48 protein-coding genes and 1 pseudogene (1 of these 49 only partly in view) are annotated in these 45,783 nt (G+C 70.9%); 25 read left to right on the top strand and 24 right to left on the bottom strand.

Annotated elements, in window-relative coordinates; all coding sequences use genetic code 11:
* The first annotated feature begins 529 nt into the window (after positions 1–529).
* Complete coding sequence (locus tag IL992_RS41300; protein ID WP_319019158.1) at positions 530–1,396, top strand: phosphotransferase family protein; 867 nt, start codon at positions 530–532, stop codon at positions 1,394–1,396.
* Between the two features lie 12 nt (positions 1,397–1,408).
* On the opposite strand, the gene IL992_RS41295 is transcribed toward IL992_RS41300, so the two are convergent.
* Genes IL992_RS41295 through pstS form a run of 5 tightly spaced genes read right to left on the bottom strand, consistent with a single transcriptional unit; the run spans position 1,409 to position 5,904 of the window.
* Positions 1,409–2,113, bottom strand: a complete 705-nt coding sequence (locus IL992_RS41295; protein ID WP_319019157.1) for a response regulator transcription factor — start codon at positions 2,111–2,113, stop codon at positions 1,409–1,411.
* Positions 2,114–2,149: 36 nt separating this feature from the next.
* Positions 2,150–2,926, bottom strand: a complete 777-nt coding sequence (gene pstB, locus IL992_RS41290) for a phosphate ABC transporter ATP-binding protein PstB (protein WP_079316264.1) — start codon at positions 2,924–2,926, stop codon at positions 2,150–2,152.
* A 3-nt stretch (positions 2,927–2,929) separates the two neighbouring features.
* Complete coding sequence (gene pstA, locus IL992_RS41285) at positions 2,930–3,814, bottom strand: phosphate ABC transporter permease PstA (RefSeq protein WP_193208727.1); 885 nt, start codon at positions 3,812–3,814, stop codon at positions 2,930–2,932.
* Positions 3,811–4,791: a phosphate ABC transporter permease subunit PstC gene (gene pstC / locus IL992_RS41280; protein ID WP_193208726.1), complete on the bottom strand. Its 981-nt coding sequence runs from the start codon at positions 4,789–4,791 to the stop codon at positions 3,811–3,813. The genes pstA and pstC overlap by 4 nt, the downstream gene beginning before the upstream one ends.
* A gap of 3 nt (positions 4,792–4,794) precedes the next feature.
* Complete coding sequence (gene pstS, locus IL992_RS41275) at positions 4,795–5,904, bottom strand: phosphate ABC transporter substrate-binding protein PstS (protein ID WP_193208725.1); 1,110 nt, start codon at positions 5,902–5,904, stop codon at positions 4,795–4,797.
* A 164-nt stretch (positions 5,905–6,068) separates the two neighbouring features.
* Between pstS and IL992_RS41270 the strand changes: the two genes are divergently transcribed.
* The gene (locus IL992_RS41270) at positions 6,069–6,527 is read left to right on the top strand and encodes a low molecular weight protein-tyrosine-phosphatase (RefSeq protein WP_193208724.1); all 459 of its coding nucleotides are present in this window, start codon (positions 6,069–6,071) and stop codon (positions 6,525–6,527) included.
* Positions 6,514–7,320: a fructosamine kinase family protein gene (locus IL992_RS41265; protein WP_193208723.1), complete on the top strand. Its 807-nt coding sequence runs from the start codon at positions 6,514–6,516 to the stop codon at positions 7,318–7,320. Before IL992_RS41270 ends, IL992_RS41265 begins: the two co-directional genes overlap by 14 nt.
* A gap of 20 nt (positions 7,321–7,340) precedes the next feature.
* On the opposite strand, the gene hisN is transcribed toward IL992_RS41265, so the two are convergent.
* Positions 7,341–8,126 (bottom strand): histidinol-phosphatase, encoded by a 786-nt coding sequence (hisN, locus tag IL992_RS41260; protein WP_193208722.1) that lies wholly within the window; start codon positions 8,124–8,126, stop codon positions 7,341–7,343.
* A gap of 81 nt (positions 8,127–8,207) precedes the next feature.
* Here hisN and IL992_RS41255 point away from each other — a divergent pair, with 81 nt between their 5' ends.
* A complete protein-coding gene (locus IL992_RS41255; protein WP_193208721.1) occupies positions 8,208–8,651 on the top strand; it encodes a DUF4442 domain-containing protein in 444 nt (147 codons plus the stop codon).
* A 4-nt stretch (positions 8,652–8,655) separates the two neighbouring features.
* On the opposite strand, the gene IL992_RS41250 is transcribed toward IL992_RS41255, so the two are convergent.
* Positions 8,656–9,993 carry an aminotransferase-like domain-containing protein gene (locus IL992_RS41250; RefSeq protein ID WP_193208720.1) on the bottom strand — a complete coding sequence of 446 codons (1,338 nt, stop codon included), beginning with the start codon at positions 9,991–9,993 and terminating at the stop codon, positions 8,656–8,658.
* 150 nt (positions 9,994–10,143) lie between these two features.
* Between IL992_RS41250 and IL992_RS41245 the strand changes: the two genes are divergently transcribed.
* Positions 10,144–10,782: a LysE family translocator gene (locus IL992_RS41245; RefSeq protein ID WP_193208719.1), complete on the top strand. Its 639-nt coding sequence runs from the start codon at positions 10,144–10,146 to the stop codon at positions 10,780–10,782.
* A gap of 11 nt (positions 10,783–10,793) precedes the next feature.
* On the opposite strand, the gene rsgA is transcribed toward IL992_RS41245, so the two are convergent.
* Together rsgA and aroA are read right to left on the bottom strand one after the other, a co-directional pair.
* Positions 10,794–11,873 carry a ribosome small subunit-dependent GTPase A gene (gene rsgA / locus IL992_RS41240; protein WP_193208718.1) on the bottom strand — a complete coding sequence of 360 codons (1,080 nt, stop codon included), beginning with the start codon at positions 11,871–11,873 and terminating at the stop codon, positions 10,794–10,796.
* A 229-nt stretch (positions 11,874–12,102) separates the two neighbouring features.
* Positions 12,103–13,461, bottom strand: coding sequence for a 3-phosphoshikimate 1-carboxyvinyltransferase (aroA, locus tag IL992_RS41235; protein ID WP_193208717.1), 1,359 nt, complete (start codon positions 13,459–13,461; stop codon positions 12,103–12,105).
* Between the two features lie 80 nt (positions 13,462–13,541).
* On the opposite strand from aroA, the gene IL992_RS41230 reads away from it, so the two are divergent.
* Entirely contained in the window at positions 13,542–14,303 is a 762-nt protein-coding gene (locus IL992_RS41230) for an SOS response-associated peptidase (RefSeq protein WP_193208716.1), read from the top strand.
* A 141-nt stretch (positions 14,304–14,444) separates the two neighbouring features.
* Positions 14,445–14,777, top strand: a complete 333-nt coding sequence (locus IL992_RS41225) for a TraR/DksA family transcriptional regulator (protein WP_142651244.1) — start codon at positions 14,445–14,447, stop codon at positions 14,775–14,777.
* Between the two features lie 64 nt (positions 14,778–14,841).
* Here the strand turns inward: IL992_RS41225 and IL992_RS41220 are convergent, their stop codons facing one another.
* On the bottom strand, positions 14,842–15,582 hold the full coding sequence (locus tag IL992_RS41220; protein WP_193208715.1) for a class I SAM-dependent methyltransferase: 741 nt from the start codon (positions 15,580–15,582) through the stop codon (positions 14,842–14,844).
* Positions 15,583–15,832: 250 nt separating this feature from the next.
* Here IL992_RS41220 and IL992_RS41215 point away from each other — a divergent pair, with 250 nt between their 5' ends.
* From IL992_RS41215 to IL992_RS41180, 8 genes are all read left to right on the top strand, one after another.
* Positions 15,833–16,474 carry a sigma-70 family RNA polymerase sigma factor gene (locus tag IL992_RS41215; RefSeq protein ID WP_079316278.1) on the top strand — a complete coding sequence of 214 codons (642 nt, stop codon included), beginning with the start codon at positions 15,833–15,835 and terminating at the stop codon, positions 16,472–16,474.
* Positions 16,471–16,737, top strand: a complete 267-nt coding sequence (gene rsrA, locus IL992_RS41210) for a mycothiol system anti-sigma-R factor (RefSeq protein ID WP_193208714.1) — start codon at positions 16,471–16,473, stop codon at positions 16,735–16,737. Before IL992_RS41215 ends, rsrA begins: the two co-directional genes overlap by 4 nt.
* 85 nt (positions 16,738–16,822) lie before the next feature.
* Entirely contained in the window at positions 16,823–17,740 is a 918-nt protein-coding gene (locus IL992_RS41205) for an NAD-dependent epimerase/dehydratase family protein (RefSeq protein ID WP_193208713.1), read from the top strand.
* Positions 17,741–17,784: 44 nt separating this feature from the next.
* Entirely contained in the window at positions 17,785–18,702 is a 918-nt protein-coding gene (locus IL992_RS41200; RefSeq protein ID WP_193208712.1) for a hypothetical protein, read from the top strand.
* Between the two features lie 310 nt (positions 18,703–19,012).
* Entirely contained in the window at positions 19,013–20,368 is a 1,356-nt protein-coding gene (locus IL992_RS41195; RefSeq protein ID WP_193208711.1) for an HD-GYP domain-containing protein, read from the top strand.
* Complete coding sequence (locus IL992_RS41190) at positions 20,365–21,654, top strand: HD-GYP domain-containing protein (RefSeq protein ID WP_319019156.1); 1,290 nt, start codon at positions 20,365–20,367, stop codon at positions 21,652–21,654. The genes IL992_RS41195 and IL992_RS41190 overlap by 4 nt, the downstream gene beginning before the upstream one ends.
* Before the next feature lie 133 nt (positions 21,655–21,787).
* Positions 21,788–23,122, top strand: coding sequence for an acetyl-CoA carboxylase biotin carboxylase subunit (locus IL992_RS41185; RefSeq protein ID WP_193208710.1), 1,335 nt, complete (start codon positions 21,788–21,790; stop codon positions 23,120–23,122).
* Positions 23,123–23,152: 30 nt separating this feature from the next.
* Complete coding sequence (locus tag IL992_RS41180) at positions 23,153–23,365, top strand: biotin/lipoyl-binding carrier protein (RefSeq protein ID WP_142565693.1); 213 nt, start codon at positions 23,153–23,155, stop codon at positions 23,363–23,365.
* 14 nt (positions 23,366–23,379) lie between these two features.
* Here IL992_RS41180 and IL992_RS41175 read toward each other — a convergent pair whose 3' ends face one another.
* Entirely contained in the window at positions 23,380–23,757 is a 378-nt protein-coding gene (locus tag IL992_RS41175; protein WP_079316282.1) for a thioesterase family protein, read from the bottom strand.
* Here IL992_RS41175 and bsaP point away from each other — a divergent pair.
* Together bsaP and IL992_RS41170 are read left to right on the top strand one after the other, a co-directional pair.
* Positions 23,717–24,088: a biotin synthase auxiliary protein BsaP gene (gene bsaP / locus IL992_RS49290; RefSeq protein WP_449843677.1), complete on the top strand. Its 372-nt coding sequence runs from the start codon at positions 23,717–23,719 to the stop codon at positions 24,086–24,088. The genes IL992_RS41175 and bsaP overlap by 41 nt on opposite strands.
* A 158-nt stretch (positions 24,089–24,246) precedes the next feature.
* Positions 24,247–25,941, top strand: a complete 1,695-nt coding sequence (locus tag IL992_RS41170) for a serine/threonine-protein kinase (protein ID WP_226874722.1) — start codon at positions 24,247–24,249, stop codon at positions 25,939–25,941.
* Positions 25,942–26,050: 109 nt separating this feature from the next.
* Here IL992_RS41170 and IL992_RS41165 read toward each other — a convergent pair whose 3' ends face one another.
* Together IL992_RS41165 and IL992_RS41160 are read right to left on the bottom strand one after the other, a co-directional pair.
* The gene (locus IL992_RS41165; RefSeq protein WP_193208708.1) at positions 26,051–27,697 is read right to left on the bottom strand and encodes an acetolactate synthase; all 1,647 of its coding nucleotides are present in this window, start codon (positions 27,695–27,697) and stop codon (positions 26,051–26,053) included.
* Between the two features lie 669 nt (positions 27,698–28,366).
* Entirely contained in the window at positions 28,367–28,729 is a 363-nt protein-coding gene (locus IL992_RS41160) for a putative quinol monooxygenase (protein ID WP_319019155.1), read from the bottom strand.
* A 100-nt stretch (positions 28,730–28,829) separates the two neighbouring features.
* On the opposite strand from IL992_RS41160, the gene IL992_RS41155 reads away from it, so the two are divergent.
* The 4 genes from IL992_RS41155 to otnC are packed head-to-tail and all read left to right on the top strand — an operon-like array spanning position 28,830 to position 32,515.
* Positions 28,830–29,894, top strand: coding sequence for an isocitrate/isopropylmalate dehydrogenase family protein (locus tag IL992_RS41155; RefSeq protein ID WP_319019154.1), 1,065 nt, complete (start codon positions 28,830–28,832; stop codon positions 29,892–29,894).
* Between the two features lie 31 nt (positions 29,895–29,925).
* A complete protein-coding gene (locus IL992_RS41150; protein WP_193208706.1) occupies positions 29,926–30,606 on the top strand; it encodes a hypothetical protein in 681 nt (226 codons plus the stop codon).
* Entirely contained in the window at positions 30,603–31,889 is a 1,287-nt protein-coding gene (gene otnK / locus IL992_RS41145) for a 3-oxo-tetronate kinase (protein ID WP_193208705.1), read from the top strand. The genes IL992_RS41150 and otnK overlap by 4 nt, the downstream gene beginning before the upstream one ends.
* Positions 31,886–32,515, top strand: coding sequence for a 3-oxo-tetronate 4-phosphate decarboxylase (otnC, locus tag IL992_RS41140; RefSeq protein ID WP_193208704.1), 630 nt, complete (start codon positions 31,886–31,888; stop codon positions 32,513–32,515). Before otnK ends, otnC begins: the two co-directional genes overlap by 4 nt.
* Positions 32,516–32,532: 17 nt before the next feature.
* Here otnC and IL992_RS41135 read toward each other — a convergent pair whose 3' ends face one another.
* From IL992_RS41135 to IL992_RS41110, 6 genes are all read right to left on the bottom strand, one after another.
* Entirely contained in the window at positions 32,533–33,246 is a 714-nt protein-coding gene (locus IL992_RS41135) for a GntR family transcriptional regulator (RefSeq protein ID WP_193208703.1), read from the bottom strand.
* 97 nt (positions 33,247–33,343) lie between these two features.
* Positions 33,344–34,753 carry a CitMHS family transporter gene (locus tag IL992_RS41130; protein WP_193208702.1) on the bottom strand — a complete coding sequence of 470 codons (1,410 nt, stop codon included), beginning with the start codon at positions 34,751–34,753 and terminating at the stop codon, positions 33,344–33,346.
* 174 nt (positions 34,754–34,927) lie between these two features.
* Entirely contained in the window at positions 34,928–36,328 is a 1,401-nt protein-coding gene (locus tag IL992_RS41125; RefSeq protein WP_193208701.1) for an NAD-dependent succinate-semialdehyde dehydrogenase, read from the bottom strand.
* Entirely contained in the window at positions 36,325–36,759 is a 435-nt protein-coding gene (locus IL992_RS41120; protein ID WP_193208700.1) for a cupin domain-containing protein, read from the bottom strand. Before IL992_RS41120 ends, IL992_RS41125 begins: the two co-directional genes overlap by 4 nt.
* A 15-nt stretch (positions 36,760–36,774) precedes the next feature.
* The gene (locus IL992_RS41115; protein ID WP_193208699.1) at positions 36,775–37,845 is read right to left on the bottom strand and encodes an Ldh family oxidoreductase; all 1,071 of its coding nucleotides are present in this window, start codon (positions 37,843–37,845) and stop codon (positions 36,775–36,777) included.
* A 146-nt stretch (positions 37,846–37,991) separates the two neighbouring features.
* Entirely contained in the window at positions 37,992–38,933 is a 942-nt protein-coding gene (locus IL992_RS41110; RefSeq protein WP_193208698.1) for an AraC family transcriptional regulator, read from the bottom strand.
* Positions 38,934–39,001: 68 nt separating this feature from the next.
* Between IL992_RS41110 and IL992_RS49160 the strand changes: the two are divergent.
* The 3 genes and pseudogenes from IL992_RS49160 to IL992_RS41100 form a co-directional block, all read left to right on the top strand.
* Positions 39,002–39,400, top strand: a pseudogene (locus IL992_RS49160) (SDR family NAD(P)-dependent oxidoreductase); the annotation flags it as partial.
* Between the two features lie 76 nt (positions 39,401–39,476).
* Entirely contained in the window at positions 39,477–39,725 is a 249-nt protein-coding gene (locus tag IL992_RS47200) for a hypothetical protein (RefSeq protein ID WP_226874721.1), read from the top strand.
* Positions 39,688–39,963, top strand: a complete 276-nt coding sequence (locus IL992_RS41100; protein WP_193208697.1) for a hypothetical protein — start codon at positions 39,688–39,690, stop codon at positions 39,961–39,963. The genes IL992_RS47200 and IL992_RS41100 overlap by 38 nt, the downstream gene beginning before the upstream one ends.
* Positions 39,964–40,132: 169 nt before the next feature.
* Here IL992_RS41100 and bioB read toward each other — a convergent pair whose 3' ends face one another.
* The 4 genes from bioB to IL992_RS41080 are packed head-to-tail and all read right to left on the bottom strand — an operon-like array spanning position 40,133 to position 43,826.
* A complete protein-coding gene (bioB, locus tag IL992_RS41095; RefSeq protein ID WP_193208696.1) occupies positions 40,133–41,131 on the bottom strand; it encodes a biotin synthase BioB in 999 nt (332 codons plus the stop codon).
* A 34-nt stretch (positions 41,132–41,165) separates the two neighbouring features.
* Positions 41,166–41,888 (bottom strand): dethiobiotin synthase, encoded by a 723-nt coding sequence (gene bioD / locus IL992_RS41090; protein WP_193208695.1) that lies wholly within the window; start codon positions 41,886–41,888, stop codon positions 41,166–41,168.
* 25 nt (positions 41,889–41,913) lie between these two features.
* Positions 41,914–42,642, bottom strand: coding sequence for a GntR family transcriptional regulator (locus IL992_RS41085; RefSeq protein ID WP_193208694.1), 729 nt, complete (start codon positions 42,640–42,642; stop codon positions 41,914–41,916).
* The gene (locus IL992_RS41080) at positions 42,639–43,826 is read right to left on the bottom strand and encodes an 8-amino-7-oxononanoate synthase (RefSeq protein WP_193208693.1); all 1,188 of its coding nucleotides are present in this window, start codon (positions 43,824–43,826) and stop codon (positions 42,639–42,641) included. Before IL992_RS41080 ends, IL992_RS41085 begins: the two co-directional genes overlap by 4 nt.
* Positions 43,827–43,894: 68 nt before the next feature.
* On the opposite strand from IL992_RS41080, the gene IL992_RS41075 reads away from it, so the two are divergent.
* Entirely contained in the window at positions 43,895–45,358 is a 1,464-nt protein-coding gene (locus tag IL992_RS41075; RefSeq protein WP_193208692.1) for a sensor histidine kinase, read from the top strand.
* Positions 45,359–45,573: 215 nt separating this feature from the next.
* Here the strand turns inward: IL992_RS41075 and IL992_RS41070 are convergent, their stop codons facing one another.
* Positions 45,574–45,783, bottom strand: partial view of a WhiB family transcriptional regulator gene (locus IL992_RS41070; protein ID WP_030511444.1) — the 3' portion only. 45 nt of this gene lie beyond the right edge of the window; only the last 210 of its 255 coding nucleotides appear in the window; its start codon lies off the right edge, out of view; its stop codon occupies positions 45,574–45,576.

Genomic DNA, 45,783 nt, shown 5'->3' with positions numbered 1-45,783 from the left:
AGCGCGTGGACGGGCGGCGGGGTGCGTTCCGGGGCGTGCGTGAGGGTGTCCGCGGGGAGTGGTGACGGCGTTCCCGGGGTGCGACTGCACGCCACGCGGGGACTGGCGGAGGCCGGCGCCATAGCTGCTGACGGGGGGCGGGGGGCCGCCCAGGGGTGGGGCGAGCTGGCACAGGGGAGGAGCGGAGCGGGCGGGAGGGAGGACCGCAGCGAAGGCCCAGCGGAGCGGGCTTCGCGAGGACCGGACCTTCCGACCGGCGCAGTGACGTCCCACCCCAAACCACGTCCCACCCCACACGCGTCCCCGGCCCACACGGTGTCCCACCCCAGACGGTGTCCCACCCCACACGACGTCCCCGGCACACACGACGTCCCCGGCACACACGACGTCCCACTCCAAACCACGTCCCACTCCAAATGACCAACACACCCCACCACCGGACCCACAGACCCCACCGAACCCCCACCGCGGCATCTTTCAAGCTTCGGCCGACGCGATCTCGTACCTACCTATGGCTAGGGTTACGGAGGTGACCGAGCGAATCATCCGTTTGCTGGCCCGCCACCTGTCCGGCTACGCGGTCAGAACCGTAGAACGGCTGGGTGAGGGACAGGACAACGCGGCGTACGAGGTCAACGGTGAGCTCGTCGTACGGCAGAGCAAGACCGGCGATTCGGCTGTCCGCGCCGAAATGGTGAGGAGAGAGGCGGGGTTGCTCGCCGCAGTGAGCGAGCTGTCGCCGCTGCCGGTGCCGCAGCCGATCCTCGTGGACGAGGAGGCGGGCGTCCTCGCGTACCGCAAGCTGCCCGGACGTCCGCTGAACCTGCACCCGGTCAGGGAGCCCGCGCGCCTGGCGGCTCCCCTGGGCGAGTTCCTCAGCCGGGTCCACGCGGCGCCGGTGGAGCGGATGGAAGCGTTCGTGCCGCGTGACGCCTATCCGATGACCGAGCTCCTGGAAGAGGCCGAAGGGCACTACCGGGACATCGTGGCCCACGTGCCGCCGGCCGCCCGGCGGCTGGTCGAGGGCTTTCTCGGCACCACGGCGCCCGACGAGCCCGACGAGCCCGGCGGGCTGACGTTCTGCCACAACGACCTGGGCAGCGAGCACTTACTGGTGGACGTCGAGGCGAGCGCCGTGACGGGGGTCATCGACTGGACGGACGCGGCCATCGCCGATCCCGCGTACGACCTCGCGCTCGTCTACCGGGACCTCGGACCCGAGATCTACGAGCGGACGCTGGCGCACTACCGGGGCCGCCACGACGACGCCGGCCACGAGCGGGCGGTCTTCTACGCGCGGTGCGCGCTGCTGGAGGACGTCGCGTACGGCCTGCAGACAGGCGCCCGGGCGTACGCGGACGCCGGTCTGGCACACCTCACTCGGGTCTTCTCCTGAGGCCGGAGACTCTCACCCGCTGACCAGCCGATACCCGACTCCTCGGACGGTCTGGATCATCGTGTCCTCCACGTCGCCCAGCCGCGCGCGCAGGCGCTTGACGTGGACGGCGATGGTGTTGGTCGACATCCCGTCGGTCGAGTGCCAGACGTTGCGCATGATCTGCTCGCGGGTGACCGTTCTGTCCGCGTTGCGCATCAGGTAGTGCAGCAGCTCGAACTCGCGCAGCGGCAGGTGCACGACGCGCCCGCCGACCTTCACCTGGTACGCCGTCACGTCGAGCTCCACGTCGCCGATCGTCAGCACGGTCCGGTGGCTGTCCTGCCGGCGGAAGGCCGCCTGGACGAGGGGGAGAAGCTCGGGCACGCGATATGGCCTGGCCACGCAGGCCGTGGCGCCCGCCTCCAGGGCCTGCAGTGCCTGCTCGGCGTCGCTCCCGAAGTCGATGCCGAGCAGGACGGGCACGGTTCGCATGAGCCGTACGGCGCGGACGAAGTCGACGGGGCCGACGATGGGAAGGGAGGCGCAGATCAGCACGGCGTCGGGCCGGAGCGCCCCGGCCTGCAGCAGCGCCTGGGCGCCGTCCGGTACGCCGGTCACGTCGACGCCCTCGGCCTGCATGGCCGCCGAGAGCTGCCGCACCAGGCCCGCGTCCGGATCGGCCACCAGGAGCATGGGCGCCGTCCGAGTGTCCCCCTCCACTGCGGGTGCCGTCACCCAGGTCCCTCCAATGCTGTCAGCCGGAAGCGGTCGTCAGCCGAAGCGGCCCGTGATGTAGTCCTCGGTCGCCTTCTCGGCCGGATTGGTGAAGATCTTCGAGGTCTCGTCCATCTCGACGAGCTTGCCGGGCTGACCCTGCGCGGCGAGGTTGAAGAACGCGGTCTTGTCGCTGACCCGGGCGGCCTGCTGCATGTTGTGGGTCACGATCACGATCGTGTAGTCCTGCTTGAGCTGCGAGATCAGGTCCTCGATCGCCAGCGTCGAGATGGGGTCGAGCGCCGAGCACGGCTCGTCCATGAGCAGCACCTGCGGGCGTACGGCGATGGCGCGGGCGATGCACAGGCGCTGCTGCTGACCGCCGGACAGGCCCGCGCCCGGCTTGTTGAGCCGGTCCTTGACCTCGTTCCAGAGGTTGGCGCCCTTGAGCGACTCCTCGACGATGCCGTCCAGTTCCGACCGGGAGTGACGGCCGTTGAGCCGCAGGCCCGCGGCCACGTTGTCGAAGATGGACATCGTGGGGAAGGGGTTCGGCCGCTGGAACACCATGCCGATGGTCCTGCGGACCGACACCGGGTCGACGTCCGCGCCGTACAGGTCCTGGTCCTCGAGGCGGACCTTGCCCTCGACCCGGGCGCCGGGGATGACCTCGTGCATCCGGTTGAGGGTCCGCAGGAACGTGGACTTCCCGCACCCCGAGGGGCCGATGAAGGCCGTCACCGACCGTGGCTCGATCGTCATCGAGATGCCTTCGATCGCCTTGTGCGAGCCGTAGTAGGCGTCGAGGCCCGCGACCTCGATCTGCTTGGCCATTCCTTACCTCCTCCTCGCGGGCGAACGCCACCAGGTGATGAGGCGCGCGACCAGGTTGAGCAGCATGACGATCAGGATCAGCGTGAGCGCGCCGGTCCAGGCCCGGTTGATCGCGGTGTCCGTGGGACGGCCGGCCTGATCGAAGACGTACAGCGGAAGCCCCATCTGAGGCCCGTTGAACGGGTCGTTGTTGATGGAGTCGGTGATGAAGACGGTCAGCAGCAGCGGCGCGGTCTCACCGGCGACGCGGGCGACGGCCAGCATGACGCCGGTCACGATCCCGGTGAAGGCCGTGGGCAGCACGACCTTGACGATGGTGCGCCACTTGGGCACGCCCAGCGCGTACGACGCCTCGCGCAGCTCCCGCGGCACCAGGCGGAGCATCTCCTCGGCGGACCTGACCACGACCGGCATCATCAGGATCGACAGGGCGAGCGCGCCGGCGAAGCCGGAGAACGGCATGCCGAGCACGAGGATCCAGAAGGCCAGGATGAAGAGCCCGGAAACCACGGAAGGGACGCCGGTCATGACGTCCACGAAGAAGCTGATTATGCGTGACAGTCGCCCGCCCTCGCCGTACTCGACGAGGTAGACGGCGGTGAGCAGGCCGATCGGGACCGCGATGAGCGAGGCGAGCAGGACCTGTTCGAGTGTCCCGATGATGGCGTGGTAGGCGCCGCCGCCTGCGTCTCGCGCCCCGATGTTGCGCATGGAGTGGGTGAGGAACTCCATGTCGAAGCGGCCGATGCCGTTCTTGACGACGAGCCACAGCACCGACAGCAGCGGGATGACCGCGAGCGCGAACGCCAGGTAGACGAGCACCTGGACGAGGCGGTCCTTCGCCCGCCGGGCGGCGGAGATGGGTTGGATTCCGGTCTGTACGGTCACGCTGCGGCCCTCGCGTACTCCTTGCGGCGGGCGATGACGAAGCGGGCGGCCATGTTCACCAGCAGGGTGATGAGGAACAGGACGAGACCCGAGGCGATCAGCGCGCCGCGGCCCACCTCGGTCGCCTCGCCGAAGCCGTTGGCGATGTTGGCGGCGATGCTGTTGCCGTACGGGCCGAGGATCTGGAACGAGATCTTGAACGTCGCCGGGAAGATGAGCGCGACCGCGATGGTCTCGCCCATGGCGCGGCCGAGGCCGAGCATGGCGGCGCTGATGACGCCGGGCCGGCCGAACGGCAGGACCGACATCCTGATCATCTCCCAGCGCGTCGCGCCGAGCGCCAGCGCGGCCTCTTCCTGCATCTTGGGGGCCTGCAGGAAGACCTCGCGGGAGATCGCGGCGATGATGGGGAGGATCATGATCGCGAGCACGAGCGACGCGGTGAGCATGCTCTTGCCGACCACGGTGTCGCCGCCGAACAGCGGGATCCAGCCGAGGTAGTCGTTGAGGAACTTCGACGGGCCGAGCATGAACGGCACGAGGAAGGCGACGCCCCACAGGCCGTACACCACGCTGGGGACCGCCGCGAGGAGGTCCACCACGTAGCCCAGGACGGACGCGAGCCGCCGGGGCGCGTAGTGCGAGATGAACAACGCGACCCCGACCGCCACCGGGGTGGCGATGACCAGCGCGAGCAGCGAGCTCAGCACGGTGCCGAAGGCGAGCGCCCCGATGCCGAAGACGGGCTCGGTGGCGTTCGGCTGCCAGGTCAGCTCGGTCAGGAAGTGGGACGTGTTCGCCTGGAGGGCGGGGACGGCCTTGACGACCAGGAACACCCCGATCGCGGCCATGATCGCCAGAAGGACGACACCGGCCCCGGTCGAGGCGAAGCGGAACGGGCCGTCGCCGCGGCTGCGCCGGAAGGCGGACCGGCGCATGGCCGGCCCGCTCTCCCTGGTTCTGGTTGATGTCGTCATCTGTTAGGAGATGGCCTCGACCGCGGTGCGGACCTTGGTGAGCAGGCTCGACGGCAGCGGCGCGTAGCCGAGGCTGGTCAGCGCCTGCTGGCCCTCGTCGCTGGAGGTGTAGGTCAGGAACGACTTGACCAGCTTCGCGTCGTCCGCCGACAGGCCCTTCTCACAGGTGATCTCGTACGTCACGAGCACGATCGGGTAGGCGCCCGCGGCCTTGGTGGCATAGTCGATCGAGAGCTTGAGGTCGTTGCCGGTGCCCGTGATCTCCGCGGCCTCGACGGTCTTGGCGGCGCTCTCCGGGCTGAGCTCCACGAACTCGCCGGAGCCGTTGGCGACCTTGGCCTTCTGCAGCTGCGAGTTCTCGGCGAAGGAGAGCTCGACGTAGCTGATCGCGCCCTCGGTGCTCTTGATGCTGGACGCGATGCCGTCCGAGCCCTTGGCGCCCTGGCCCTGCGCCTCGGCCGGCCAGGCCTTGGCCGGCTCGTACGGCCAGTCGGCCGTGGCCTTGAGGAACTTGGTGAAGTTGTCGCTGGTGCCCGACTCGTCCGAGCGGTGGAACGCCTGGATGGCGGTCGAGGGCAGCTTCGCGTTGGGGTTGTCCGCCTTGATGGCCGGGTCGTCCCACTTGGTGATCTTGCTGTTGAAGATGCCGCCGATGGTCTTCGGCGAGAGCTGGAGGCCGTCCACACCCGGCAGGTTGTAGACGACGGCCACCGGGCCGGTCACCATCGGCAGGTTGATCGCCTTGCCGGTCTTGCACCGGGCGTCGGCCTGGGCGGGCTCGCCCTTGTCATCCTTGAGGGCCGAGTCGGAGCCGGCGAAGGCCACCGTGCCCTGGATGAACGCCTGGACGCCGGCGCCGGAGCCGCTCGGGTTGTAGTTGATGCTGACGCCGGGGTTCGACGACTGGAAGTTCTTCTTCCACTCCGCGATGGCGTTCGCCTGGGCCGAGGAGCCGGCGGCGTTGATGGTGCCCTTCAGGGTGTCGTCGCCCTGGGCGGGAGCGGCGGCGCTGGAGGTGCCCCCCGCGGTGCCGGTGTTGTCATCGGTCCCGCATGCGGCGAGCGAGAGCACGCCGACGATAGTGGCGGCTGCGAGCCGGCCTGCATACTTCACGGTTGTTCCTCCCCTTGTCCTCTCAACACCAGGGACGGTAGGGAGCCAAGGTGACCTAAAACCTTGGTAAAGGTGAACGGGTAGTGAACGCCCCCAGTCGCTCTTGTGCGACCCCGGAAGAGATAACGAGCAGGTCACGGGCGTTATGGGAGAGGATTGAGTTCATGAAGCGTGTATGTCTGGTCTGCATGGGGAACATCTGCCGCTCGCCGATGGCCGAGGTCGTGCTGCGCCGTACGCTGGCCGAACGCGGGCTCGACGTGGAGGTGGACAGCGCCGGCACCGGCGGCTGGCACGCGGGGGAGCCGATGGACGAGCGGGCCCTGGCCACGCTGGCCGACCACGGCTACGACGGCTCGTCCCACCGGGCCCGCCAGTTCGACCGGGCGTGGTTCGCCGAGCGTGACCTCGTCCTCGTGATGGACCAGGACAACCTGCGCGCCGTACGGCGGATCGCCCCGCCGGACGCGGATGTCCGGCTGCTGCGGTCGTTCGACCCCGCGGCCCCCGAGGGTGCCGAGGTGCCCGATCCCTACTACGGGGGGCGCGAGGGGTTCGTCGAGGTGCTGCGCATGGTCGAGGCCGCCTGTGAGGGGGTGGCGAAGTACCTTGAGGATCACTAGGAACCTCGGCGGCGGGCACGCCTGGACGCTGCACGAGGGTGTGCTCGACGACGGCCGCAGGGTGTTCGTCAAGAAGAGCGCGGACGCGTCCGCCGTCCTCGACAGCGAGGCGGCGGGGCTGCGCTGGCTGGCCGAACCGGGAGCGGTCGCCGTCCCCGAGGTGATCGCCGCGGACGGCGGCACGCTGGTGCTCGAGTGGATCGACACCGCCCCCGCGACGGCCGGGGCCGCCGAGCGGTTCGGGCGTGAGCTGGCCGCCCTGCACGCCGCCGGTGCGGCGGACTTCGGCGCCCCCTGGCCCGGCTACATCGCCGAGTTGCCGATGGGCAACGAGCCCGCGCCGGACTGGCCGTCGTTCTACGTGTCCCGCCGGGTGCTCCCGTTCGTACGGCTCGCGCGCGACCGCGGCGCGCTGTCGGCCGCCGACGCGGAGCTGGTCGAGGAGGCGTGCGACCGGGTGGCGGAGGTCGCCGGGCCGGCCGAGCCGCCGAGCCGGATCCACGGCGACCTGTGGAGCGGAAACCTGCTGTGGTCGGCGGACGGGGTCGTGCTGGTGGACCCGGCCGCCCACGGCGGCCACAGGGAGACCGACCTCGCGATGCTGGCGCTGTTCGGGGCGCCGCACCTCAACACGATCCTCGCCGCCTACCGCGAGGCGGCGCCCCTCGCGGACGGCTGGCGCGAGCGCGTGCCGCTGCACCAACTTCACCCGCTCGCCGTGCACGTCTGCCTGTTCGGCGAGGCGTACCGCGGCAGCCTCCTCACGGCCGCGGGCGACGTGCTGGCGTTGTAGGGCTCAGCGGGTAGCAGGGCTCAGCGGGGGGACAGGCGCTTGAGGACCTCGTCGTGGAGCAGACCGTTGGTGCAGACGAGGTTGCCGCCGTCGAGGGGCAGGGTGCCGTCGAGCGAGGTGCAGGAGCCGCCGGCCTCCTGGACGATGATCGTGAGCGCGGCCATGTCCCAGGGGGACAGCTCGGGCTCGGCGGAGATGTCCACCGCGCCCTCGGCGACCATCATGTGCGACCAGAAGTCGCCGTAGCCGCGGGTGCGCCAGCACTCCCTCGTGAGGTCGAGGAACGGGTCGAGCCGCCCGGCCTTCTCCCATTCCTCCAGGTCGGAGAAGGAGAAGGAGGCGTCGTCGAGGCGGCCGACCGAGGACACCTCGCAGCGCGTGGCCTTGCTCAGGCTCCGCCCGGTCCACGCGCCGCTCTCCTTGGCGGCCCACCAGCGACGGCCGAGCGCCGGGGCCGAGACCACGCCCACGACGACCTTGCCGTGCTCCATCAGCGCGATCAGCGTGGCCCACACGGGGACTCCGCGTACGTAGTTCTTGGTGCCGTCGATCGGGTCGACGATCCAGGAGCGCATGCCGTACCCGGTCATGCCGAACTCCTCGCCCACGACGGCATCGCGGGGCCGGGCACGACGCAGCGTGCCCCGGATCGCCTCCTCCACGGCCCGGTCGGCGTCGCTGACCGGGGTGAGGTCGGGCTTGGTGTCGACCTTGAGGTCCACGGCCTTGAAACGGCGCATCGTGATGTCGTCGGCGGCGTCCGCCAGCAGATGCGCGAGGTGCAGGTCGTCGCGGTACTCCGTCACAGGGCCAACGTACCGTGCCGCGACCTGCTCACATCAGAGGAAGGATCGCTCCAAACCATACCAGCCGGTAACATCCCGGCCATGGACATCGGCGCCTTCATGCTCGACAGCGTCCCGTTCGCGCGGCTGCTCGGCATCACGTTCGACTCGATCGGCGGCGGTGAGGCGGTCGCCCGCCTGGCCGACCGGGGAGACCTGCACAACCACGTGGGCGGCCCGCACGCGGGCGCCCTGTTCACGCTGGCCGAGACCGCCTCGGGCGCGGCCGTGCTGTCGGCCTTCGGCGACCAGCTGTCCCGGGCCGTGCCGCTGGCGACCGAGGCGAAGATCGGCTACCGCAAGCTCGCCATGGGCGAGGTCACGGCCGCAGCCACTCTCCGGGCCGAGCGGGAGGCGGTCGTCGCCCGGCTGGACGCGGGGGAGCGGCCCGAGTTCGAGGTCGGCGTCGAGATCCGCAACGCCGAGGACGTCGTCGTCTCGGAGATGACCGTCTCCTGGACCCTGCGCCCCAACCGCAAGGCCTGACCGCTCACTCGGCCAGCAGGTCGTCCGGTGAGGAACGGGCGAGCCCCGCGAGGGTGGCCAGGGCGCGTGCCAGCGTCTCGGCCGATGGTGAGGCCAGGCCGAGGCGGACGGCGTTCGGCGTGCGGTTGTCGCCGACGGCGAAGGCCGCCGCCGGAGTGACGGCGATGCCGTGCCGCGCGGCGGCGGCCACGAACGTGTCCGCCCGCCACGGCGACGGGAGCTCCCACCAGCAGTAGTAGGACCGCGGGTCGGCGCGGACGGCGAACTCGCCGAGGTGGCGCGTCGCGATCTCCTGCCGTGCCTCGGCGTCCCGCCGCTTGCCCCTGCTCAGCGAGTCCACGACGCCGTCGCCGGTCAGCCGGGCCGCCGCCTCCAGCGCGAACCGCGGCGGCGCGGAGCCTCCCGAATGCAGCGCCGCGGTCACGTTGGGGACGACGGCCTCGGGCACGACGGCGAATCCGACGGTCAGCCCGGGCGCGAGCCGCTTGGAGAGGCTGTCGACGAGGATCGTGCGCTCGGGTGCCACGGCGGCGAGCGGGGGCAGCTCGTCCCGGAGGAACGACCAGATGCCGTCCTCGATCGCGGGCAGGTCCAGCCGCGCGAGCACGGCCGCGAGCTCGGTGCGGCGCTCGACCGGCATGGTGAGCGACAACGGGTTGTGCAGCGTCGGCTGGAGGTAGACCGCTCTCAGCGGAGCCTTGCGGGCGGCGCTCTCCACCGCCTCGGGCACCAGGCCCGCCTCGTCGACCGGCAGGGGCACGAGGGTGACCCCGAGCCGGGTGGCGATCGTCTTCACGACGGGATAGGTGAGCTCCTCGACGCCCAGCCGCGCGCCCGGCGGGACCAGCGCGGCGATGACGGCCGCGATCATCTGGCGTCCGTTGCCGGCGAAGAGCACCCGTGCCGGGTCGGGGCGCCAGCCGGCGCGGGCGAGCAGGTCCGCGACGACCTCGCGGGCGAGGGGAGTGCCCGCCGCGCCCACCGGCCGCATGGACGCCTCCAGCACGTCGGGGCGCAGCAGCCGCCCGATGCCCTCCCCGAGCAGCCGAACCTGATCGGGGATGACGGGATAGTTGAGTTCGAGGTCGATCCTGGTGCCGCTGGGCTCGGCCAGGGCGGTTCCGGGACGCCGGGCGGAGGCGCGTACGAACGTGCCGCGGCCGACCTCGCCGACCGTCAGGCCGCGGCGGGTCAGCTCCGCGTAGACCCGCGCCGCGGTGGAGCCGGCGATGCCGCGCCGCCGGGCGAAGTCGCGCTGCGGAGGCAACCGGTCTCCCGGCCTGAGCCGCCCGGCCGCGATGTCCGCGGCCACCTCGTCGGCCAGCTCCCGGTAGCTCTCCACCGCCGCCTCCTCTCCACGTCAGGGTGAACGCATCCAAACACAATATTGCTCCGAGAGCAATATTGAATATTGCATTCTTTGTGGATGGTGAAATAGCCTGAGAAAGCCGTCCGGACCGGCACTGATGACCAGCGAAGAAAGGGCGGCGTCATGGTCGAACCGAAGGCGGTGCTGGGCGTCGTGTCCGTGGCGCTCGGAATGGTGCTCAGTCCGGGCCCGAACATGATGTATCTCGTGTCGCGGAGCATCAGCCAGGGACGCCGGGCCGGGATAATCTCGTTGAGCGGAGTCGTCGCGGGATTCCTCGTCTATCTGACGGCGACGAATCTCGGCCTGGCGGCGCTGTTCGCCGCGGTTCCGCAGATTCTCACCGCGATACGGCTGGCCGGGGCGGGTTACCTGATATGGCTCGCCTGGAAGACGATCAAGCCCGGTGGCGTTTCTGTGTTCGCCGTGCGGGACGTGTCGGACGACCCGCCGTCCCGGCTTTTCGCCATGGGACTGATGACGAACCTGCTCAATCCGAAGATCGCCATTCTGTATATCTCCGTCATTCCGCAGTTCGTCGATATTGGAGCGGGGAACGTGCTGGCTCAGGGCGTCGTTCTCGGCCTTTTCCAGATCGCGGTGGCCTCGACCGTGAACCTGTCGATCGTGCTCGCCGCCGGAAGTGTCGCGGGCTTCCTGACGCACCGGCCGGCGTGGCTGCGAGCTCAGCGGATCGTCATGGGGAGCATGCTCGGAGCGCTCGCCGTAATGCTCGCTCTCACCCGGAGCGCGTCTTTCTAGTTCTCGTCGGCCTAGTCGTCGTCGGCAGCGCCCTCACGGCTGGCGAGCAGGCGCCGCAGGGACTCCAGGCGCGCGGGATCGGCGTGACCCTCCGCGACGTAGCGGTCGAGGGCGCAGTCGTCCCCGAGGTGGGTGCAGCCCTTGGGGCAGTCGGCCGTGGCGTCCACCAGGTCGGGGAAGGCGGCGAGCACGGTCTCCACCGAGATGTGGGCGAGCCCGAAGCTGCGTACGCCGGGGGTGTCGATGATCCAGCCGCCTTCCGGCAGTTCCAGGGCGACCGCGGAGGTGGAGGTGTGCCTGCCCCGGCCGGTGACGGCGTTCACGTGGGACACGGCCCTGCGGGCGTGCGGCACCAGCGCGTTGACCATGGTCGACTTGCCGACCCCGGAGTGGCCGACCAGCACGCTGACGCGGTCCGCGAGCGCCTCGCCCAGGTCGTCGAGCGGGCCGCCCTTCCGCACGACGACGTACGGCACGCCGAGGGGCTCGTACAGCGCCACGAGGTCGTCGGCGGGGGCCAGGTCGGCCTTGGTGAGGCACAGCAGCGGCTCGATGTCGGCGTCGTAGGCCGCGACGAGCATCCGGTCGATCATCCGGGGGCGCGGCGGGGGATCGGCGAGCGCGGTGACGATGACCAGTTGGTCGGCGTTGGCGACGATGGGGCGCTCGATGTCGTCCACGTCGTCGGCGCTGCGGCGCAGCATCGAGGTGCGCTCCTCCACGCGGACGATGCGCGCCAGCGTGTCGGGCTGCCCGGTCACGTCGCCCACCAGCGCCACACGGTCGCCCACGACGATGCCCTTGCGGCCGAGCTCGCGGGCCTTCATCGCCACGACGAGCGTCCGTTCGCCCCGCCGCTTCTTCGGTGTCGTGGAGCGGGGGACGCCCTCGCCCACAAGGCAGGTGTAGCGCCCCCGGTCGACGGCCACCACGAAGCCCTCGACGGCCTCGCTGTGGGCAGGCCGGATCCGGGTCCGAGGCCGTGAGCCCTTGCCCGGCCTGACCCTGACGTCGTCCTCGTCGTACCGCCGCCTTCTCAGCGCCCGCGCCCCGATCGCCCGGCGGGAACCAGCCCCCCGCTCATGCCACATCCTCGCCTGGCGGCTCGGATTCGCATGAGCGAATCGCGCTGTGCCTACTGATTCGCTCGCTTCGCTCGCTCATGCCACATCCTCGCCTGGCGGCTCGGATTCGCATGAGCGAATCGCGCTGTGCCTACTGATTCGCTCGCTTCGCTCGCTCATGCCACATCCTCGCCTGGCGGCTCGGATTCGCATGAGCGAATAGCGCTGTGCCTACTGATTCGCTCGCTTCGCTCGCTCATGCCCGACGCTCCTCGCTGCCCAGCATCGCGGCCCACATGCGCGGGAACTCGGGCAGCGTCTTGGCGGTCGTCGCGATGTCCTCGACCTCGACGCCCGGCACGGCCAGGCCGATGACCGCGCCCGCCGTGGCCATGCGGTGGTCGGCGTACGAGTGGAAGACGCCGCCGGTCAGTGGCCGGGGGTGGATCTCCAGGCCGTCGTCGGTCTCCCTGGCGTCGCCGCCCAGCCGGTTGATCTCCGTGGCGAGGGCGGTGATCCGGTCGGTCTCGTGCCCCCGGATGTGGGCCACGCCCCGGATCCGGGACGGCCCGTCGGCCAGCGCGGCCAGCGCGGCGATCGTGGGGGTGAGCTCGCTGACGTCGTGCAGGTCGGCGTCGATGCCGCGCACCCTGCCTTCGCCGGTCACCCGCAGGCCCTCCGGCACCCGCTCGACCCGCGCGCCCATCTCGGCGAGCAGCCCGCGAAGCTCGTCGCCGCCCTGCGTCGTCTCCTCCGGCCAGTCGGGCACGACGATGGAGCCCCCGGTGACCAGGGCCGCCGCGAGGAAGGGGGCGGCGTTGGACAGGTCGGGCTCGACCGTGACGTCCCTGGCCCGGATCGGGCCGGGCTGCACCCGCCACACGTCGCGCTCGGAGTCGTCCACCTCGACCCCCGCCTGGCGCAGCATCTGCACGGTCATCTCGATGTGCGGCATCGACGGGACGGGCGGGCCGCTGTGCCGCACCGTCACGCCCTTCTCGAAGCGCGCGGCGGCCAGCAGCAGGCCGGAGACCATCTGCGAGGAGACCGACGCGTCGAGGGTGACCTCGCCACCCGGGATCGGCCCCCGGATCGTGAACGGCAGCGTGTCGTTGTCCACCGACGCTCCGAGCGCGCGTAGCGCGCCCAGGATGGGGCCCATCGGCCGCTTGCGCGCGTGCGCGTCGCCGTCGAAGAAGACCGGTCCGTCGGCCAGCGCGGCGACCGGCGGCACGAACCGCATGACGGTCCCGGCCAGGCCGACGTCGATCGACACCCCGCCGCGTACGGGATGAGGGGTCACCGACCAGTCCACGCTGTCGGCGCTCTCGTTGGACGGCGTCATCTCGGCGCCGAGCGAGCGCAGCGCCGCCGCCATCAGGTCGGCGTCGCGGCTGCGGAGCGCGAGCCGTACGGTGCCGGGGGCGTCGGCCAGCGCGGCGAGCAGCAGCGCGCGGTTGGTCACCGACTTCGAGCCGGGCAGCCGGACCGTCGCACGGACCGGCTCGGCGGCCACCGGGGCGGGCCAGAGCGGCGCGGCGGCGTTCTTCTCGACGTCGTTCTGGTCGATGGCGTGCGGCACGGCGCCGCCGGACGCGGACTGCGGAGTGGCCATGCCGCAAGCTTAGTGCGCGCACGCTTGTCCGCACCGTCGCGAGAGCGCGTGCGGCCCGCGCGAGTGGCAGTCTTGGTGACATGTGCGGGAGGTACGCGTCTGCGCGCAAGAAGCAGGAGTTGCTGGAGGAGTTCCAGGTCGAGCTGGACGGGGTGCCCGACCAGGTGCCCGGCGGCGAGCTCAGGCCCGACTACAACGTCGCGCCCACCAAGAACGTCTACGCCGTCATGAGCCGTGTGCCGAAGGACGACGACGGCGAGAGCGCGGGCGACGAGCCCGTCAGGCAGCTCCGGGTGGTCAGGTGGGGGCTCGTGCCGAGCTGGGCCAAGGATCCGTCGGTGGGCTCGCGGATGATCAACGCCAGGGTGGAGACCGTGGCGGAGAAGCCGTCCTACCGCAGGGCGCTGAAGTCCCGGCGCTGCCTGATCCCTGCGGACGGCTACTACGAGTGGATGCCGCTGGAGGGCAAGAGGAAGCAGCCGTTCTTCATCCACCCCGCCGACGGCGGCGTGCTCGCGATGGCCGGCCTGTACGAGTTCTGGAAGGACCCCACCCGTCCGGACGACGACCCGCTGAAGTGGCTGTGCACCTGCACGGTGATCACCACGACGGCGACGGACAAGCTGGGCCGCATCCACGACCGGATGCCGATGATGGTCGAGCGCGACCGCTGGACGGAGTGGCTCGACCCGCGCGTGACCGACCCCACCGGCCTGCTCGTCCCGGCCGGCCCGGACCGGCTGGAGGCGTACGCCGTGTCGGACGCCGTCAACAGCGTCCGCCACAACGGCCCCGAGCTCATCGAGCCCCTGGAGGGCGACGACGTTCCGCGCCTGTTCTGACCCGCGGTGAGGGTGTAGGCGGCGCGCGAAGTGGGCATCCGTTCGAGAAAGCGGTCGCACGGAAAGTGACCGGCCGCAGACCGACCAGGGGACCGGGGGCTCCTGGACGGGTGACTCCCCCACTCCCGGAGGTGCGGATCCGTGGACGTCGCGACCGCGCGTATGCGCCTGGAAAGCATGCTCGCCGAGCTCGACCGGTCGATCAGCGTGCTGCGTGGGGATCCGGCCGCCGGGCACGACAGGTCCCTCGCCGACGCGGGAGCCGACCTCACCGACGCCGACCGGACCCGGGCCATGCTCGACGCCGCGTCCCGGCAGCGTACGGCCGTGCTGGCCGCGCTGCGGCGGCTGGACGACGGCGGCTACGGCCGCTGCGTCGACTGCGGCACGCTCGTTCCCGAGGGCAGGCTGGAGGCCCGTCCCGAGGCGGCCCGCTGCGTGCAGTGCCAGTCGCGGGCCGAGCGCCGCCGGTGACCCGCCCGAGCGCCTGCCCGGCCGCCTCTCCGAGCGGCTGTCCGAGCGGCGTTCGGGAGAGCGTTCACAACGGCTTGCGGGCGCTGGCCACCAGGTGGATGCCGACGGTGTCGTCGCCGTCGGCCTGGGTCTCGAGTTCCGTGCGGACCAGCCAGGACAGCGACTTGCTCTCCGAGCTCAGCACGTGGTCGACGGTGGAGGGCGACAGGACCGTGCGCGGGCGCACCCACTCCACCTCCAGGCCGGCGCCGGTGATCAGCTCGCGTACCTGCTGGCTGGTGAAGCAGCGGGTGATGCTGCCGTCGGGCCAGGGGATGAGCATGACCTCGCCCGTCTGGCACAGGTGCGCCCAGTAGTTCTGCTCGGCCAGGATCGCCATCCCGAGGACCAGCGAGTCGACGCACAGCAGCGCGCGCCCGCCGGGCCGCAGCACCCGGGCCACGTCCTCGATGACCGACTCCGCCATGATCTCGACCGACAGCACGCGCTCCTCGGCGATCACGCCGTCCACGCAGCCGTCGGGCAGGAAGCCGAGGTTGTCGGCGCGCACCTTCTGTATGCGGTCGGAGGCGTCGCGCAACCACGGTTCCGCCGGCCTGCGGAAGTCCATGACCTCGATCACCCGGTGACCGGCGCGCGCCGCCTGAGCCGGCCACCGCCCCCGTCCGCCGGACAGGTCCAGCAGGAGGGAGGGACGGCCGGGCAGCCACTGGCGCAGCTGTTCGGCGACGACCGCGTGATAGAAGGTCCAGTACGGCCCGAGTGTGCCCGAGCCGTTGAGTTCGTTGGCCGGTATAGGCAGCACGAGCGGCTCCTGGACTCTTGGCTGCCCCGCGCATGGGCGTGCGGCAGCGAAACTCGGTTTCCGGGCTACCAAGCCGGTGCTTACTTTTTTCCCCGCACCGGGTCGTTCGTCACCTCAATCTGCACCGGGAACAGACTCTACGCCCGCCCTGTTGCAGTTGGGCATGAAGACGTTGGTGCTGCCAGAAGGCCTCGACGGGCTGGACGTTGCCGGGCCGGTATCCTCGGCTGGGTACGGTGTCCTTAAGGGGGTGGGTCCGGTCTCCAAGACAGCCGAGGAGACTCTGGAGCAGCGCAGCGAGCGGTTCGAGCGCGACGTCATGCCGTTTCTCGACCAGTTGTACTCGGCCGCGCTCCGGATGACCCGAAACGCAGCGGATGCGGAAGATCTCCTGCAGGAGACCTTCGCCAAGGCTTTCGCCTCCTTCCACCAGTTCCAGGAGGGGACGAACCTCAAGGCCTGGCTCTACCGCATCCTCACCAACACGTTCATCAACAGCTACCGGAAGAAGCAACGGGAGCCCAAGCAGGCGGGCACCGAGGAGATCGAGGACTGGCAGCTCGCGCGGGCGGAGTCGCACACGTCCAGCGGTCTGAAGTCGGCCGAGATCGAGGCGCTCGAGCACCTTCCCGACAGCGACGTGAAGGACGCTCTCGCCGCGCTCCCCGAGGAGTTCCGCATCGCCGTCTATCTGGCGGACGTGGAGGGCTTCCCGTACAAGGAGATCGCCGACATCATGGGCACGCCCATCGGGACCGTGATGTCGCGCCTCCACCGCGGCCGCCGGCAGCTGCGCAACCAGCTCGAGGACTACGCGCGCGAGCGAGGTCTCGTGCGGTCGGACTCCCGTGGCGCGGGTCTCGGCGGAACGCTTGGCGAGGAGGAGCGATGAGCTGCGGGAACCACCACGACACCCCGTGTAGCGAGGTGCTCGACCGGGTGTACACCTACCTGGACGGCGAGCTGGACAGCGACCGCATCGCCGAGATCAGGAAGCACCTCGACGAGTGCGGCCCCTGCCTGGAGGAGTACGGCCTCGAGGAGGCCGTCAAACGGCTCGTGGCCAAACACTGCGGGTGCGACCCCGTCCCGCAGGACCTGCGCAGCAAGGTGCTCACCCGGATCGAGCAGGTACGCGCCGAGTTGGCGGAGTAGCGCCCGGTCCACGGAAGGCGTGATCGGCCCGAACCGGGGCAATGGTCGTTAGGATCTTCCGTTACAGGCCGGGAAGGGCGGGGACATGCGGGCACTGGTCACGGGCGGGGCGGGGTTCATCGGGTCCACCCTCGTCGATCGGCTGTTGGCGGACGGCCACGAGGTCGCGGTGGTGGACGACCTGTCGTCCGGGCACGTGCGCAACCCCGACGCCCCCCTGCACGTCATGGACGTGCGCGACCCCGCGCTCGCGGAGCTCGCCGAGCGCTGGCGGCCGGAGGTCGTGTGTCACCTCGCCGCGCAGATCAGCGTCCGCAGGAGCGTGGCCGACCCGGTGACCGACGCCAGGATCAACGTCGAGGGCACGGTGAACGTCCTGGAGGCCGCCCGGCGCGCCGGAACCCGCAAGGTCGTGTACGCGTCCTCCGTCGCCGTCTACGGCAGGCCGGCCGTGATCCCGGTCCCGGGCGACGCCCCCACCGATCCCCGCTCGCCGTACGCGGCCTCCAAGCTCGGCGGCGAGCTGTATCTCGCCACCTACCGGGCGCTGCACGGGCTCGAATACACCACGCTCGTGCTGTCCAACGTCTACGGGCCGCGTCAGTCACCCGAGGGCGAGGCCGGGGTGGTCGCCATCTTCACCGACGCCCTGCTGGCGGGAAAGCCCACGGTCGTGTACGGCGACGGATCCCAGACGCGCGACTACGTCTTCGTGGAGGACGTGGTGGACGGCTTCGCCCGCGCCTGCGGGCCGCACGGCGACGGCCACCGTGTCAACCTCGGCACCGGCGTCCAGACCACCGACCGTGAGCTGCACAGCCTGGTCGCCGCGGCGGCCGGAGCACCCGACGAGCCGCGCTTCGAGCCCCGTCGGATGGGCGACCTCCCCGCGATGGCCGTCGACCCGGCTCCGGCGTACGAGGCCCTCGGCTGGCGTCCCCGGCACGACCTGTCCACCGGCCTCAAGGCCACCGTCGAATGGGCCCGCCAGGCGCTCGTCTGATCGGGATCGAACCGGACGGCCGGGGCGGACGTCTCAGCGGTGTGATGCGTTCGCGCCGGACCGCCGTCCTTGTCGCCGTCGTCGCCGTGTGCGCGGGAGCCGTACTGGCCGCGTGCGCCGCAGAGCCGAGGGCGGTGCCGGACGCGTGCCCGCAGCGCTGGGGCGGCGACGGCATCGGCGGCTGGGTGCCGGCCGCGGCGGACGTGGACGGCGCGGACGAGTCGCTGGTGCCCGGCTCGCCGGTCCGGGCGCTGATCTGCGCCTATCCCGGCACCAACACCGATCCGGGCGGCGAACCGCTGGGCGGGTCGCGCACGCTGACGGACCAGGCGGCGGCGATGGCCCGCGACCTCGCGTACCTGCCGGTGAGCACCGAAGACGTCGAGGGGCCTTGTACGGCGGTGGGCGGGCCCATGACGAACTACCTGGTCCGGTTCGCGTACGCCGACGGCTCTGCGTTGTGGGTGGGCAGCGCCGAGGAGGTGAACTCCTGCGCCGGGACGACGAACGGCACGGTCCGGACCCGCTCGTACGTCGGGAAGGCCCTGACCACCGCCTATCGGGAGGGGACGTGGCGGCTGCCGAGGCCGGAGGACCCTTGCCGGGGCGGCGGCGACCGGCGTGGACAGGGCGAGCGCACGGTGCCGGGAGAGCCGGAATGGGTCCTCGTGTGCCTGGACGGGGGCGAGAAGTGGCCGCCCCGGCGCGAGCACGGCGCGGCGGCGGCCCGGGAGCTCGCCGCGGCGCTCAACGACCTCGACACCGTGCCCAGCGAGCACGGGTGCCAGGGGGGAGGCCCGGAGGCGGACTACCGTGACTACCGGCTGGTCTTCGGGTACGCCGAGGGGCCGCCCGCGGGCGTGCACATCCTGTACGGCTGCACGCCCGGCGTCGACAACGGGATGCTCCAGGCAGACGTGGACGACGACGTCCGTCGGCTGATGGCCCGGCTCGCCCCGTGAAAAGGCACTGACATACCGGTGCAATTGCACGCGGTGTGATGGCTTGGTTACGGTTTGGCTGCGATGGTCGCGACATCCCGGACCGGCCATCGGCCCTTCTGTAGCCTGAGTGCGACATCGACGTGGAGGCGGCGCAATGCTTGGGAAGACCGTCGTCAGGCTGATAGTGGCGCTGGCGCTGCTTACTCCGGTGGTGGCTCTGGCCGGTCTCGCGGCCGGCACTCCGGGGATCTCCTGGACGTAGTCACTGCCCGTGGGCCGGTCCGGCAGGGCCGGCCCACGGGTCCGATCCGCATTCAAGGTGGCCGCCATGCGGGAACTTCCGTGGCCCGCCAGGGTCTACTTCGTCGCACTCGTCGGAACCGCCGGTCTCGTGATCACGCGCGGTCTCCTCGCGCATCACGGGCTCGCGGGGGAGGACTGGTCGGCGCTTCTCGTCCTGGCGCTGCTCTTCCTGCTCTGCGAGTCGGTGCCGACGCTGCTCAACGTGCCGCACGTCGCGGTGTCGGTGAGCTTCTCCGCGGCGCTGGCCGCCGTGGTGCTCGTCGGCCCGGAGGGCGCGGCCCTGGTCGGGCTGGCCGCGGTCGTGAGCGTGCGCCCCGGCCTGCCGATGGTGAAACGGCTGTTCAACGGCGCGCAGTACGCCCTGTGCGGGTACGCCGCCGGGTGGGCCTACGAGAGCGCGGGAGGACGGGCCGAACTGCCAGAGCCGGCCGACTTCCCGGGCATCCTGGTGCCGTACGCCGCGGCGACGGTGGTCTTCGTGGCCGTCAACTTCGCGCTGACCGCGGTCATCCTGCGCCTGGCGTCCGCGGTGCACAAAGACCAGGTCTCGCTCCGCGCGATGGTGCAGTTCCTGAGCTCATACGTCGGCTTCGCCACCTTCGGCCTGCTGATCGCGGCCCTGTGGTCGACGGTGCAGTCGATCTCGGCCGTGCTCGTGCTGCTGCCGCTGTTCGTGGCCCGGTGGGCGCTGGGGCACTACCACGCCGAGCAGCGGGCGTACGACGCGACCATCGCGGCGCTGTGCCAGGCGGTGGAGACGAAGGACTACTACACGCGCGGGCACTGCACCCGGGTCTCCGCGGCCTCCTCCATGATCGCCGAGGAGATCGGTATGGGCACCGAGCGGTTGCGCGCGATCCGGTACGCGGGCATGCTCCACGACGTGGGCAAGCTCGGCGTGCCGACCAAGGTGCTGCAGAAGGACGGCCGCCTGACCGAGGAGGAGTACGCCGCGATCCAGCTCCACCCGATGCGCGGGCTGGAGATCGTGAGGGGCATCGACTTCCTCGACGAGGCGTTCGCCGGGATCATGCACCACCACGAACGACATGACGGAAAGGGCTACCCGATGGGCCTGGCCGGGTCGGAGATCCCCGAGTTCGCCCGGATCATCGCGGTGGCCGACGCGTTCGACTCCATGACCTCCGACCGCTCCTACCGAAAGGCCAAGTCGATCGAGTTCGCGGTGGCCGAGCTGCGCAAGAACGCGGGAACCCAGTTCGACCCCGACATGGTGTGCGCGTTCGTGAAGGCGCTCGACCGGCACGGCTGGGACCTGGCACAGCCGGTGCCCGTCCCGCCGGACGACGCCGCCGTGGAGACCACGGCGAAGGACCACGACGACCCGACGACGCCCATCCAGGTGGTGTCGGAGCGGTGAGGGAGCGTCGGCTGACGGCCAGGCCGGTGGGGCTCGACTCGGGCCAGCTCCTGCTCATCTGCGCCGCCGGGATGCTGACCGTGGCGGGGATCGCCCACACGACGGCGGAGGGGCTGACCGATCCGCGGGTCGCCATCGGGTTCGGCGCGCTCATCGCCGCCGGGGAGCTGGCCCGGCTCACGATGCCCGGCAACCGCGAGGTCGCCCCGATCTCCACCGCCGCCTCCCTCGGGTACGCCCTGCTGCTCGACGTGGGCGGACGGCCGGCGCACCATTCGGCCCTGCAGGTCGTGGCGGTGATGGCGGTCGGCATGATCGCGGGCGGGCTGCCGCACCTGGCGGTCGGCCGGCCGCCGCGTCTCGACGCGATGGCCCGGCGGCTGCTCGCCGGGTCGCTGCTCGCCTTCGCCTACCGGCCGCTCACCGGCCCGCTGGGGGAGCTCGCGCGGGACACGGCCGACCGGCACGGCAACTGGTGGCCGGCGCTCGGCGTGATGGCGGTGCTCGTCACGGTCATGCTCGCGGCCGACGTGGTGATCGCGGCCATGCTCCGGGCCGACCAGGTCAGGACCGCGTTCGTCGTCGCCGTACGGGACGAGATCAGGATGGCCGCGCCGCTCGGCGCCGCCGTCGCGGCGTCGGGCATCCTGCTCGCGCTCGCCTCGCACAGCATGGACATGACCGCGCTGCCCGCGTTCGCCGCGCCGCTGCTCGTCACGCAGGTGGCGTTCCGCAAGTACGCCGGCATCCGGGCGACCTACCTGCAGACCGTGCGGGCGCTGAGCCGGGTCACCGAGGTCGGCGGGTACGTCGAGCCGGGCCACTCGCGCCGCGTCAGCCAGCTGTCGGTCGCGATCGGCCGTGAGCTGGGCATGGCGGAGCCGCAGCTGCTGGAGCTGGAGTACGCCGCGCTCATGCACGACATCGGCCAGCTCTCGCTGCGCGACCCGATCCCCGGCGGCGCGACCGTGCTGGCCGACCCCGCGCAGGCGCGGCGGATCGCCGAGCTGGGCGCCGAGGTGATCAGGAAGACCGGCGTCCTCCACGGCGTCGCGGAGATCGTCCGGCGGCAGTGCGACACGCTCGGCGAGTCCCCGCCGATGGCCAGCCGCATCATCAAGGCCGCCAACGCGTACGACGACCTCGTGGGCGGATCGACCGACAGGGACCGCGCGGCGGCGGCCCTGGAGCGGCTGCGCCTCGACGGCGGGTCGGCCTACGACCCGGGAGTGGTGGAGGCGATGGCGCGCGTCGTCGACCGACTCGTGCTCGTAACGCGCTTGTAGCAGACGTAGCATCGGAACGCCTTCAACGCCACGCCGGACCCGTTGTTGTTGTAGCGACCCTACAGATTCGGCCCCCGCGTTCAGTCGGAACGGTCGGGGGGACGGAGCGGGGGATCATCCTAGAGTTGGCTGCGTGTTCGACTCAGTTCTCGTCGCCAACCGTGGTGAAATCGCCCGCCGGATCATCCGTACGGTGCGGGGCATGGGGCTGCGCGCCGTCGCGGTCCACTCCGAGGCGGACGCCGATCTGCCGTTCGTGCGTGAGGCCGACGACGCCGTGCTCCTCGGCCCCGCGAATCCGGCCCAGAGCTATCTCGACATCGACAAGGTCCTCCAGGCCGCCCGTACGACGGGAGCGCGGGCGGTTCACCCCGGATACGGGTTCCTCGCGGAGAACGCCGCGTTCGCCCGTGCGGTGATCGATGCCGGCCTCGTCTGGATCGGCCCGGATCCCAAGGCCATCGAGCAGATGGGCGACAAGATCAACGCCCGCAACCTGATGGAGGCCGCGGGCGTGCCCGTCGCCGCCGGGACCAGGCAGCCGGTGTCCGACCTCGCGCAGGCCGAGCGGGCCGCCGCGGAGATCGGATACCCCGTGATGGTGAAGGCGGCCGGCGGGGGCGGCGGGATCGGTATGGGCGTGGCGCGCGACGACGAGTCGCTGGCCAAGGCGTTCGAGCAGGCCTGCCGGGCGGCCGCCCGCTTCGGCGGCGAGCCGGCCATCCTGCTGGAGCGCTACATCGAGCGGGCCAGACACGTCGAGGTGCAGATCCTCGGCCTCGCCGACGGCACCGTGGTCGCCCTGGGCGAGCGGGACTGCTCGGTTCAGCGGCGCCACCAGAAGGTCGTGGAGGAGAGCCCGTCCCCCGGAGTGACCCAGGAACTGCGCGAGCGGATGCTCGCGGCGGCCGTACGGGCGGGGGAGGCCGTGTCGTATCGCGGCGCGGGCACGGTGGAGTGCCTGGTGGACGCGGACGCCCAGGACTTCGTCTTCCTGGAGATGAACACCCGCCTCCAGGTGGAGCACCCCGTCACCGAACTGGTCACCGGTCTCGACCTGGTGGAGCACCAGATCCGTGTCGCGGCCGGTGAGGTCTACTCCGTCGAGCCGCGGGTGGGCGGCCACGCGATCGAGTTCCGTGTCTACGCCGAGGACCCCCGCAGGTTCCTGCCCGGCCCTGGCAAGATCGGTGTATGGGAGGAACCGGCGGGCGAGGGGGTGCGCATCGATTCGGGATACGCGGCGGGCAACACCGTCACGCCGTTCTACGATCCGCTGATGGCCAAGCTCTGCGTCGCCGGCGCCACCCGCGAGGAGGCGCTGGAGCGGGGCCGGGAGGCCGTCGCCGCGTTCCGGATCGAGGGCCCGAAGCACAACCTGCCGTTCTGCGCCGAGTTGCTCGACCACCCCGAGTTCGTGAGCGGGGACTACGACACCGGGCTGGTCTCCCGGATGAGAAAAGCTTGATCTGTTGGATTATTTGAGGGGAGTTCCCGCGTGGCCGAGGTGCGCGCCGAGATGGTGGCGAACGTCTGGAAGATCGTTGTGAGCGAGGGTGAGGTCGTCGAGGAGGGCGACACCCTTGTGATCCTGGAGTCGATGAAGATGGAGATCCCCGTCCTCGCCGAGGACGCCGGGACCGTCTCGAAGCTCCACGTGCAGGAGGGCGACGTCGTCCAGGAGGGAGACGTCATCGCCGTCATCGAGTAGAGCGGGCCAGACGTTCACAGACGGGAGAGGAACCGTTCCCGGTCGACCACGACCCGCTCGATCGTGCCCGTGGCGACCAGGGCGCCGGTCTTGTCGACGGCCCTGACGGAGAAGACGAGCCGCCTGCCGTCCACCTCCGTGAGTTCGACGCCGATCTCGACGTGCATCCCGACCGGGCTGGGCAGACGGTGCTCGATCAGCACCCTGGTCCCCACCGTGGTCTGCCCGGGCTCCAGGTGATGCTGGACGGCCTTGACCGTGGCTCCCTCGGCGAACGACAGCAGCCGCGGCGTGCCCAGCACCGGCACGTCGCCGCTGCCGACCCGGATCGCCGTGTCCTCGCGCTCCACCATGATGAGGACCTCGGCGCGCAGACCTGGAGCAACACTCATGCGCGCCAGCCTATTGGGTCGCCATTCCCCGATGCCCATGGAGATTGCCAGGCAACTAAAGGGGGCCGTGAAGCGTCTTAATTGGCAGCGGGGACTCCATGATGCTTTCCGGGCGGCGGAGGCGGGGCAGCGGTTAGGGTGGTGCACTGTGGACCTCTACTGCGATCACTGCGGCCGTCCGGCCGGAAACGGTGATCACGCGGCCTGCCTGGCCGCCAGGGCGATGGAGCCACCGCGTTACTGCCCGCACTGCCGCCGCCGCATGGTCGTCCAGATCACGCCCAGGAACTGGACGGCACGGTGCTCGGTGCACGGTAGTACGGGCGGATAACAGGTAGGCTCGACTTCCGACCCCCGAGCCTGGATCCCTTACGCATACAGGGTTCCGTAAACTTGTCGTTATCTACCCGCGACACGAACCTGCTTTGTTGGACACCTTCGGGGGTCGATTGACTTAGGGGGTACGGGGCGCAAATGGTGGCCCAAGGCATGACCCTGGCTGGGCGTTACCGGTTGGACGCCCGGCTCGGCGCCGGGGGCATGGGCGAGGTATGGCGCGGCGAGGACACCGTCCTCGCGCGCACCGTCGCCGTCAAGGTGCTTCTCCCCGGTCGTCTCGACGACCCCGGATTCGCCGTGCGCTTCCAGGGCGAGGCCCGGGCGATGGCGACCGTCAACCACCCCGGCGTCGTCGACGTCTACGACTACGGCGTCACCGAGGTCCCCGGCGACGGCTCCACCGCCTACCTGGTCATGCGGTTCGTCGACGGCGAGCCCCTCGACCGCCTGCTGACCCGCCTCGGCCGCATCGGCGCCGAGCCCGCGATGGAGCTCATCGCCCAGGCCGCCTCCGCCCTCCAGGCCGTGCACGAGCGGGGGATCGTGCACCGGGACGTCAAACCGGGCAACCTGCTGGTGCGCTCCGACGGCACGCTGGTGCTGACCGACTTCGGGATCGCCCGCGCCGACCAGGGCAGCCGGCTCACCGACGCCGGAATGGTGCTCGGCACCGCGGCCTACTGCGCGCCGGAGCAGGCCGAGGGCGCTCCGGTCACGCCCGCCGTCGACATCTACGCGCTGGGCGTGGTGGCGTACGAGTGCCTGGCCGGGCAGCGTCCCTTCGACGGCGACTCGCCGGTGACGATCGCGCTCAAGCACATCCGCGAGGAGCCGCCGCCGCTGCCGCCGGACGTGCCGCCCGCCGTCCGGGCCGTCGTCGAACGGGCAATGTCGAAGGACCCGGCCCGCCGCTGGCCGTCCGCCGCCGCGATGAGCCAGGCGGCCCGGCAGTCGGTGTTGCCCCCTGGTGCCGGGATGCCCAGCACGGCCTCGCCCACCTATGGCCCGGAGGGCCTGGCAGGAGCAGGGTACGGCCCGCAGGGCGTCACCGCGGCCCCGCCCGTCACGGGCATGGGGACCCCGCCTCCGCCCACGGGCCCGCTCACCCAGGCAGCCCCCTACCCGGGTGGGCCGGAGGCCGTCCCCGCCACCGGCGCCACCTACCGCGTCACCCGAGAGTCCTGGAACGACGCCCCGGCCGTGCCGCCGGCGACCGTGGCCTCCCCGCAGCAGGGCTCACGTACGGCGCGGCGCGCGGCGCAGCGGTCCAGGAAAGGCCGCGGGATGCCGGTCGCGGCCGGAGTGGCGGGGTTCGCCGTCGTCGGCGGTCTGGCCGTCCTCGGCATCAACATGGCCTCGGCCGGGTCCACGACCCCCGAGTCGCCCGCTCCGTCCCTGAACGTGGTCACCTCGTCGCCCAGTCCGTCGCCCGAGCGGAGCAGACGACCCAGCACGCCTCCCACGAAGATTCCGGTGACGCGGTCCAGCCCGCCCAAGAGGAAGCCGAGCCCCACGCCGAGCCCGACTCCCAGCCCGACGCCGAGCCACACCGCCTCCCCGACGCCCTCGCCGAGCTCGACCGAGGGCATGATCAAGGTGCCCCAGCTCAAGAACCTGCCCGAGAGCTCCGCGCTGGCGCGGCTCAACATGCTGGGCCTCACTCCGAAACCCTCCTACGAGGGCCCGGAGGAGTGTAAGGGAGTGGTCGTCAGCCAGAAACCGGCGGCGAACACGCTCGTGAAGGAGGGCACGACGGTTACGTTCACGGTGAAGAAGACGTGCCCGTCCCCGTCGCCCAGTTCGTCACCCAGCCCGGACCCGACCCGCACTCCCGTGGCGTCCTGAGTCCCGCGAGGGGCAGGGCCTTCACGGGTGGCGTCGCCGCACCGGTCCCGCGGCTCGGCAAGAACCGCGGGGCTCCGCCCGGGTGCCGCGGGCGGAGCCGCACGCGAGGTCACACTCCGGTCGTGTTGCGCGGGTAGGCGATCGCCGGGTCGGTGGCGATGTTCACCAGATAGGGCACACCGGAGTCGAAGGCGCGGCGCAGCGCCGGGCCGATCTCCGCCGGCGAGGTGACGAGCTCCCCGCCGCCGCCGAGCGCCGTCACGACCTGGTCGTAGCGGCACTGCGGCTGGAGCTCGGCCGCCACGTCGTAGCCGTACAGCATCTGCATGGGGTGCTTCTCCAGACCCCACATGCCGTTGTTGCCGCAGATCATGACGACCGGCAGGCGGTGGCGGACCAGCGTGTCGACGTCCATCAGCGAAAAGCCCGCCGCGCCGTCGCCGAGCAGCAGCACGACCTGCGACGACGGCCTCGCCAGACGTGCGGCGATGGAGTAGCCGAGCCCGGTGCCGAGGCAGCCGTACGGGCCGGGGTCGAGCCAGTTGCCCGGCCGGCGCGGCTCGACGTACTTGCCGGCGTAGGAGACGAAGTCGCCGCCGTCGCCGATGACGACCGCGTCGTCGGCGAGCACCTTGTTCAGCTCGCCGTAGATGCGCATCGGGTGGATCGGGTCGGCGTCCGACTCCAGCAGGGCGGCGTCCCCGGCGGTCGCCGCCGCCGCGGCTTCGCTCAGCCTGCTCACCCACGGCTCGTACGCCTTGGGGTTCACCCCGGCGGTCCCGCAGGCCGCGGACAGCCCCCAGAAGACGACCGACAGGTCGCCGGCGGCCGAGCCGGACAGGCCGGTGTGCGTGGCGAGCTGGGAGGGCGCGTCGGCGATGTGGACGACCCTGGCGAGCGGCGCGCCCTCCTTGCCGCCGAACCAGCCGTACGCGAGCCGGAAGTCGAGCGGCGTGCCGACCACGATGACGAGGTCGGCCTGGCCGAAGGCGACGCCCCGGGCGCGGGTGACCAGCAGTTCGTGTCCGGCCGGGAGGATGCCCCGGCCCTGGCCGTTGGGGACGACGGGCAGGCGCCACTCCTCGGCGAAGTCCCGCGCGGCCTCCTCGGCGCGCTCCATCCACACGTCCGAGCCCAGCACCAGCACCGGGCGCTCGGCCTCGGCGAGCAGCCTGGCGATGCCGGCGAGCGCCTCCGGGTCGGGCTCCAGCGGCGACGGGGTCAGCGTCTCCGAGACGTACTCGGGCGACGGGGAGAACAGGTCGTCCATGTGAACGTCCAGGAACACCGGGCCGCGATGCGGGGCCAGGGCGGTCCGGAAGGCCATCTCGACGTCCTGCCCGATGGAGTCCGCGCCCGATCCGGTGAAGGCGAGCTTGGTGATGGGCTCGAACAGTGGTGGATGGTCCATCTCCTGCAGCGCCCCGGAGCCCCAGCGTGAGCGCGGGGCGCGTCCGCCGAGTACGACGACCGGGGAGCCGTTGAAATGGGCGGTCGCGACCCCCGAGACGCCGTTGGTGACGCCGGGGCCGGCCGTGAGCACGGCGAGGCCGGGCTTGCGGGTCAGCCGGGCCGTCGCCTCGGCCGCGAACACCGCGCTCTGCTCGTGGCGCACGTCCAGGATGCGCATGTTCTGATGGACGGCCCCGTCGTACAAGGGGAAGACGTGCCCACCGGACAGCGTGAACATCGTGTCCACGCCGTAGGCCTGGGAGACGGCGACGGCGATGTCGCCTGCGTGTTTGGGGGACTCCATAGGGTGAAACCTACCAGTCGGTCACTTTGGTCGTGTTTCAAAAGTCATGCCCTGCTACGCGTGGCCCAGACGGCGTCTCGCGGCGTTGCCCCACCCACGAGAACTCCTCGCAGGTTCGGACTTTCCGCGGGGCCCGGGGTCGTCGTCGCCCGTAGCCTCCGGCTACGAGCTCCTTCTCCGCCTTGCGACGCATCCGTCTGGATCCCGCTCGCGACGGGCAGCACTTCTTCAACACTCCCTTCGGAACAGAGGGACGGCCAATGCCCTCCAGCCACAGGAGAACGTCGGTCACCCCCGCTGATGCCCGGTGCCGTCGCGGCTACTCCGCACGGGCAGGCTGGGATTCCAGCGAATGTGCCGCGGCGGCCCTCCGGCACCGGAGGGCCGCCGCGGACGAGAGCCTCAGACGGTCCTGCAGCCGGGGTGCTTCCCGAAAATCGCTGAGGTGCCGGCGGCCGTGGTGCGGCGTGGCCGTTGACCGCGCAACGCACGTGCGTGACGTCAGGGGTGTGGACGACTCTGGTCGGCGTCAGCTCGATCGGCTTTGGCAGCCGTCCAGGGACACCGACAGCTGCGCCGTCACCTTGGTCACCGTGCTTCGCCTTCCTTGTCCTGGCGGCACCCGATGCGGGCCCACTCGCCGTGAGGTCGAAGCCGCCGGTCGTTTCTCTACATCGTCTCGTGCCCCGTCACGGCCGTCGCTCCGAACAAGCGGACTCCCTCGGTGTTCACGTGAGTGCCGGGCACGATCACTTCCCCGGCCGTGGAGCGCCAGGCCGCGTAGTGAGGGGTGGACCGGTGCTCCTCGGCGAAGGCCGAGCGGTCGCGGTAGATCTCGTAGAACGCGAAACGTTGTTCCTGGCGATCCAGCTCGATGACGTCGAAGAAGTAGCAGCCAGGCTCGTCGGCGACCGAGCGGCGGGCGTTCTCCTCGATCGCCGTCATGAACTGTCGCAGCTTGCCCGGCCGGACCTGGACCTCCACCCACACCGCGTACATCTCGGCTGGACCTTTCTGCTCGTCATCCTTCACTTGCTTCAGTATACAGCGCAGAGTACCGTACTGAATGTCGAACTCGCTCCAGTCCTTCTGGTCGAGACGGCATGGTGTGGCATTGAGGCGAGGAGACCGAGTGAAGATCGCATTGCTTCCGGGTGACGACATCGGCCCTGAGATCAGCGAGGCGGCGAGGGAAGTTCTGGAGGCCGCGGACAAGCGTTTCGGTCTCGGCCTGGAGTTCGACGTCCACGAAGTCGGAGTGGCGTCACTCCGCAGGAACGGGACCACGCTCCCTGACCCGGTGATCGACGCATGCCTGAAGGCCGACGGTGTCGTGCTCGGCCCGGCGGGGATGTCGGCCTACCCGCCGGTGGCCGAAGGCGGGGTGAACATCCCCGGGACGATCCGCAAGCGCCTCGATCTGTTCGCGAACCTGCGGCCGTCCCGGTGCCGGGCTGGTGTCCCGTTGAGCCGTGCGGGGCTCGATGTGCTGATCGTCCGGGAGAACACCGAGGGCTTCTACGCCGATCGCAATCTTTTCGCAGGTTACGGTGAGTTCCGGCCCACCGCTGATTCCGCGATGTCCCTGCGGCTGATCACGAGGCGTGCTTCGGCGCGCATCGCCGAGGTCGCTTTCCAGCAGGCCGCCAAACGCGCAGGCCGCGTCGCCTTCGTCGGGAAACGACACGTGATGCAGATGACCGACGGGCTCTTCATGGACGCGGTGGAGGAGGTCGCCGCCCGCCATCCCGGTGTCGAGCTGCGTGAGGTGGACGTCGACGCGATGGCAGCCGATCTCTACCTGCGGCCCGAGCGGTACGACGTGATCCTCACCAGCAACATGTTCGGCGACATCCTCTCCAACGAGGCGGCCGCACTGGCCGGCGGGCTGGGCCTGGCCGGAGCCCTGAACGTCGGCACGGACCACGCCGCGGCGAACGCGGGACACGGATCCGCCCCCGATATCGCCGGGCACGGCATCGCGAACCCGACCGGTCTGATCCTCTCCAGTGCGCTCCTTCTCGCCTGGTGGGGCGACCGCACCGGCGATCCGTCCTTCGGGAAGGCCGCGCACGCGATCGAACGAGCGGTGGACACGGCCCTGGCCGAGCCCGCGACCAGAGCCCGGGATCTCGGCGGAACGGCATCCACCTCGGACGTCGCCACGGCGGTGACCCGCTTCCTCGCCGACCAGTGATACCGGCCGGATCGAGCAGAAGGACCCGAGAGTGAGAGGTCACGTTCCCGAACCGCTGATCGCCCTGATCAGCGCCGTTCCCGCGGCGATCGCGCCGATCGATCGTGCGTTGCGGGAGAGGCTGCCGATGGTCCGCGTGTGGAATCTCATCGACGACCGCCTAATGGAGGACGCGGCGGCCGACGGCGGGGTCACGCCGCGGCTGGCGCGGCGGATGCGGCGGCTGATCGACCACGCCGTCGTGGAGGGCGCCGACGCGGTCGTGCTCACGTGTTCCCTCTACGCGGGCGTCGCGCACGAGGTCGCCGGCGGGCCGGTCGAGGTGCCGGTGCTGGGACCGGACGACGCCCTCGTCGCCGCGGTCGTCGCCGGAGGCTGTCGCAACGTCCTGCTCGTCTCCCCGGCGGCCGGGCCGCTGGCCGACTCCCGGGAACGCCTGCGGCGGGCAGCCGGTCCGGACGTCACGATCGCCGGGGTTGTCGCCGACGGTGCCGCCGAGGCCGCCCGCCGCGGTGACGAGGACGCGTTGACCAGAAGCGTCCTGGCGGCGATCGAGGGCGCCACGACCGGGCATGACGTGATCGTCCTCGGCCAGTACTCGCTCGCCCCCGCCGGACCGGTGGTGCGCGGAGCCGTCACGGTGCCTGTGCTCACGGGTCCTGGCCTCACGGCGGATCTGCTCGCCCGGACATTCGCTGGAGCCGACACATGATCGGGGTCATCGCCGACGACTACACGGGCGCTACGGATGTCGCGGTGGCGTTCCGTGGCGCCAACCTGCGTACCGCGATTCTCTTCCGTTCACCCGACAGCGGCTCACCCGACGGCGTGGCCGCCCTCGCGGGATGCGATGTCGTCGTTGTCGCCCTGAAGACGCGCACGATCGCGCCCGCCGAGGCCGTGACGCGGTCGCTGGAGGCGCTCGACCGGCTGCGACGGTGGGGTGCAACGCAGATCTTCTTCAAATACTGTTCGACGTTCGACTCCCGGCCCGACGGCAACATCGGGCCGGTCGCCGACGCGCTCTTCGACGCGCTCGGCGCTCCGCGAGCGGTGTTCGTACCCGCCTCCCCGAGACACCTGCGCACCCAGTACATGGGTCACCTTTTCGTGGACCAGGTGCTGCTCTCCGAGTCGTCCATGCGGGAGCACCCGCTGACGCCGATGACCGACGCCTTCCTTCCCCGGGTGCTGGCGGCCCAGACCCGGCGGCGGGTCGGTCTGGTGCCCCGCCGTGACGTCGAGGAGGGGGTGGCGGCGACGGCCGATGCCCTCGCCCGTGCCCATGAGGCGGGAAACAGCTACATTCTGGTGGACGCCGTCACGGAGCGGGACGTACTGACGATCGGTGCGGCCTGTGCGGACGACGTCCTGGTGACCGGAGCGGCCGGACTCGCGGCGGGTCTGGGCGCGGCTCACGCCCGTCGGCTCGGACGCGAGCCGGACCAGCGCCCGGCCACCCACCTGCCAGTGGCGGGCCCCGCTGCCGTTCTGGCGGGGAGCTGCTCGGCTCGGACGCTGGAGCAGATCGGGCACATGACGGGCCGCGGCCACCCCGCGTTCCGGCTGGACGCGACCGCCGAGCCGAATCCGTCGGCGCTCGCGGCCCGCGCACTGGCCTGGTACGACGACGTCCGGCCGGACGTGGCGCCACTCTTTCACTCCTCCCAGCCCCCTGACGAGCTGCGTCGCACACAGTCGGAGCTGGGCAGGGAGCGGGCTTCGGCGATCCTGGAAGAAGCTCTCGGACTCGTCGCCAGGGGCCTGCGGGAACGCAGCGTGCGACGCTTCGTGGTCGCAGGCGGCGAGTCGTCGGGCGCGGTGGTCAACGCCCTCCGGATCACCGGCGGGATGGTCGGGGACGAGGAGGCGCCCGGGGTGCCCTGGATCGTGACCGGGGGCGAGCAGCCGATCCAGCTCCTGCTGAAGTCGGGGAACTTCGGCGACGTCCAGCTGCTGGCCCGCGCCGTCACCGGGACGGCGGGGAAGGCATGAGCGAGCCGGATCTCCGCGAGGAGCTGGTGGCGGCCGCCCACTCGCTCTTCCAGCGGTCGTTGACGCACGGGCGTACCGGGAACATCAGCGTCCGGGCAGGGGACCGTGTCCTCATCACTCCCACAGGGAGCAGCCTCGGGAGCGTTCGCGCCGACGACCTCGCGGTCATCGATCTGGACGGCTCACATCTTGGGGGCCGGAAACCGTCCAAGGAAGCGTTTCTGCACCTCGCCGTCTTCCGCGCGCGGCCCGAAGCGACTGCGGTGGTTCACACCCATTCCACCTATTCCGCCGCTGTGTCGTGTCTCGCGGACGTCGACCCGGACAACGTCCTCCCGCCGCTCACCGCCTACTTCGTCATGCGGGTCGGACGCCTTCCGCTGCTGCCTTACCACGCTCCGGGGGACGACGCGCTCGGGCCGCTCGCCGAGAGCGCCGCCCGCGCGCACCGCGCCCTCCTGCTCGGCAACCACGGACCTGTCGCCGCCGGCTCCACCCTGTCCGAGGCCGTGGACGCGCTGGAGGAGATCGAGGAGACGGCCAAGCTGTTCCTCCTGCTGCGGGGCCTGCCCGTCCGGCCGGTCACGACGCGTCACGTCAACCAAGCGCCCTCCATCGCACCGTGACGTGCTCACGGCCGCCGCTAGGCCGAGGGCAGGATCTCGATGTCCAGATCGCTGGTGCTCGCGATCGAGCTGGTCAGCCCCCGAATGATGGTGTCAAGGCTCTCGGCCAGGTGATTGCTCTGCTCGCGTGCGGCGCCGTCCGGATCACCGTTGAGAATCGCCTCGCACATACGTCGATGCTCGGCCAGGGACGCGCGGAGCCGGGTCGGCTCGGACTGAGCGATCCGGCGCAGGCGGGCGGACTGCCCGCGCTGGTCGGCGATCGTCGTGGCCAGCGGCTCGTTGTGACAGGCAGCGATCACCGCCTGGTCGAACTGCTCGGTCAGCCGGTAGAAGCGCGGCGCGACCTCTTCCCGGCCGGCGGTGTCGAGCAGCTCGGTGATCTCGTCCAGTTCCGCTGAGATCTCCCGGAACGGCTTCAGGAGCTCCGGCTGCCGGATGCCGTCGAGGGTCACCATGCGCGCCGCTGCGGGTTCCAGGATCATCCGGAACTCGAACAGGGCCCGTACCCCACGCAGCGAGATGGGCGCGACCTGGGCGACCTCGCCGGGACGGAACCGTACCAGTCCTTCGCGGGCCAGTCGGCGGATCGCTTCCCGCACCGGCGTGCGCGACGCGCCGACCTGCTCGGCGATGAGTACCTCGCTCAGCTTCGTCCCGGGGGTGAGCTCAAGCGTCTGGATCTGCTCCTTCAGCTGCATGTAGACGGCTTCGGCCTTGCCTCGGCTCATGGATCGTCCTGTCTCCTACGGGTCGGTCAAAGGCTTGCTCGGCGTCAGGAGCCAGCATATTGCCCTGGATACAGCCCGGGAGGCAGCCGGGCACTCCTCAGATGGGGAAGGCGAAGGTCAGCCCGCCCACCGCCAGCATGATGAGCCCCACGATGACGGCGCGCCAAATCGTCCTGCGGTGGTGCTCGCCGAGCTCGACCTTGGCGAGCCCCACGAGCAGCAGGAAGGAGGCCACGATCGGGCTGGACTGGTGCAACGGCTGACCCACGAGAGAGGCGCGGGCCATGTCCACGGCGCTGATCCCGAAATGCGCGGCCGTTTCGTTGAGGACCGGCAGCATGCCGAAGTAGAAGGCGTCGTTGCTCGTGAAGAACGTCATCGGGATGGAGAGCAGCCCGGTGATGACGGGGAAGTGCGAGCCCAGCGAGGCGGGGATGACGCCCACCAGCCAGCCGGCCATCGCCGCCACCATGCCGCTGCTGCTGAGCACACCGGTGAGAACGGTAGCGGCGAAGACCATCCCCACCACGCTGACAACGCTGGACGCGTGGGCCTGGAACTGCCGCGACTGCTCGGCCACGCGGGGGAAGTTCAGCACGAGCGCGATCGCCACGGCGACGAAGAAGATGGCTGGGGGTTCGACAGTGCCCTCCACCAGGAGCACCATCACGGACAGGGTGAGAGCGAGGTTGATCCACAGCAGCCTGGGCCGGGCGTTGGGCCGGGTGAGGTGCCCCTCAGCGGTGATGACCGGCGAGTCGTCCGTGGAGGCGGGCTCTGCTGCGGTGGTGCCCTGTCCCGAGAGGGTGGCCGTGGCGGTCGAGTTCGGGACCTCGGCGGCCGCGGCCGCCGAGGCCGCCGCCCTGCTCAGCACGCCCGCACGCAGCGCGACCTGGCCCAGCCGGCGGCGCTCTCCACGGCCGAGCAGGTAGGCGAGGACCAGAGTGCCGGCCAGGCCGGCGACGATCGCGGGGATCATGGGCACGAAGATGTCGATCGGAGAGACCTTGAGCGCGGCCGCGGCCCGCGCCGTCGAGCCGCCCCAGGGGACGGTGTTCAGCGTTCCGTTGGCCGTGGCGGTGACGCAGGTGAGCACGACGGGGCTCATGCCGAGCCGCAGGTAGATCGGCAGGAAGGCGGAGGTGACGATGATGAAGGTCGTGGAGCCGTCGCCGTCCAGGGAGACGATGGAGGTCAGCAGGGCGGTACCGACGACGAGCCGTACCGGATCGTTGTGGACCAGTCTCAGGATGGCCTTGATCAGGGGGTCGAAGAGGCCCACGTCGATCATGATCCCGAAGAAGATGATCGCGAAGAACAGCAGCGCGGCGGTCGGCGCGACGTCCTTGAGGGACGTCACGATGTCGTCGGCGAGACCCACTCCTCCGCCGGCCAGCAGGCCGAAGAACAGCGGTACCAGGATCAGGGCGGCGATGGGTACGACGCGCTTGCTCATGATCAGGTAGAGGAACGTGGCGATCGTCGCGAAACCCAGGATGACCAACATGGTCATCTCCTCTCAACACAACGGAAACATGTTGGCATGTATACATCAGTGGATTCAGATTTGTATAGCCGTGGAGCAGCGATTTTCCCAGGGTGAGAGCAGCAGAAGAGCATGAGGGGCTCGTGCTGCCCCGAGGTGCCGGGCAGCACGAGCCCCTCGAACGCCGAATCTCTACTACGCGACGCTTGCCCAGTAGGTTCGCGTGTTGGTGAACTCCCGGATCCCGGCGGAAGCGAGCTCGCGCCCGTACCCGCTGCGCTTGGTGCCGCCGAACGGCAGCCGCGGATCTGAGGCGACGACCGCGTTGACGAAGGCCGCGCCGCTGGTGACCCGCCGGGCGAAGTCGATCCCGCGCCTCGTGGACATGGTCCAGACGCTGAGCCCCAGCCCGTACGGCGTGGCGTTCGCCAGCCTGACGGCCTCGTCGGCGTCCTGGGCGACGGCGATGGCCGCCAGCGGCCCGAAGGTCTCCTCGTCGAAGGCGGCCATGCCCGGGCCGGCGCCCGCCAGCACGGTGGGCCGGTAGTAGAAGCCGTCGCCCGGTACCGGCGCACCGCCGATGAGCAGGCGGGCCCCGGCGGCGACGGACTGTTCCACCTGCCGGTGGATCGCCGCCCGCAGGTCGTCGCGAGCGAGCGGCCCGATCTGCGTGCCCGGATCGCGCGGATCTCCGACCCGCAGCGCTTCGACACCCTTGACGAAGGTCGCGGTGAACTCATCGGCCACGGAGGCGTGGACGATGAAGCGCTTGGCGCAGACGCAGCTCTGCCCCGAGTTGGTGAACCGCGCCTTCACGGCCGCCTCCGCGGCGGCTTGGACGTCCGCGTCGTCGAGGACGACGAAGGCATCGGAGCCGCCGAGTTCCAGCACGGACTTCTTGACGGCCCGTCCGGCCGCCGCCCCGACCTGGGAGCCGGCCTGGTTGCTGCCGGTCAGGGTGACGGCGGCGATCCGGTCGTCGGCGATCAAGGAGGCGGTGACCTCGGGAACGTCGCTCTCGGCGATGACCAGAGCCGTGACGAGATGCTCGGGGAAGCCCGCCTGGAGCAGGACGTCCTGGAGAGCCAGCGCGCACCCGGTCACGTTGGGCGCGTGCTTGAGCAGGACGCCGTTCCCCGCCACCAGTGAGGGGATGATAAAGCGCATCGCCTGCCAGACCGGGAAGTTCCATGGCATGACCGCCAGAACCAGCCCGACAGGCTCATAAGCCACCCAGGTTTGCGCGGACCCGACCTGCACACGCTCGTCGGCGAGGATCCCTGGGCCTTCCTGTGCGTAGTAGTCGGCCGTGAGCGCCGACTTGTCCATCTCTGCCTCCGCCTCGACGACGGGCTTGCCCATCTCCTCCACGATCAGCCGGGCGAGGTGCTCCTTGCGTTCGCGCAGCGTGCGGGCGAGCCGTCCGACGCGCGCGGCGCGTTCGCTCACCGGCACTCCGGACCAGGTCTGGGCCGCCGCGGCGGCGCGCTCCGTCGCTTCCTCGACACGGTCCGGCCCCCAGCCTTCGTACGTCGTCACCAGCATGCCGGTGGCGGGGTTGACGATGCGGATCTCCCGGCTTCGGATGCCGTTCATGCGGTGAGAGCCCCTCCCCTGTCGCGCTCCGAGAGGTGCTCGAAGGTCTCGCCGGTGGCGGTGATGGTCCGCGTCACATCCCTGCCGCCGTAGACCCAGTAGATCCGCATGATCCCCGCGCCGCGGTTGAGGAAGCGGTGCGGGACGCCCGCAGGGACCCAGGTGGCGTCGCCCGGATCCAGGTCGTACGTGCTGCCGTCGATCTCCGCGGTGGCCGCACCCTCCAGGATCAGCACCGACTCCTCGACGTTATGGCTGTGCAAGGGAAGCCCAGTGCCGGGCTGGAAGACTGTTTGACCGGTGGTGAACCCGGCTTGGCCGGAGTTCCACTTGCCGACGTAGGGAATGGTCGCCACGCCGCCACCGCGGTCGAAGCGTTCGACCTCGTCGGGGTGGATGAGCAGATGGGGCGTTCCGGGCTGGGAACACACGGCGGTCGGCTCCGTTCAGGTCGTGGGAATGGCGGGAGAGAGGGGCACGGGCAGTGACACTCCGGCGCGCCGGGCGAGGCGGTCCAGCGCCTGCCAGGTTTCCTCGGCCACCGTGATGCCCTCGCTTCTCAGGCGTTCAGCGGTCCGGATTTCCGGCTCACCCGGTACGAAGATCTCCATGACGCCGGGAGCCGCAGGGGTGGCCTTGGTCTCCTGGATCAACGCCTCCATGCGGCGTTCGAAGTCGCCTGGGTCGGCCATCGAACGGATGTCGATGCAGATCAGCAGGTGGCCACAGCCGCTGCGACCGTGCCGGGCGTAGGGGCCCACCACCGAGGTGCCGAAGGCGCTGCCGGTCAGCACCCCCGTCAGGACGTCGAACATGAAGGAGATGGCGTATCCCTTGTGTCCCGCCATGGGGAGGATCAAGCCCTCGATCGCCCGGCTCGGGTCGGTCGTCGGCACCCCGTCGGGATCGGCCGCCCAGCCTTCGGGGATGGGCTCTCCGCGTTCCCTGGCGTGATAGATCTTGCCGCGCGCCACCGCCGTGTTGGCGATGTCCATCACGACGGTGCCGTACCGGCCGCCGGGAGCGGCGATCGACCAGGGGTTGGTGCCTATCCGCTTCTCCCGTCCTCCCCAGGGTGCCATGGCGGGACTGGCGTTGGTCGCCAGCAGCGCCACGCACCCTTCCTGGGCGGCCCTGCGGGTGAAGTAGGCGGCGGTTCCGAAATGCCCTGAGTTCCGCGCTGCGACCGCGGCGATCCCATGGCGTCGAGCACGCTCGACGCCCAGCCCGACAGCTCGATCGGCGACCACCTGCCCGAGCCCGTTCTTGCCGTCGAGGACCAGCACGGCACCGTGGTCGGTGACGATGCCCGGATCGGCAGCGGCCACCGTGGCTCCGCTCTCTATGCGGTCCAGGTACCACGGCAGTCGCAGCATGCCGTGAGAGGGATGTCCCCACAGCTCGGCGGTCACCAAGGTGTCGGCGAGCAGGCGGGCGTGCGCGGCGGGAACCCCGTGGGCCTCGGCGGCGGCGGTAGCGAATCCCAGCAGTTCAGCGGCACCGACAAGATGCGTCACTGGCTACCTCCAGAAAGTATCCATATCTGTATACAGATTAGCGGAGGGTTCGCGGAAGTGACGCCGGACTGGTGGACGGCGCACGGCCATCTCCAAGACGTCCGCTGGCCGGTACCGCTCATGCCCGGTCAGGGGCGTCACATGGGTCAAGACCCGGTGCGGGCGGACAGCTGGTTGCGCACGCGGTGGCGGTAGCGCAGCGGTGACTCGCCCACGGCGCGTTTGAACGCGGTGCTGAACGCGCTTTCCGAGGAGAATCCCAGATCGGAGGCGAGCGACCCGATGCGGACGTCGCCGTCACGGAGAGCACGCTGCGCCAGCAGCATCCGCCAGCGGTTGAGGTAGGTCAGCGGCGGCATGCCGGCCACGGTACGGAAGCGTTCGGCGAACGACGTCCGCGACATCGCGGCGGCATGCGCCAGCTCGTCCAGCCGCCAGGGTCGTCCCGGCTCCGTGTGCATCAGGGTGAGCGCCGGACGCAGACGTTCGTCGGTCAGCGCCCGCAGCCATCCCGAGGGGAGCTGGGCCTGCTCGACATAGGCCCGCAGCACCTCCAGCAGCAGGAGCTGGCCGTACTGCCGGAGCGCGAACGCCGAGCCGATGCGGTTGCCGGCCGCCTCGTGGAACAGCCGGTCGAGACAGCCGCGCAGGTTGGTCGCCGTGGCGGCGGACGCCCGGACATGCGCCACCGGCGGAAGCGCCTGTAGCAGCAGCGCCCGACCGGCCGGGTTGAGGTCGACGCGGCCGCCGATGACGACGTCGTCGGTCCCGAGGTCGGCACCGGTGATGTGAATGGAGGGATCGTTCTCCTCGGGCATGACCTCGCGGGGCGGACCGTCGCCGGTGCCGCCCCGGAGCTCCAGCCACGACCGGTTGTTCAGGATCGCGACGTCGCCCGGCTCGAGCCCGATCGGGCCGCCGATGCCGTCGGCGGTCAGGCGGGCCCGGCCGCACACCACCGCGATGAGCTTCAGCGGGTCGTGGACGACGGCGCGCGACACCCACGGGCCCCGCACCGCGAACCCACCGGACAGCAGTCCGCGGATCTCGACGAGGTCGAAGACCTCAGACAATTGATCAACGACCATTTTCGTACTCTCGCGCAAGAAACACGGACTGGCAACTATTCAGAGTACGGACGGGTGGGGGCAGGGTGATGACCATGACTCAGGACATCGCACAGCGGCAACGTCCCATCGGATCCGGCTTCACCGCGGCGTCGACGGCCGACGACGTGCTCCGGGGCATCGACCTGACCGGCACGAGCGTCGTCGTCACCGGCGGCCACCGCGGGATCGGTCTGGAGACCACCCGTGCGCTCAACAAGGCCGGCGCGTCGGTCACCGTGGCCGCACGCAACCCGGACCGCGCCACGGCCGCGCTGGCCGGGATCGAGCACGTCGAGACCGGCCGGCTCGACCTCCTCGACCCGGCATCGATCGACGCCTTCGCCGCCCGGTATCTCGACTCCGGCCGCCCGCTCCACGTCCTCATCAACAACGCCGGCATCATGGGCGGCGAACTGGTTCGAGACGCGCGCGGCTACGAATGGCAGTTCGCGACCAACCATCTCGGCCACTTCCAGCTGACTCTGGGCTTGCTGCCCGCCCTGCGCCGCCCACGGCGCCCGTGTGGTCAACGTGACGTCCGGCGGCCATCGCCTGTCCGACATCCGCTGGGACGACCCGCACTTCACCACCGGCTACGACGGCATGCTCGCCTACGGCCAGTCCAAGACAGCCAACGTCCTGTTCGCTGTCGAGCTGGACCGTCGATGGGCCGAAGACGGCATCCGCGGCTATGCGTTCACCCAGGCGTGGTCGTCACCACCGACCTCGGGCCGTGGCTGGCCGAGGGCGAAGAGCGGACACCCTGGCTGAAACGGCGGCCCACGACCTGCCGCCCCGCAGCGCGGTGTACTACTACTTCGCCGAATGGCGCGATGACGGCACCGACCAGACGATCCACGACCTGCCGCGCTGGCAGGCACGGGAGAAACGGGGACGATCAGCCGACCCGGGCCTGGTGGTGCTCGACACCCAAAGCGTGCACGCGGCGGCCGGGGTGCCGTCGGTCACCACGGGTCGGGGACGCGGGCAAGAAAGTGCGCGGGCGTAAGCGCGGCCTGGCCGCGGACGTGCTGGGCCTGGTCATCGCCGTGGTGGCGCTGGCCGCCTCGGCGCATGAGAGCACCGCCGGGATCGCCCTGCCGGACCGGGTCGCCGCCGCCACCCCACCCGGGCAGCGTGCGTACGGCGATGGCCGACCAAGGTTCGAGAACGCCTTCTCAGAGAGTCTGGGAAAGCGCCTTGATGGGCATCTTGAGGTCGGCGAGCAGCTCCAGGTCGCGCTCGGGCGCGCGGCCCAGCGTGGTCAGGTAGTTGCCGACGATGATCGCGTTGACGCCGCCGAGCATGCCGTCCCTCGTGCCGAGGTCGCCCAGGGTCAGCTCGCGGCCCCCGGCGTACCGCAGGATCGTGCGCGGCAGGGCGAGGCGGAACGTGGCGATCGTCTTCAGCGCCTCGGCGCCCTCGACGAGCGGCTGGTCGGCGAACGGCGTGCCCGGGCGGGGGTTGAGGAAGTTGAGCGGCACCTCGTCCGGCTCCAGCTCACCCAGCTGGGCGGCGAACTCGGCCCGCTGCTCCAGCGTCTCTCCCATGCCGACGATGCCGCCGCAGCACAGCTCCATGCCCGCCTCCCGGACCATGAGGCAGGTGTCCCAGCGCTCCTCCCAGGCGTGGGTGGTGACCACACGGGAGAAGTGCGACCGGGCGGTCTCCAGGTTGTGGTTGTAGCGGTGGACCCCCATCTCGGCCAGTTCGTCCACCTGCGCCTGGGTGAGCATGCCGAGCGAGCAGGCCACGTTGATGTCGACCGCCTCGCGGATCGCCTTCACGCCCTCGCGGACCTGGTCCATCAGCCGCCGGTCGGGTCCGCGTACGGCCGCGACGATGCAGAACTCCGTCGCTCCGGTCGCGGCCGTCTCCACGGCCGCCCGGACGAGTGAGGGGATGTCGAGCCAGGCCGCGCGCACCGGGGAGGAGAACTGGCCGGACTGCGAGCAGAAGTGGCAGTCCTCCGGGCAGCCGCCGGTCTTGAGTGAGACGATCCCCTCCACCTCGACCTCGGGACCGCACCACTTCATCCGCACCTCGTGCGCCAGGGCGAGCAGGTCGGGCAGGCGCTCGTCCGGCAGCGTCAGGCACTCGAGCGCCTGGGCCGCGTCGAGGCCCCTGCCCTCGTCCAGAACCTGAACGCGGGCGATCTCCAGGATGTCGGTCTTCACGCGGCACTCCCGTCGGTCCTCGGCGGCACTCCTGTCACAGGGGCAGCTTAAGGGTCGAGCGGAATCTGGCCGGGTCGAACATGCCGCCGAGCGCGGGACTCAGTCCGGCGCGGGCGGCGCGGGCGAACGCCTCCCGGCCGAGCGCGCCCGCGCCCTCCGGCAGCGCGCCCGACAACGGCCGGGCGGCGAGCATCTCCAGGTCGGCGACGTTCGACCGCTCGGCGAGCCCCGGATCGGCCGGCCAGGAGCCGATCACCACGCCCGCCAGGTCGAGGCCCCGGCCCGCCATGGCTTCGAGCGTCAGCGCCGTGTGGTTGAGCGTGCCCAGCGCGGCGCGCGCCACCACGAGGACAGGGGCGTGCAGCCGCCGCGCCAGGTCCGCGAGCGTGCCGCCCTCCTCGTCGTAGCGGACCAGCAGACCCCCGGCGCCCTCGACGAGCACCAGCCGGTGCGACTCGGCCAGCTCCTCGATCCGGGCCGTCGCGGACGCGAGCGACAGCGGCGGCAGGCCCGAGATCCGGGCCGCGGCGGCGGGGGAGAGCGGGTCGGGATAGCGCGTCATCTCGAAGGTCGTCGTCACCCCCGACAGACGGATCACCTCGTCGAGGTCCCCGGGCTCCCCGGCCGCCACCCCGGTCTGCGCCGGCTTCACCACCGCGACCGTCGCGCCCCGCTCCCTGGCCAGCACGGCGAGCGCGGCCGTCACCACCGTCTTGCCGACCCCGGTGTCCGTCCCGGTCACAACGAGAATGCTCATGCCCGGGAGGGTAGGGCCTTTCCGCTCAGGGGCGGCGGAGGCGGGTGACGAACTTGTAGCGGTCGCCGCGGTAGAGCGACTGGGCGTACTCGACGGGGTTGCCGTCGGCGTCGAAGGCGTGCCGGGTCAGCAGCAGCATGGGCAGGCCGACGTCCACTCCCAGCACCTGCGCGTCGTACGGCGTGGCGAGCACGGTCTCGATGACCTCCTCGGCGTCGGTCAGCCGTACGTTGTAGGCGTTGTGCAGGGTCTCGTACAGCGAGGAGTGCACCTCCAGCTCGCGCCGCAGGCGGGGGAACCTGCGGGCGGACAGGTGCGTGGTGTCGAGGGACATCGGCTCGCCGTTGGCCAGGCGCAGGCGGTGGATCCGCAGGACCCGCCCGCCGGGGTTGATGGCCAGCCGCCGTCCCAGCGCCTCGTCGGCGGTGATGTAGCTGATGTCGAGGATCTTGGTGTCCGGCTCCAGGCCGACCGTGCGCAGGTCACCCGTGTAGGAGGTGAGCTGGAGGACCTGGGCGACCTTGGGCTGGGCGACGAACGTGCCCTTGCCCTGGATGCGCAGCAGCCTCCCCTCGACCACGAGCTCCGACAGCGCCTGCCGGACCGTCGTCCGGGAGGTCTCGAAGCGCACCGCCAGGGTGCGCTCGGGCGGGAGCGCGCTGCCCGCGGGCAGGCTCTTGGTGAGCTCCAGAAGGCTGCGCTTCACGTCGTAGTACTTAGGAACCCGGGGAGAGTCCTCGCTGTGCTCCGTCACCTGTCCACCCTCAACTCGGCCACATCGCCCAACTCAGGCAACATCGTCAACTCGGCCACAGCGGTGAGCGCACCCCGGACCACCGCGAGATCATCGGACCTCAGATCGGCCCTCGCGGTCAACCGCAGACAGGACCGGCCCCGAGGCACCGATGGTGGGCGGAAGCATCCCACGCGGACCCCGAGTTCCGCACACAGGGTTCCCGCTGACAGGGCGAGCCTGGGCGAGCCGAGCACGACCGGCACCACGGCGGCCGCCGGCTCAGTCGTCTCCAGGCCGAGCTCGCGGGCCAGCGCGGCCAGCTCCCGGGCCCGCCGCCGGGCACGTCCGGGCAGGTCAGCGCTGCTTTCCAGGATATCGAGGGCGGCCATGGCGGCACCGGCGCAGGCCGGTGCGAGGCCGGTGTCGAAGATGAACGACCGGCCGGTGTCCACGAGCGTGCCGATCACCTCGGGTGCGCCGAGGACGGCGCCGCCCTGGGAGCCCAGGGACTTCGACAACGTGACGGTTCTCACAATGTCCCCACACCCGGCGAGGCCCGCCGCGTGCACCGCGCCCCTGCCGTGGTCGCCCACCACGCCGAGCGCGTGGGCCTCGTCCACCACCAGCAGCGCGCCGTGCCGTACGGCCGCCTCGTGCAGGGCGCGAAGCGGCGCGAGGTCGCCGTCGACGGAGAAGACCGCGTCGGTGACGACGAGGGCGTGCTCCTCGGCACGCTCGGCCAGGGCCTTGTCCACCGCCTCCGCGTCCCCGTGCGGCGTGACCACGACCCGCGACCGCGACAGCCGGCAGGCGTCCACGATCGAGGCGTGGTTGCCGGCGTCCGAGACGATCAGGCCGCCCCGCCCGAGGGCGGCGACCGCGGCGAGGTTGGCGAGGTAGCCCGAGGAGAACACCAGGGCCCGGGCCGCCCCGGTGAACGCGGCCAGCCGGTCCTCCAGCTCGGCGTGGAGCCGGGTGGAGCCGGTGACCAGACGTGAGCCCGTCGAGCCCGCCCCCCACTCGCGGGTGGCCCGTACGGCCGCCTCGACGAGCCGCTCGTCCCGCGAGAGCCCCAGATAGTCGTTGGAGGCCAGGTCGAGCAGGCCATCGTGGTCGGGCGTGCGCGGGCGGAGGGTGCGGCGCAGGCCCGCCGCCTCCCGCTCGGCGGCGGCCGCGCGCAGTCTGTCCAACGGCCCTGTCATGAGGTGCATCTTGCCAGGTGACGATGGTCGATTCGCTTTCGGCCCGGACGGCGGCGCATCATGCACTCGTGCCGACTCTCAGCGACCTGGTGTCGCGCCACACCGCACTCGACTCCGCCGGCGTCGACTGGATCCACTCGCTGGTCTCGGACTGGCAACTGCTCGCCGACCTGTCGTTCGCCGACCTCATCCTGTGGGTTCCCGACCAGGGCGGCACGAGGTGGGTGGCGGTGGCCCAGATGCGGCCCACGACCGGTCCCACCGTCTACCACGACGACGTCGTGGGCATGTCCATCGCCATCGGCGAGCGGCCGCTGATCGACGTGGCCTGGGCCGAGCACCGAATCTGCCGGGAGGGCGACCCCGACTGGTCCAGCGGTGTTCCGGTGCGCGAGGAGACGATCCCGGTGCGGCGCGGCAAGGACGGCCCGATCATCGGGGTCATCCAGCGCTCGACCAACCTGTCGTCGGCGCGAACTCCGTCCCGTCTCGAGCTGACCTACCTCCAGAGCGCGTCCGATCTGGCGCAGATGGTCGCCGAGGGCAGGTTCCCCTTCGCGGAGGAGGAGCCGATCCTGGTCAGGTCGCCCCGGGTGGGCGACGGCCTGCTCCGCCTGGACAAGGCCGGCCGGGTCACCTACGCCTCGCCCAACGCGCTGTCGGCCTACCGCAGGCTCGGCCTGCACGCCGACCTCGTGGGGGCGGACCTGGGGAAGACGACCGCCGACCTGTGCTATTCCGACGAGCCGATCAACGAGGACCTGATGCTCGTCGCCAGCGGGCGGGCTCCCCGGGAGACCGAGGTGGAGAACGGCGGCACGGTCGTGCAGCTACGGGCGATCCCGCTGATCGTGGGTGGCGGCCGCATCGGCGCGCTGGTGCTGATCCGCGACGTGACCGAGCTGCGGCGGCGCGAGCGGGAACTGCTCACCAAGGACGCGACGATCCGCGAGATCCATCACCGGGTCAAGAACAACCTGCAGACCGTGGCCGCGCTGCTGCGGCTCCAGGCGCGCCGGCTGAACAACCCGGAGGGTCAGGAGGCGCTGAACGAGGCCGTACGGCGGGTCGGCTCGATCGCGATCGTCCACGAGATCCTCGCCCAGATGCCGGAGGAGATGGTCGAGTTCGACGACATCGCCGACCGGGTCATCGCGATGACGGCGGAGGTGGCGCTCGCGCAGGTGGGGATCAAGCGGGTCGGCAGCTTCGGCGTGCTGCCCGCCGCGGTCGCGACCCCCATCGCCATGGTGCTCACCGAGTTGCTGCAGAACGCGGTCGAGCACGGGTTCGCCCACTCTTCCGGGAACGTCCAGGTCGTCGTCTCCCGGGACGCCGACCGGCTGGAGTTCACGGTGGCCGACGACGGCAGAGGACTGCCCGAGGACTTCGACCTGGACGCGACCGGGAGCCTCGGGCTCCAGATCGTCCGCACGCTGGTCGTGGGCGAGCTGTCGGGCCGCCTGGGTGTGGCCAGGAGAGAGGGCGGGGGCACCGAGGTCAGTCTCAGCATCCCGGTGCAGTCGGGCTGATCTCCCGCGGGGCCTCGGAGCCGCGCGGAGCCCCACAGGGGGTCCCGCTGTGCGAGACCGGTGTGGGGGATGCCATAGTGGACGCGATGCGTTGGTGGACAGAGGGCCCTATGGGCGGGAGGCTACGCGGCCGTCCCGGCCGGGCTGCGATGCCCCGCGATTCGGTGAATGCCATTCCAGGCATCCACCGAAGGCGTTCGCGTGCGGCGGGGGAGTCAGACGGCGGCGCGGGCGCGGGCGCGAGCCGTACGGCGCTTGAGGGCGCGACGCTCATCCTCGCTGAGCCCGCCCCAGACTCCGGCGTCCTGACCCGACTCGAGGGCCCACTTGAGACAGGACTCGGCGACCGTGCATCGCCGGCATACCTGCTTGGCCTCTTCGATCTGCATGAGCGCCGGACCAGTGTTCCCGATCGGGAAGAACAG

Source organism: Microbispora sitophila, from assembly GCF_014892245.1.
In the GTDB taxonomy this organism is placed as follows: Bacteria; Actinomycetota; Actinomycetes; order Streptosporangiales; family Streptosporangiaceae; genus Microbispora; species Microbispora siamensis.
Note: the sequence above shows the minus strand (reverse complement) of the source record. Positions and strands in the feature narration are given on the sequence as shown.

What these genes read in the sequence shown, in the direction of transcription:
- IL992_RS41125 (WP_193208701.1), bottom strand. Translation starts at nt 36,328, where the DNA reads ATGAACGGCATCCGAAGCCGGGAGATCCGCATCGTCAACCCCGCCACC.
- IL992_RS41270 (WP_193208724.1), top strand. Translation starts at nt 6,069, where the DNA reads ATGAAGCGTGTATGTCTGGTCTGCATGGGGAACATCTGCCGCTCGCCG.
- rsgA (WP_193208718.1), bottom strand. Translation starts at nt 11,873, where the DNA reads ATGTGGCATGAGCGGGGGGCTGGTTCCCGCCGGGCGATCGGGGCGCGG.
- IL992_RS41170 (WP_226874722.1), top strand. Translation starts at nt 24,247, where the DNA reads ATGACCCTGGCTGGGCGTTACCGGTTGGACGCCCGGCTCGGCGCCGGG.
- rsrA (WP_193208714.1), top strand. Translation starts at nt 16,471, where the DNA reads ATGAGCTGCGGGAACCACCACGACACCCCGTGTAGCGAGGTGCTCGAC.
- otnK (WP_193208705.1), top strand. Translation starts at nt 30,603, where the DNA reads ATGATCGGGGTCATCGCCGACGACTACACGGGCGCTACGGATGTCGCG.
- otnC (WP_193208704.1), top strand. Translation starts at nt 31,886, where the DNA reads ATGAGCGAGCCGGATCTCCGCGAGGAGCTGGTGGCGGCCGCCCACTCG.
- bsaP (WP_449843677.1), top strand. Translation starts at nt 23,717, where the DNA reads ATGATGAGGACCTCGGCGCGCAGACCTGGAGCAACACTCATGCGCGCC.
- IL992_RS41205 (WP_193208713.1), top strand. Translation starts at nt 16,823, where the DNA reads ATGCGGGCACTGGTCACGGGCGGGGCGGGGTTCATCGGGTCCACCCTC.
- IL992_RS41135 (WP_193208703.1), bottom strand. Translation starts at nt 33,246, where the DNA reads ATGAGCCGAGGCAAGGCCGAAGCCGTCTACATGCAGCTGAAGGAGCAG.
- pstC (WP_193208726.1), bottom strand. Translation starts at nt 4,791, where the DNA reads ATGACGACATCAACCAGAACCAGGGAGAGCGGGCCGGCCATGCGCCGG.
- IL992_RS41255 (WP_193208721.1), top strand. Translation starts at nt 8,208, where the DNA reads ATGGACATCGGCGCCTTCATGCTCGACAGCGTCCCGTTCGCGCGGCTG.
- pstB (WP_079316264.1), bottom strand. Translation starts at nt 2,926, where the DNA reads ATGGCCAAGCAGATCGAGGTCGCGGGCCTCGACGCCTACTACGGCTCG.
- IL992_RS41200 (WP_193208712.1), top strand. Translation starts at nt 17,785, where the DNA reads ATGCGTTCGCGCCGGACCGCCGTCCTTGTCGCCGTCGTCGCCGTGTGC.
- IL992_RS41130 (WP_193208702.1), bottom strand. Translation starts at nt 34,753, where the DNA reads ATGTTGGTCATCCTGGGTTTCGCGACGATCGCCACGTTCCTCTACCTG.
- IL992_RS41080 (WP_193208693.1), bottom strand. Translation starts at nt 43,826, where the DNA reads ATGACAGGGCCGTTGGACAGACTGCGCGCGGCCGCCGCCGAGCGGGAG.
- bioD (WP_193208695.1), bottom strand. Translation starts at nt 41,888, where the DNA reads ATGAGCATTCTCGTTGTGACCGGGACGGACACCGGGGTCGGCAAGACG.
- IL992_RS41195 (WP_193208711.1), top strand. Translation starts at nt 19,013, where the DNA reads ATGCGGGAACTTCCGTGGCCCGCCAGGGTCTACTTCGTCGCACTCGTC.
- aroA (WP_193208717.1), bottom strand. Translation starts at nt 13,461, where the DNA reads ATGGCCACTCCGCAGTCCGCGTCCGGCGGCGCCGTGCCGCACGCCATC.
- IL992_RS41245 (WP_193208719.1), top strand. Translation starts at nt 10,144, where the DNA reads ATGGTCGAACCGAAGGCGGTGCTGGGCGTCGTGTCCGTGGCGCTCGGA.
- IL992_RS41165 (WP_193208708.1), bottom strand. Translation starts at nt 27,697, where the DNA reads ATGGAGTCCCCCAAACACGCAGGCGACATCGCCGTCGCCGTCTCCCAG.
- IL992_RS41110 (WP_193208698.1), bottom strand. Translation starts at nt 38,933, where the DNA reads ATGGTCGTTGATCAATTGTCTGAGGTCTTCGACCTCGTCGAGATCCGC.
- IL992_RS41230 (WP_193208716.1), top strand. Translation starts at nt 13,542, where the DNA reads ATGTGCGGGAGGTACGCGTCTGCGCGCAAGAAGCAGGAGTTGCTGGAG.
- IL992_RS41175 (WP_079316282.1), bottom strand. Translation starts at nt 23,757, where the DNA reads ATGAGTGTTGCTCCAGGTCTGCGCGCCGAGGTCCTCATCATGGTGGAG.